This window comes from Streptomyces sp. NPDC086147 (assembly GCF_040702165.1).
In the GTDB taxonomy this organism is placed as follows: domain Bacteria; phylum Actinomycetota; class Actinomycetes; order Streptomycetales; family Streptomycetaceae; genus Streptomyces.
Genome location: NZ_JBFBJO010000014.1, coordinates 57,672 through 115,342 on the forward strand (window position 1 = coordinate 57,672; position 57,671 = coordinate 115,342).

Sequence of the window (57,671 nt, forward strand, 5' to 3'; positions counted from 1 at the left end):
TTCGACCTGCGCGGCCGCACCGCCGGAGCCGGACCGATGCTCGCGACCCTGAGGCACAGTGCCGGGGCCCGCGGACCTTCGACCTCGCGCTCGCCCTCGAGGAGGCCGCCACCGACACCGGTCTCGCCCGCCGGGCCGCCGTTTTCCGTACACCTCTGCGCGCCTGGCAGCTGCGGCCGGGAACCACAGCCGAATCGTCCCTTGGCGCAATCCGCGTCGACGGTGCGCTGCTGGCCGTGCTCAAGCCCGCCGAGAACCGTGACGGCCTGATCCTCAGCCTCAGCGACCCCACCCCTGCGGCGTGCGAGGCCCGCGTCACCACGCCGGCCGGCACGCTCCTCCTTCCTTATCCGGCTGGACGAACGGCCCACAGGGCGGCAGACGGTGCTCCAGGGCACCGCGGAGAGCACCTGGCACCTGGCCCCCTTCGGCAAGCTGACGCTCCAGATCGGCCGACCCGACCGAAGGTGACGTGCCGGCTCCGGCCCGGCCCGACGCACTCACCACTGATGTGGGGACGGTCTTCACCCCAGATGACCGCAGAGGTACGCGTCCGGCTCACGGACCGGCCTCATCCGGTCCCGGACCGGCGGCGGTCACCCCCGGAGAGCGGTCCTCGCGCGTGGAGCGGGCGCGACCACGGAGGGCCCTGGGGGAGCCGGCGGCCACCGCTCGACCCGAAATGTCCGGGACTCGACGACGGGGGCTCGAGCAGGCAGGGGTGCGGATCAGGTGAGGCCGGCATCGCGGGCGAGGAGGGCCGCCTGGACTCGGTTGGTGACCTCCAGAACGGAGAGGATGCGGCTGACGTGCGCTTTCACCGTGCTCTCTCGCATGTTGAGGCGGGTGGCGATGTCGGCATTCGTGTCGCCACGGGCCAGGAGCGCCAGGACATCGCCTTCGCGGGGAGTGAGGTGTTCGAGGCGCGCGCGAGCAGCCGTTGCCTGGGGCTGGCCCGCGTGGTGGTAGCGGTCGATGAGGCGGCGGGCGGCCGTGGGGTGGAGCATGGCGGAGCCGGCGGCGACCAGGTGGACGGCGCGCAGGATTTCGGCCGGGTCGGTGTCCTTGAGGAGGAAGCCGTCGGCTCCCGCGGCCAGCGCGTCATAGACGTACTCGTCGAGGTCGAAGGTGGTCAGGGTGATGACTTTCGGCGGGTGGGGCAGGGCGCGCAGGCGTTTGATGGCGGTGATGCCGTCCATGCGAGGCATGCGCACGTCGACCAGGGCGACGTCGATGCGGTGGGCGGTGGCCTGCTCGATGGCGTGGAGTCCGTCGGTGGCCTGGGCGACGACCTCAATGGTGTCGTCGCCGTCGAGGAGGTCGGTCAGTCCGAGGCGGACGAGGGCGTCGTCGTCGACGACCATGGCGCGGATCACGAATCAGTGCCGTTCTGTTCGGTGACGGGGTGGGGGATGCGGGCGGCCAGACGCCAGGCGCCGGCGCCGCCGGGCCCGGCATGGAGATGTCCGCCGAGTGCTTCGACGCGTTCGTGCAGGCCGATCAGGCCGAAGCCGGAGGGAACCGGCGCGAGGCCGGTCAGGCCGGTGCCGGGCGGGTTGGTGACCTCAACCAGGGTGGCGGGTGGGGCATAGGTGATACGGACGCCCACCGGTGCGTCGGGGGCGTGCTTGCGGGCGTTGGTCAGCGCCTCCTGGACCAGCCGGTAGACGGCCAGCCGGTGGGAAGCGGGCGCCTGCGCGGGGCTGCCCTCCACGGTCACGCTGATGGTCTGTCCGGCCGACCGCGCCTGCTCGATCATCTCTTCGGCGTCGGGCAGGACCGGTGCGGGCGGAGTGGCGGCGGACAGGGTCTCGGTGGTGCGCAGGGCGCCGAGTACGTCGCGCAGGTCGGTCAGGGCCTCGGTCGAGGCGGTGCGCAGCAGAGTGAGACGTTCGACGACGGAATCGGGCAAGGTGTCCTTCTTGGTGGCCAGCACGCCGGTGTGCAGGGCGATCAGGCTGAGCCGGTGGGCGAGCACATCGTGCATCTCCGCCGCGATCGCGGAACGCTCCGCCATCCGCGCGGCCTGCTCACGCAGTTCCCGCTCGGTCCGCAGATGTTCCACCTCGGCGTTCAGCGCTTGGACCAGGCGGCGCCGGTTGCCCCTCCACAGCCCGCCGACCACGGCCAGCAGCAGGAAGAGCATCGCGCCGTACCGCTGCGGGATCCACAAGGACGCGGCCGGACTCAGCACGGCATTACCGGCGAGCGCCACGGCCGAGCAGACCACGGCCGCCCGTACGCGCCGCCGGTCGGCAAGGTCGAACAGGGCGATCACGAACAACGGCAGCACGGGCCACCCCCACACGCCCGCGGCCACCGTGGTCAGACCCGGAGCGAACCACCACCACAGCCGCCCTCCCGACAGCAGAGCCAGCCCGCACGCCAGAACCACCGCGCTGCGGACGGTGACGTACTCGCCTCCGCTGGACATGGCCATGTTCTGTACAGCGCCCAGGGTCAGCAGCACCACCAGCGCATAGCGCCCGTACACGGCCCATCCGCGGTTTCGTTCCTGTTCCACCTGTGCAGCGTAGGCAGAAGGCCGCTGCTTCCACCGCCGACGTTCTGCCCTGGCGACCCCCTACTTTCGTAGGGGAGCACGGTCGCACAAGGGACGATCCACAGGGATGAGCCCGTCCTTAGCGTCGAAGCCATGGACAACTGGACCACCTCACACGATCGTGTCCTCGCGCAGCGCAACGCCGAGGGCTGGATGTTCCTCATCGAAGCAGCCCGCGACCTGCGCGCCACCGGTGCCATCGCCCCCAGCAGCAAGGCCCTGGGCCGCCTGCTCACCGACCCGGTGGACGAGCACGGCGCACGGCCCCTGAACGTCCTGGAGGTGGGCGCGGGAACCGGCTCGGTCACCCGCACCCTCATCCTCCGGCTCTCCCCGGGCAGCCGGCTGGACATCGTCGAGGCCAACCCCCGCTTCGCCGCCCAGCTGCGCCGCCTCGTCCGCTCCCACCCGCGTCTGGCCGGTGAATGTGAGCGGGTCCGGGTCCACCACACCCTTGTCGAGCGCCTCGACACCGGCCGCCGCTACGACGTGATCGTCTCCGGCCTGCCCTTCACCAACTTCACCCCCGCCCAGGTCGAGACGATCATGGACCGGTACCTGGAACTGCTGGAGCCCGGCGGCACGCTCACCTACTTCGCCTACCGCGGCACCCGCTACGCCCGCACCCTGACCGCCTTCCCCGCCGAAGCCCGCCGCCACCGTGCCGTCGAAGACGTCCTGGCGGGCTACCAGCGCCGGTATGCCACCGGCTGCTGGAGCGTGTGGGGCAACCTGCCCCCGGCCAAGGTCTGGCAGCTGCGCCGACCTGCCCCCTCGGCCACCCCCACAGTCCCGGCGGTCTCGTCGGCCACCACGGTCGGTGCGAGCCGATGAACGCGCTGACCACTCTGATCAGCCAGGTCCCCGCGACCACCGCCTACGCACTCCTGGCCGCTGCGGTGCTCGCCGAATCCGTACTACTGATCGGCGCGTTCGTCCCCACCCTGACCCTGCTGCTGACCGCCGGGGCGCTGGCCCGCGCCGGCGAGCTGAACCTCATCCTGGTCATCGCCACCACCTCGTGCGCGGTCGTGACCGGTGACGCCCTCGGCCACCGCACCGGTCACCTGCTGGGCAGCCGCCTGCGCACCGGCCGCTTGGGCCGCCGCATCCCCGCCGGCGCCTGGCAGCGCGCCGATGCCCTCATGGCGCGACGCGGCGGCCAGGCCGTCTTCCTCACCAGGTTCGTACCCGTCGTACGCACCCTGGCCCCGCACCTGGCAGGCGCCACCCGGATGCCCTACCGCAGCATCGCCCCCTACAGCCTGCTCGCCGCACCCCTGTGGGCCGGTGCGGAAGCCGGCGCCGGATACGCCGCGGCCACATCCATCCAGCACGCCATCGCCCTCGGCGGCCCCGCACTCGCCGTCACCGCCGGTTTGACTGCCACCGCAATCCTGACCGCAGCCAAGGTCCGCCGCCGCAGGCGAACCCGCACCGCCGACCCCGACATCGGGGCGACCGCAGCGCACGCCTGACGGCACTTCCGGGAAGCACCCTCTTTACCCGGGACAAGATCAACGGGTATGCGGGGGAGCCGCGGACTTGCCGTCGCCGTCCCTGCCACGGACCGTTCCGATCGCCTTGGCCAGGTGCTCGGCGTGAGCTTCGAGCAGCGGCTTGAGGGTGCCGCGGTAGGGCTGGCGGTCCGCTCTGCGCAGCCGGTGGAAGACGTTGTGCCGCTCCCGGATCCAGAGGGCTCGCAGTGTTGGTTCGAGAGAGGGATGCGGTGGCCGTGGCGAGGCCTGTCGCGAGCGGGGCAGTCCGATGGCGCTTACGGGAAAGCCGGTCTTGCCGCCCCGGCCGGCGTGAACGGTGCACCGACCGCGGCCAGTGCCCTCACCCGGCCGGTTCTTATCCCGCTCGGCTCCGGCACCGCCGCCGATCATGGCGACCTCGTCGGCTTCGATCCCGCCCACCCCAAGGACCCGCCGGGCGGCATGCGTCGGCTTCGCCCGCGTGCCTGTGGTCGAACCGGACGCGCTGATGTCGGGCGAGCTGTTCCCCACCCTCGACGTCCTCACCGCCGGACCTGCGTGGCGAGCCGGTGGAGCTGCGAGAACGGCCGTGCGAGAGCAGATTCCGCCGGAGAGCCTCTGCTCTGCGATGCGGGCCCGCTTCCCGGCACGCTGCTCGCCCTTCCAGCCGGGCGGGACCGCCGATGGCGGTGGACCGCCGCGCGGCCTTCTGAGCCCCACATCGTAATGTGTGATTCGTTAAAGGTGTTGCGCGCACTATCTGTAATGAACGATACTTCCTGTCGGGTGGCGCAAGCCGCCCGTGCCGACAGCGAGGGGCGGGACATGCGACGCGAAGAACGTGATCTTCTTGGTGTGCGAGAGGTGCCGGAAGGCGTGTACTGGGGCATTCACACCCTGCGCGCGCTGGAGAACTTCCCCCTCACGGGCATCCCCGTCTCGTCGCATCCCGAGCTCGTCGTCGCACTGGCCGCGGTGAAGGAGGCGGCCGCACTGGCCCACCTGGAGCTGGGAACTCTTTCCGAGGAACGCGCCAGGGCCGTCGTGGCGGCGTGCCGGGAGATCCGTGGGGGCCGCCTCCACGACCAGTTCGTCGTGGACGTCTTCCAGGGCGGTGCCGGCACCTCTGCGAACATGAACGCCAACGAGGTCATCGCCAACCGGGCGCTTGAGATCCTGGGGCACCCGCGGGGCGGCTACGAGCACCTGCACCCCAATGACGACGTGAACCGGTCCCAGAGCACCAACGACGTGTATCCCACGGCGGCCAAGCTGGCGGTGTACGCCGCTGCGGGGCGGCTGCTCGATGCGATGACCGTGCTGCGCGACGCCTTCGGTGAACGGGGCGGTCGCTTCACGAAGACGGTGAAGCTCGGACGCACTCAACTGCAGGACGCCGTGCCGATGACGCTGGGCCGGGAGTTCGACGCGTTCGCCCTCACCGTACGGGACGACGCCGACTTCATCAGCCTGGCAGCGGCTTCCCTTCTGGAAGTGAACCTCGGGGGCACGGCGATCGGTACCGGCCTCAACGCGGACGAGGGTTTCGCCCGTCTGGCGGTCACCCGCCTCGAAGCCGTCGCGTCCGTGCCGGTCCGTCCCGCCCGAGACCTGGTGGAGAGCACACAGGGCATAGGCGGATTCGTCCGGCTCTCCGGCGCCCTCCGCCAGTTCGCCGTACGGTTGTCCAAGATCTGCAACGACCTCAGGCTGCTGGCCTCGGGCCCCGGAGCGGGCCTCGGTGAGATTCGGCTGCCGGAGCTCCAGGCCGGGTCGAGCATCATGCCGGGCAAGATCAATCCGGTGGTGCCCGAAGCCGTGAACCAGGTCTGTTTCGACGTCATCGGCATGGACGCCGCCGTCTGTGCGGCGGCCCAGGCGGGTCAGCTCCAGCTGAACGCCTTCGAGCCCCTGATGGTCCACCACCTGCTCAATTCCGCGAACCGGCTGGCCGCCGCCTGCCGGCTCCTGGCCGAGCGCTGCGTCGCCGGCATCGAGGCGAACGAGGAGCACCTGCGCGCTCTGGTGGAGGGGAGTGCCGGCCTCGCCACTGCTCTGAACCCGGTCATCGGCTATCAGCGGTCCACGGCCCTGGCCCGGGAGTGCCGGGAGTCGGGGGTGTCCGTCCGTGAGCTGGCGGCCCGCGAGCAGCTGCTCACCGACGGCGAACTCGACGAGCTGCTCGATCCGTGGCGCCTCGCCCGGCCGAGCTGAGCCCTGCCGGGACGCCACGTGCGGTGCGGGATGCCCGCGGGGCCCGGCCGCCTGTGCGGGGTCCCGCGGGACTCGACTGCCTCAGCTTCTGGTGAGGGTGCAGGCGTAGGCGGCCGAGCCGGAGCCGCTGTAGGCCTCCACGTCGAGGTAGTAGGTGCCCGCCCCGGTCGCGGTCCTGGTGAACGACAGGGACTCGTCGGTGCCCGCCCCGTCATTCACCGAGCGGGTCAGGGTGCTGCCGTTCGCGTCGAGCCAGTACACGTCGGCGTCGTAGGCGGAGGGCACGGCGCAGTTCACCGAGACGCCCTGTCCGGCTGCCACGGAGACCTTGAAGTAGTCACGGTCGCCGGTCGACTTCATGTTGCCCGTGAGGGTGCCGGGAGAGGTGAGTGCGGTGGCGTCGTCGGCCGTGTCGCGGGCGTCGTTGGGCTCGCTCTCCGTGATCGTGGACCCACCGCCCTGGGTGCCGCAGTCGGCCACGGGCGTCCCGTTGTAGAGGTTGGCGTCGGCCACGCCGTTCGTGACGCTGCGCAGGTAGTAGCCGCAGGCGGGGCGGTTCTTGAAGTCGAAGGTGGAGCCCGGCGCCAGACGCCAGATCTTGAAACCGCTGTAGGTGAGCGGCTTGCGGTCGACGGCCTGCTCCGGCTGGTGGTCGGCGAGGACGACGTAGGCGTCCTTGCCGTACTGCGTCGCCATGCCGTTGCGGTCGAGGAACAGAGATCCGCCGCCCTCCTCCACTCCGACGCCCCAGGCGGAGCCTCCGGGGGCGAGACCGTCCTTCACGGCGCGTGCGAGGAAGGCCATGGTGCGGCCCATGCGGTCGCGGGTCACGAAGTGGGAGTCGTTGATGACGGCTCCGTAGTTCGCCCATTCGAACATGCCGGTGGTGAAGCTGGCGTACCGGTCGTAGGGATTGGCGAGAGCCTCCGCGCTGGTGATGCTGCCGTTGCAGGCGTCATAGACGATTGGGCTGTTGATGTGGTGGCCCGCGCTGCCGCCACCGGAACCGCCGCCCTTGGCGACGACCGCCTCCACGGAGGCCTCCAAGGCGGTGCCCTTCCATGCGGTGTAGCGGCACTGGTCGCCGCCGGCGAAGTAGACGAACTCGGCGTTGCGGACGTCGGTGTTCAGCTGGCTGTTGTTCCCGTCGGCGGCGGCGGTGAGCGTCCACGTCGTACAGGAGTTGACCCCGCCCAACCCCGTGATCGTGTCGCACTCCGGGGTCTTGCTCCCCGAGGTCGGCGCCGACCCGGCCAGGACGACCACGTCGAGAGCCCCGGTGCCGCCGCGGATCTCGTCGATGGCCCGGGTCATCGAAGCCGTCACGATGCCGCCGGCTCCGTTCATCGTGAACGCCGGGCCGTTCCATGCGCTGCGGCTGACGTCGGACGCGTTGCCGAGCCGGATCCGGTCGGCCGCCGCCTGCGCGGGCTGATGCGCCACCAATGCGGAGGCCATCGCGGTGAGGACGACAGCGGCTGCTGCGGGGGCCCTGAAGGGACGGTGCGTCATGTGCACTCCTGAGAAGGGGCGAACTCGGTGCTGCGGCCGCCAGACGTGGGCCGCAGGATTGGTAGCGGAACATACAAGTAATGCTCGTAGCCGGGAAGATGTAAGTCCGAAACAGTGCGCCGTCCGACAGGATTGGGCTAAAAATACGCGCCAAAACCACCCAAAACCTTCTTCTGGCAAGGCTCAAAACCTCGTTACATGAACGTAATGAGACTTACATCTAGCCTTTCAATGGGTTCCTCTGTAACTTCGCAGCAGTGCCTGGCGATCAGACTCCGCCGGCAGAAAACCACCGAGAGGTTCCAGGTGATGAACACTCTTATCGCGCGCCCCGCGGCCGCCGCCGTCGTGGCGACCATGCTCCTGTCCCTGTCCGCCTGCGGAGACTCCGACCCCGCTCCCGTCGCGAACGGCCGGGTCTCGGTCGCCGGGGTCGAGGTGGTGAAGGACCAGGCCCTGCACGACATGCTGCCGGAGCAGACCAGAAAGGCGGGCAAGGTCCGGGTCGCCACCGACGTCCCCTACCCGCCCTTCGAGATGTACGTGAAGGAGGGCGAGACCGAGCTGACCGGTCTGGACTACGACCTCGGTCAGGCCCTGGGCGCCAAGCTCGGCGTGACCTTCGCCTTCTCCCCCCAGAAGTTCGACGGCATCGTCCCCGCCATCCAGGCCGGCAAGTTCGACGTGGCGATGTCCGCCATCACGGACAACAAGGAGCGCCAGAAGGTGGTCGACTTCGTCGACTACTCCCAGTCCGGCTCCGGCATCCTCGTCGGCGACGGCAACCCGGCGAAGGTGACCACCCTCGACGACCTGTGCGGACGGAAGGTCGCCGTCCAGGCCGCCACCAACCAGCTCGACCTGCTCAAGTCCCACCAGGCCGCCTGTTCCGGCGCGGGCAAGGGCAAGATCGACATCCAGACCTTCCCCAAGGACTCCGACGCCCAGCTCGCGCTGCGCTCCGGCAAGGTGATCGCCCAGGTGCTGACCAAGCCGGCCGCCGGCTGGGTCGCCAAGACGGCCGACAGCGGCAAGGCCTTCGACCTCGTCGAGGACCCCGCGGCCCCGGGCGGCTACAACGCCTCGCCCAACGGCATCGCGGTCAGCAAGCAGCTGCCCGAGCTGACGGACGCCATCCAGAAGGCGCTGCAGTCCCTCATCGACGACGGCACCCTGACCAAGATCTACAACAAGTACGGCGTCCCGTCCATCGCGGTGAAGGAAGCCACCAAGAACGCGGCGGTGGACTAAAGATGGCCGGCACGACCAAGGTCCCGCAGAGCGCCACCGCCACGGACCGGCCCCCCACCGGGGAACTCGAGATCGTCCCCGTCCGCAACTACGCGCGCTGGATCGCGGCCGTCGCCTCGGTCCTCGCCCTCGTCGGACTGATCGGCTCCCTCGCCAAGAACGACAACCTGCACTGGGACGTCGTCGGCGACTACCTCTTCGCCGACCTCATCTTCGACGGCCTGGCGACGACCCTCTGGCTCACCGCCGCCGCCATGCTCCTCGGTCTGGCCCTCGGCACGCTGATCGCCGTCATGCGGCTCTCGTCCAGCCCCGTGCTGTACGGACTCGCCAACGCGTTCGTCTGGGTCTTCCGCGGCACCCCGCTGCTCGTACAGATCATCTTCTGGGGCTACGCCGCCGCCCTCTACAAGTACGTCAAGATCGGCGTCCCCTTCACCGACATCACGTTCTTCCAGGCCGAGACCAACGCGCTGCTGACGCCGGCGATCGCCGCCCTCCTGGCCCTCGGCCTGAACGAGGCGGCCTACGCCTCGGAGATCGTCCGCGCCGGCATCCAGTCCGTCGACCCCGGCCAGGCGGAGGCCGCCCACTCACTGGGCATGCGGCCCGCACTCACCATGCGCCGGATCGTCCTGCCGCAGGCCATGCGCGTGATCATCCCGCCGATGGGCAACGAGACCATCAACATGCTCAAGATGACCGCCCTGGTCTCGGTCATCTCCGCCCACGACCTGATGTCCAACATCCAGGACGTGTACGCCCAGAACTACCAGGTCATCCCCATGCTGGTCGTCGCCAGCCTCTGGTACCTGGCCCTCGTCACCCTCCTCAGCGTGCCCCAGGCCTGGCTGGAGCGGCGTTACGGCCGCGGGACCACCCGCGCGGGACACGTCTCGCCCTTCCGTCGCCTCCTCGGCGGAACGGTGGAACGGCTCGGCAAGAACAGCAAGGAGCAGAACCGATGAGCACCCCCATGGTGCGCGCCGAGGGCGTACGCAAGCACTTCGGGAACCTGCAGGTCCTCAAGGGCATCGACCTCACCGTGAAACGCGGCCAGGTCTGCTGCCTCCTCGGTCCCTCCGGATCCGGGAAGTCCACCTTCCTGCGCTGCATCAACCATCTGGAGCGGGTGGACGGCGGCAGGCTCACCGTCGACGGCGAGCTCGTCGGCTACCGCCAGCAGGGAGACAAGCTGTACGAACTGCGTGAACGCGAGGTCGCCGACCGCCGCCGCGACATCGGCATGGTCTTCCAGCGCTTCAACCTCTTCCCGCACATGACCGCCGTCGAGAACGTCATGGAGGCCCCCGTCAAGGTCGCGGGCGTCTCCCGCGCCGACGCCCGGGAACGTGCCCACGCCCTCCTCAGCCAGGTCGGTCTCGGCGACCGCGGGCACCACTATCCTGCCGAGCTGTCCGGCGGACAGCAGCAGCGCGTGGCCATCGCCCGCGCGCTCGCCATGAAGCCCAAGCTGATGCTCTTCGACGAGCCGACCTCCGCCCTGGACCCCGAACTCGTCGGCGACGTCCTCGACGTCATGCGACAGCTCGCCTCAGACGGCATGACCATGGTCGTCGTCACCCACGAGATCGGCTTCGCACGCGAGGTCGGCGACACCGCCGTCTTCATGGACGAGGGCGTCGTCGTCGAGGCCGGCGACCCCCGCCAGGTGCTCGTCGAACCGGAGCAGGAGCGCACCCGCGCCTTCCTGTCCAAGGTCCTGTGAGCGCCCCCGCCCGCCGCCGGGAGGGGCTCGACGACTTCCTGGACCTGGCCCGCGCCCGCCGTGCCGACTACCTGCGCGACCTGGAGGAGCTCGTCTCCGTCGACTCCGGCTCCTACAGCGCCGGGGGCGTCAACGAAGTCGCCGACTGGATCGAGCGCAGGCTCGAACGGATCGGCTTCACCGTGGAACGTGTCCGCCTCCCGTCGACGCCCGACGGACACCGGACCGGCGACGCCCTCGTCGGCCGCAAGCGGGGCCGCCTCCCCGAGGCCGAGGGCGGACGCAGGATCCTCCTCGCCGGCCACATGGACACCGTCTTCGAGAACGGCACCGCGGCCGCCCGCCCCTTCCGGATCGACGGCTCCACGGCGTACGGCCCCGGCGTCAGCGACGACAAGGGCGGCCTGCTCGCCGGACTCACGGCCCTGGAGATCCTCGGCGACCTCGGCGTCGACGCGTACGACGAGCTGGTCCTGCTCGCCACCCCCGACGAGGAGATCGGCTCGCCCGCCAGCCGGCCGCTGATCGAGGCGACGGCCGCCGGGGCGCACTTCGGACTCGGCCTCGAATGCGCCCGCGAGAACGGCGACCTCGTCATCGCCCGCAAGGGCGTCGCCGACTTCCGCCTCACCGTCACCGGACGGGCGGCACACGCCGGCATTGAACCCGAGCGCGGCGCCAACGCCGCCCTCGCCGCCGCCCACCTCACCGTCGCCCTCCAGGCCCTCAACGGCCACTGGGACGAAGTGACGGTCAACGTCGGCGTCGTCCGGGCCGGAACCCGAGCCAACATCGTCTGCCCCCGGGCGGAACTGCGCATCGAGGTGCGCGCCGCCACGACGGCCGACATCCAGCGCGTCACCCGGGCCATCCGCGAAGCCGCCGACCAGCCCGGCGTCCCCGGTGTCAGGGTCGAGGTCGAGCAACTCGACCTGTGCCCGCCGATGGAGGACACCCCCGCCTCCCGGCGGATGTTCGACCACGCGCGCGCCGCCGCCCGGGAGGCCGGCATCGAGCTGGGCGCCGCCGCCACCGGCGGCGTGGGGGACGCCAACCTCATCGCCGGCGCGGGCATCCCCGTCCTCGACGGCCTGGGCCCGGTCGGCGGCGCCGACCACACGCCCCAGGAATGGCTCGACGTCACCTCCGTCCCGCAGCGCGTCGCCCTCCTCGCCGATCTGATCGCCTCCCTGGGCAGGGCCGGCACCACCTGAACGACGTCGGCACCACCTGAACGACGCCCGCGCCTCCGGCGGCGCCGACCCCGACGCGCGGCAGAGGGAAGTTCCGCTCTCCTCCGCCACGGGTACGGCGCCGACGCCGCCGGAGGCGCCCGCCACGGGCCTCGGCCACCCCCCCCGCACAGTCCCGCCACCCATCCGACCCTCAACGGAGGCACCATGCGCGTCCCTTCCGCACCCGCACGCCGCACCGTCCTCGCCGGCGCCCTCGCCGTCTCCCTCCTCTCGGTCTCCTCGTCCGCCCTCGCCGACGCCCCGAAGGCCCGGACCCAGGCCGGGTCCCTCGTCCTGATCGGCGGAGCCCTCAAGGAGAGCAACACCCAGGTCTACGGCGAGATCATCAAGCGGGCCGGCGGCCCCGGCGCCCGCATCGGGATCATCACGGCCGCCTCCGTTCCCGAGAGCCAGGACCCCCACGCCGGCGACCCCGAGCGGTGCAGCAACTCCGCCTGCAACGGCGCGTACTACGCCGACGTGTTCAAGCGGCACGGCGCCGCCGACGCCCAGTGGCTCCCGCTCGACGTCGACCACGTTGCCAACGCCGACTCCGACGCCGTCGTCGCACAGGTCAACTCCATGACCGGCTTCTTCTTCGGCGGCGGCGACCAGTACCGGTACGTCACCACCCTGCTGCGCGGCGACGCGCACCGGGACTCCAAGGTGCTGGCCGCCATCCGCGCCAGGCTCGCCCGGGGCGCCGTCGTCGCCGGGTCCTCAGCGGGCGCCCAGATCGCCTCCGGCTCCGACATGGTCACCGGCGGAGAGTCGTACGAGGGGCTGAGGGACGGCAGCGCACCCGGCTACTTCGACGACGCGACGCGCCTCGGCCACCTTCCCGAGGGCGGCTTCGGCTTCCTCCGCTCGGGGCTCGTCGACACGCACACCGGCGCCTACGGGCGCGAGGGCCGTGCGCTGCGCCTCGCCTCGGACACGGGCCACGACCGCGTCTACGGCCTTGAGGAGAACACCGCCCTCGTCGTCGACCGACCGGGCAGCTCCCGTGAGCACCTCAGCGTCCTGGGGCCGAACGGCGTCGCCGTCCTGGACCTGCGCGACGCCCGTGCGCACGAAACCGGGGAGGGCTGGTCCCTGCGCCGGGCCCGTTACAGCTACCTCACGGACGGGGACCAGTACGACGCGCGCACATGGACGCCGCGCGTCCACCCGTCCAAGCAGCCCCTGAAGCCCGTCGGCACGGCGCCCGTCCCGGTCAACACCGACGTCTTCTTCTCCGCGGCCAACCCCGACGGCGTCCCGTACGGCTTCCGGACCACCGCGCGGGCGCTCGCCTCGACGCGCGCGCAGAGCAGCGCGACCGCGACCACGTTCGAGAGCGGGCCGCGGTTCACGGTGACGTTCACCAAGGCGCGCGGCTTCGCCGCCTTCACCGGCGACGGCACGGACGCCCGTACGCTTCTCTCCCTGCGCATCGACATCGCGCCGCGCTGACCGGCCGAACGCCACGGAGCCGGCCCCGTCCCGGGGCCGGCTCCTTTGGCGTCGTCGAGCGGACCGCGACGTGCGGGCCGCTCACAGCAGGCCGGTGCGCCGGGCGATCCTCTCCGCTTCCTTCATGCGCTCGTGGCCGCTGCCGCCGATCCGGTCGAGGACGGCGGCGACGAGGGCCTCGACGACCGCCAGGGCCGGGACCAGGCTGTCGTACGGGGAGTCCGAGGAGACCTGCGTGATGAGCACGACGTCCGCGTGGGCGGCGGCGGGCGAGAGCCATGGGTCGGTGAACACGACTACCTTGCCGCCCCGCTCCCGGGCCAGTTCGGCGATCAGCGTCTTGTCGGCCTCGTAACGCCGGTAGTCGAAGAGGACGGTGACGTCGCGTCGGGTGAGCTGTGTGAGGAAGGAGGCCCGCTCCACGTCCTTGTGCGGCAGGAAGCTCACCTGGTCGCGGAACTGCGTCAGGTGCAGGCCCAGATACTCGGCCATCAGATGTGTGAACCGCCCGCCCCCCACGTGCACGCGACGCCTGGGGTCGGCGAGGAGGCCGACGGCGTCCTCGAACTCGTGTGCCGACATCTCGTCGAAGGTCTGGGCGACGGCCTGTCGCACGAGCGACGAGCGTGTGCCGAGCCGGGTGGTGCCGGTGTCCTGCGAAGCCTCCGTCCGTTCGTGCTTCGACGTCTCTGCGGCCGTGTAGAGGGTGATCGGTGAGGCGTTGCGCGCGTCGAGCTCGGAGCGCAGAGCGGCCTGGAGATCGGGAAAGCCCCGGTAGCCCAGCCGGGAGGCGCACCTCAGCACCGTGGGTGCCGACACGCTGGCGCGCTCCGCGATCGTGGCAACCGTCTCGAAGACCGCCGCCGGATACCCCGCCAGCAGCACCCGCGCGACCTTGCGCTCCGCAGGACTCAGCTCTCCAAGCCGACTGCGGATCTCGTCGGCCAGCGTGGGGCTCATGGCTTTCCCTCCTGTGGCATGGGATCGCCGAGGCGAACGGCGGCCGTCGGGGTCGCGCCCTCCGGCGTCCACGTTTCAGATCAGCGAGTTTCAGAGATGAAATGTACCGCCTATTACGGAATCTGCCCAGGCCCTCCGAGAGGGCGCGGTAGAGGGACTACGCAGATGGAGCCGAACGTGTTCTTGATGTGGCTCCCTGTCTGTTTCGGCGGAGGTGACCACGGCGTTGAGCGGCGTCACACCGGCCAGCGCCGCCGGTGGTGCGGCCACGACGTGGATTGTGCCGGGCACTTCCACAAGGACCATGCGTTCCGACAGCGACGGTGACGCTCTCCGTTGCGTCGACCGGTTCCCCAGGGCGTTCCGGTCACGTTCAGGCGAGGCGGGCGCCCTGGAGTCGTTCCGGCGAGAACTCGTCGACTGTGCTGTTCCTGCTCTCAGGACGTGGTGTGCGTGGGTGGGGGCAGCACCGCGGACATGCCGGTCGTCCGGCGGGTGCACGGCGTGGACCGGCTGCTTCGCTAATCCCTCGACCGCAGTGTCCTGCCGTGCGGCATCAGTGCGGTGCCGACTGCTGGACCGAGGGTTCTCGCGCCGATTCCTTCGGCCCGCCGACCCACCTTGCCGACGGAGCAGGTTTGCTGCCCGGCTCGGTGTGCCTGCACTACGACAGCGAGCCGTGCCGCTGAACGTCCTGTCGGAACGCCGTGGCCACCGGTGCGCTTCCGGCCGGCTGGGCGGTGGAGGACGGAGTCGGCGCCCTGTTCGCCGACGGCCACTGAGCGACTGCGTGACACACACCCGGGCTCGGCTCTACCACACAGACCCGACGCCAGAGGGCGAAGCCACCAACCGTACGCCCGGAACGTGCGCGCCGGTGTCCCGCACCGAACCACTGTGCGGGACACCGGCGCCTTCATGGGGACGTGGCTTCAGGCGAGCGTCGCTCCCCATGTGGCGGGCCCGACGACGCCGTCCACCGTCAGGCCCTTGCGCGACTGGAAGCTGCGACATGCCGCATCGGATCCGGGACCGTACTGTCCGTCCACGGTGAGGGCGTAACCGTGCGCGCTGTTCATGCGGTACTGCCAGGTAGCCACGCTCGCGTGCACGGTGATCGGCGACTGCCGGAAGGCAACGCCTGGATAGGGCAGCGGCCCTCCACCGAAGTTGACCTCGCCGCTGAGCACTCGGGAGTACAGGTTTCCCGGACAGCCGGTCGCATGGTGGTCGCGGTGGCCGGTGATCGCCTGCGCGGCTCCGCCGGACACCCGCAGGCGGTTGATCCCGTAGCGGATGGCGTCGATCAGGCCGGCGGTGACGGGGTCGTAGTCGCTGCCGGTACCGCCGGTCAGGGCACAAATCGCGTACCAGTCGTCATTGCCCTGAGTGGTGCCCTGGGCGGCGGTGCGGACGTTCTCACCGCGTCCCTGGAAGAGGTAGCCGTGCACACAGGCGAGGTGGCTGTAGGCGATGTCCGACCAGCCGTTGCTGTCCATGTGGTAGTTCTGGATGCCCCGTACCTGGGCAGCGCAGTCGGCGTGGTCGGCCTCTGCCACCTTGACCGCGTCGACATGATGGACGGCCACGCCTCCCTGCGCGGGGGTGATGGCGTTGCTGACGCTCTTCGGGGTTCGGGCGCCCCACTGGGCGCGGGTGACGAACGTGGCCATCAGCTCTTGCCTCCGTGTTCCGCAGCGCAGCCGACGGCAGCGTTCAACGGTTCCGTGTGCGCGGCCCGGACGGCGGTGGAGTCGTAGAGCGCACCGGACTCGCGGGGAGTCGTCACGAACGGCCTTGCGCGGGGCGTCGCCGGAGGGGACGCCGCCTGCGCGGCTCCGGAGTGCAGGGCAGACATCGCGAGTGCGCCGCCGACTGCTGTCAGCAGCGCGGTGCGGCGGGAGATTTCGGGGGGCAACATTCCTCCACATGTGGTCAATGGCTCACGGTTGCGGACGCGGTGGCTTCGCGAACCGGTGGGCCCGCGCAGGCCCACCGGGCGGAGGGGGCGGTTCAGCAGCCGCCGCAGTTGTAGAAGGTCACGTCCCAGTGGTTGCCCTCGTCGGCGTAGACGTTGCCCGCGCCGGACTTCCACTGCGGGGCCCCGTCGCCACGCACGCCGATGTAGGTGAAGGTGTTCTTGATGTAGTTCCCGAGGCAGGTGTACTTGCTGAAGTCCAGCTTGTAGCCGTTCCAGTGGGAGTACGTGCCGCCCGCGTGCCCGGTCTCGGTGCCGCCGGTGATGTTCAGGCCGCAGCCGCTGGCGCTCTTGAGGGTCTGGGCGCCCTGGGCGGTGGCGAGGTTGAGCTGGTCGAAGGAGGTGCAGGTGGGGTTGTTGCGGTTGGAGCAGCCGCCGGAGGAGGACCAGGTGATCCCGGAAGCGCTGAACATCGACGTGGCGGTGGAGTGGCTGATCTTGGTGACCGCGTGGGCCTCCCCGGCGGAGGTGAGGGCGCCGACGCCGGGCGCGAACAGTGCGCCGGTGACGAGTGCCAGCGCGGTCAGAACGGACCGGAGCTTCATGCTGAGTCTCCTGGGTGAGAGATGGATGGAGTGCCCCTTCGGCCCGGATGCCACGCACGAAGGGAACGTCTGGGGGCTGGTGGGCCCGGTCGTGTGACGGCACCGCCTGCCGTCCGCCGGTGCCGTACGCGAAGAGGCACGAATGGGGTGGTGCGGAGGGTGGAAGATGCCCTGCCCGCGGGTCAGGGTCGGTCGTTCGCGTATACGCGCGGAACGCGCGTCCCGATCCGAGTGACGATTTCGTACACGATGGTGTCGGCCGCTTCCGCCCAGTTCTGGGCCGTCGGCTCGCCGTGGTTCTCCCGCCCAAACAGGACGGCTTGCGCGCCCGGCTCCAGTACTGGCTCTTTCCTCGGGAACGTGCCGTGCGGACAAACCGAGTTGCGTGGCCGGCAAGGGGGGTGTGCGCCCTGCATGTTGGGGGTGGAAATACGTGGAGCGATCGTTTCCCGGTGGTCGCCCCGTGGTCAGGAGGTGCAGCCGGAGGCGGGGAGGGACCACGGAGACGGCGGGGCGAGACCGTCGTACAGGGCGATCAGCAGCTGCTGGGGGCAGACGGAGGTGCCCTGCCGGAAGATGCCGAAGTGGAGGTGGGGGCCGGTGGAGTCGCCGGTGTTGCCGGTGTGTGCGAGCAATTGACCGGCGGTCACCCTGGTTCCGTCACTCACGCTGCGGCTGTCGAGATGGCAGTACTGGTAGACGATGCCGTCATCGCCGTCAATCGCTACGCCCAGACCGCAGGATTCGTCGAGTCCACCGTTGAGGCGTGCGGTGCCGGAGGTGATGGCGTATGCGGGTGTTCCCGTCTCGACCGCGATGTCGCTGGCCGGGTAGTCGTGGTGGGGCCACAGGAGGCTTTCGCGACCGTCGAAGACAGCGGTACGGGGAATGATGAAGGCGTAGGTGCCCAGAGGGCTGGAGTCGGGCGGCGGGCCGAGCAGGTGCTGCCATGTGGTGGGGCCTACGGTCGTTCCACCGGTGAGCTGGTGTTGCGCCTTGTAGTCCTGAACGGCGGTGCTCGTTCGTTCCCCGAAGATACCGTCGGCGGCGATGTCATGTCCGTGCTTGCGGAGCTGGAACTGCAGGGCGCGAACGGCGCTCGCCTGGGCGGAGCCGGGGGAGACGGCGACCACCAGTCTGCTCCAGGTGGCCGGTCCGACGATGCCGTCGGCCACGAGTCCCTGGCTCTGCTGGTAGGAGGTCACGGCACTTCTGGTCTGTGCGTCGAACTCCGCGTTGGCCGTGACGCTTCTGCCCTGCTGGCGCAGGAGGAACTGCAGGCTGGCCACGTTGTTTCCGGTCGCCCCCTGCTGCAGCAGGGGCCAGTCCGGAACGGCCGCATGGGCCGGGACGGCGGACATCAGCCCGAGGAGGAGTGAAGCGATGAGCGTGGTGATCACTGCTCGCATGTTTCCGTGACGGGAAGTGGGTCTGGCGGAGACGATGGATGCTGAGACCATGGACGGTCCTCTCTGCTCATACGGTTGCCGGCCCCAGTGACCTCGGAGAGGGGCTCCCCGGGAGAACGGAGCGTCGTGCCCGCTCGCTGGGAGCGTGGCTGGCAGGCGTACGGTAAGAACCAAACTGACTGTCTTGAAATGGACGGGATGTCGATCCGTCCGAGGATTGCTTGGACTGTTTAACCCTGTGTGGGAAGGACGTTCCTCTATCTCTGCTGATGAGGGAGGGGTGTTCCTACCGCTCGGGCCGTCAGTGCCAGCCAGAGGTCGACCCGGTCTTCGGCCCGGTCCTGCTGCCGTCCCGTCAGCCTGGCCACCTTCTCGATGCGGTTCTGGACGGTGTGCCGGTGCAGACGGAGCAGGGAGGAGGTCTCGGCCCAGGAGCCGTTCGTCTCGAGCCAGACCCGAAGGGTCTCGATGAGCTCCCCCGCGGGGTCGGCCGCGTCGATCGGTGCCAGGACCGTGTCGGCGAACGCCGCCAGCGTTGCGGGACTTCCGAGGCTGAGCAGGAGCCTGACGGAACCGGCCTCGGACGCGCTGACAGGACGCCCCAGCTCGGCGCTGGACGACAGGAGCGCGATCGCCTGGCGCATGGAAAGAGCCGCATGCTGGGGGGCGACCGCCGGGCCTATCCCGGCCGGTCGGCCGGGTGCGAAGCGGCGGAGCACCGCCGAGGTGTCCAGGTCCTCCGAGACGACCATCTCCACCCTGCCGCCGGTCACGCGTGCCAGTCCTCCCGGCACGGCCAGGGCGAGGTCCGCCGCGAGCTCGACCGGTTCGCCGGCGGCGAGCACCGCCACGGCCCGGATGGTGGAGGAGGGGACGTCGGCGGTCTGCAGCAGGGCGCGGGCTTGCTCGGCCGTGATGTCAGTCTGGAACAGCCTGGCGAGAAGGGCCGCCCGGCGACGGCGTTGCGGCTCGTCCGCCAGGTGCCGGCGCTCCAGTTCGACCGAGAGCAGGGAGACCAGCACGCTGATGAGCAACCGCGTTTCCGGCGAGTCGGCGTTCAGCAGGATGAGGAAGCCGCGCAGCCTCGTGGTACCGAGGGGCTGCACCACCAGTCTTCCGCACGGCAGGTCGGCGCCGCCGCTTCCCCGCAGCCCGTGCAGGGCGACGGTCTCGATCACCGGGGCGGCGTTCGTCAGGAGCTCTTGTCCGTCGGTCCCGGCCGAGCCGAGCAGACGCCCCGAGGCGTCACAGACGGCGACGCTCGAGTGCACCGCCTGGAACCAGGACGAGAGCAGCCCCGCCAGTCCGTCGCCGGAGGCAGCTGCGGAAGACAGGCGGCGCTGCGTGCGAAGGGTTTTCTCCAGCAGGCGTCTTTCCTCGGACGCGCGAGCCGCGAACACGGCTTTGGTGATGGCGGCGAACGCGACGCTCGACGGCGCCGCGAGCACGGGCATGCTGGCCTGCTCCGCATGATGGCTCAAGGCGGGCGGCACCGCCTGCAGGGGGAGGCCCGGTCCCACCCCCACGATGAGGGCTGCTGCCTTGCCGGCGGTGAGCTCTTCGACGTATGCCGCGTAGTCTCGCTCGTCGGCCGACAGCAGAAGACCGCTGGTCATCACCACTTCGGCACCCTCGAGCCAGGACGCCGGGCGGGTGTTCTCGGTGGCGTGCGCTGCCTCGACGACCCGGCCGAGCCCCGCACTTCCGGCCACCAGGCGGAGTCTGAGGGAGGGAATGGCCAACAGATCGCGAACGGTGAGAGGCATGGGACGCATGGTCCACGAAGCGCTCCCGCCTGTCGACCTTGTGTCCAGGGTCGATGCGAAGACCGTTCGGGACGACACACTGGCATGTCCACCCACAGGGGCCGTGCCGGCGAGAAGGACACTTCGTGTCGGGCGTGACGTGGACGGCGGTGCGGCGGGGTGGGACGGAGTCCCGGAGCGCACGGCGAGAGCCACGCCCCACCGACCGTCCCCGGCCCCGGCGTCGGGGAGGGTCGGTGCCGATCGGCGATGTCAGCGCGAAGGACGTGACAGCCTGCTTTGACGCTGGATCCGGTCCACGGCCGCCACGGCGTACCAACATCCTGCCGCAGCTTCGGCATCGCGGTAGGTGGTTCGCGCCCCGCCGGGGACCACCGCGACGAGGGTGGCGTCCCTGGCGCGGGGATGGGGGCCGGGATCGGTCGGGAAGCGGTAGACCGCGTAACGGAAAGGGCTGTGCCTGCCGCCCGGCACACCTGCGGAGATGCGGAGAACGGCGGCACCGGTGGAGGATTCCCGCCGGACCCTCACGGCGGGCCGGAGGGGTCGGGGCCGCTTGTCCAAGCGGGCCGGCAGCGGCCCCAGGACGGGTTCCCGCCAGTGGGCCAGCCGCATGGCGGCGAAGTCTCCCACGCGGTCCGCCCGGACATCCTTGGCGCTGAAGAACAGGTCACCGCCGATTTCGGGAAGTGCGGCGTTGAGCGTCAGGTGGCGCGTGAGTTCCTTGCCGTCCTGCCAGGGCGCCGGCTGGTCGGCCGCTCCGGACTTGTAGACCGCCTGTCCGATCCACAGCTCGGTGTCCGTGCCCCGGACCACCTCGGCCCACCAGGGCGCGAGGACGGCGTAGTCGGCCACCGGCAGTCCGATGTGCCAATACACCTGAGGGGCGATGTAGTCGAGCCAACCCTGCCGCACCCAACCGCGGGTGTCCGCGTGCAGGCCGTCATAGGACTGGAAGGCGGCGGTTCGCGATCCGCGGGGATCGGTGGTGGCGTTGCGCCAGACGCCGAAAGGACTGATGCCGAAAAGCGCGTTCGGCCTGATGGCGCGTACGGCGTCCCGCATCTCACGCACCATGAGGTCCACATTCGCGCGGCGCCAGACGGCCTTGTCCGGGTAGCCCGCCCCATGGACCCGGAACGTCTCCTCGTCGGGGAAGTCCGAACCCGCTATCGGATACGGGTAGAAGTAGTCGTCGAAGTGGACGCCGTCGATGTCGTAGCGCCGGACGGCGTCGAGCATGGCCTCTTGGCAGAAGCGCCGGGCGGCCGGCACGCCGGGGTCGTAGTAGAGCTTGCCGCCGTATGAACGGGTCCACTCCGGGTTCGTGCGGGCCGGATGCCGAGGGTCCAGTTTGGACGGGTCGGCCTGCATCGAGACCCGGTAGGGGTTGAACCAGGCGTGGAACGCAAGGCCCCGCTGGTGCGCCGTCTCGATCATGAAGGCCAGCGGGTCGTATCCCGGATCCTGCCCCTGCCTACCGGTGAGCCACTCCGACCAGGGTTCGAGGGGCGAGGGCCAGAAGGCGTCGGCTGTCGGCCGGATCTGCACGAACAGGGCGTTGAATCCCAGGGCAAGGGCGTCGTCCGCCAGCCTCACGAACTCCGTGCGTTGTGCGGCGGGGTCGAGGCCCGTGCGTGAAGGCCAGTCGATGTTGACCACGGACGCGATCCACATCCCTCGCATCTGCCGCTCGACGGAAGGGCTGGAGGGTACGGCGGCATGCGCTGTCACAGGGGAGAGCGCTGCGGTACAACTGGCCGCCGCGAGGGCGGTGAGAACCGCTCGGCGGTCGAGGGCGGGACGGAGCGATGAACCAGTTGCGTCTTTCGATGACATGGCTGTCTCCGCAGGAGAAGTGACGTCGGGCAGTGGGACGAACAATGCCGCATCGGATGTTGTGGGGTGTTCGGCGGTGAGGCAGGGGCGCGCGGTTGTCCGCAGGTGAGTAACAGGCATAAGCCTGGTGGTCGTGATGCTCCATATGTATCGTCTGTTTCGGCTTCCGGGGTCCCAGCGCGATCGTCACCCCCTTCGTTGAGCACGTAAACCATGCCGTTGCCCCCCACGGATGGGCGCAGGATGCGCGGGCCGACCGCCGCGCGCAGTCATGCTCCGCCCCGAAAGCCGCGAGCCGGTAACGACCTGATGTCCACCATGCCGAAGGGAGCTTGGACATTCCGTCGATCGTCCGCCCGTCGGCCGGATATCTACGGTGTCGCCCCTGCCCCACTCCACGAGCCGTCCGGCAGCTGCCCCGTTCGAGGCCGCAAACCGCCTTCCCGAAATGAGCACAGCGCACATGAACACCGCCCGCTCCACCGTCCTGGCGGCATCGATCGCCCTCACCCTCGCGCTGGTCGCCACAGCCTGCGGACCGTCAGAGCCGACGAAGCCGAACAAAGCGTCCAACAAGCCCGGCGGCGCCTACTCGGTCGCGCTCACAGAGCCGGACCACCTGCTGCCGGGTCGGACCACCAGCAGCTACTCCCTGCAAGTTCTGCAGGGGCTCTTCGACCCGCCTGCCTCCCTCAACCCGAAGGACGGCACCGTCAAGCCGCTGGCGGCCCTCTCCTGGACCACCGAGGACAACGTCCTCTGGACCGTCAAATTCAGATCCGGCACCACCTTCCACAACGGAGAAAAGGTGACGGCCCGCAGTTTCGCGGACGCGTGGAACGCCGCCGCTTACGGCCCGAACGGCTGGGACAGCAACTATTACTTCGCCCAGATCAAGGGATACGACGCGCTCAACCCGGCGAAAGAGGGCGCCAAGCCGACCGCCCGAACCCTCTCAGGGCTCGAAGTCGTCGACGAGACGACCCTGCGAGTCACCCTGAAGGCTCCCTTCAGTCAGTTCCCCATGCTGCTGTCCTTCCCCGCCTTCGCCCCCCTCCCCAAGGCGGCCATCGCCAAGCCGGACGTCTTCGACATCGCGCCAATCGGCAACGGCCCCTACCGGCTCGACGGACAGTGGGAGCGCAACCAGAAGATCAAGCTGAAGAAGTTCGCCGCGTACGGCGGCCCCCGCAAAGCCATGGCCGACCGCATCGACTTCAAGATCTACACGAGCCGTGAGACCGCCTTCACCGAACTGCAGGCCGGCAACGTCGACGTCCTGACGACCGTTCCGGCAGCCAACTCGACGCAGGCCAAGCGCCTCTTCGGCGAGCGCTTCTCCATACGTCCCAGCGGAACCATGGACTACCTCGGTCTGCCCGTGAAGGACCCCCGCTTCGCGGATCCCCGAATCCGCAAGGCCATCTCTATGGCCATCGACCGCAAGGGCATCACCCAGGCCATCTACAACGGCGTCTACAAGCCCGCCACCTCGGTCGTGGGCGACATGATCCCCGGACACCGTTCCGGCGCGTGCGGTAAGACCTGCACCTACGACCCGGCCGCCGCCAAAAAGCTGTTCGACGAGGCCGGCGGCTTCGACGGTCCCCTGGAGCTGTACTTCTCCAACTCGGACGCCACCTACGAACAGTGGATGACCTCCATCGCCAACCAGCTCAAGGACAACCTCGGCATCCAGGACGTCAAGTTCCGCAAGATGGCCCCCGCCGACCTGTCCCCGCTCCTCAACGAGGGACGGAACAAGGGGCCCTTCCGGCAGAACTGGGTCATCGACTACCCCAGCATCCAGAACTACCTCGACGGCCTCTACTACCCCGGCAACCGATCGGGCTGGAGCAGCAAGGAGTTCGACAGCCTCGTGGCGAAGGGCAACGCCGCCAAGGGAGGCCAAGCCATCGCGGCGTACCAGGAGGCCGAGGACATCGTGCTGCGTGACCTGCCATACATCCCGCTCTGGAACTGGCAGGACCAGTCGGCATGGAGCGAAAGGATCGGCAACGTCGTCATCGACTCCTACGCCGCCGGCCTCCACCTGGACCGCGTCACCGTCAACCACTGAGGCCGTCACCGACCCTCTGCCGGCACCCCCTCGGGAGCGTCGCGCAGACCGATCACCTGGGGGCCGTCCGTCGTGTGGAGATTCGTCGCCCGTCGCCTGCTGCATGCCCTGCCCGTATTCCTCGGCACCACCTTCCTCATCTACACCCTCGTCTTCGTCCTGCCGGGCGACCCGATCCAGGGCCTCGCCGGCGACAAACCCGTCCCGCCGGCGGTCCTCGCCGAACTGCACGCCCGCTACCATCTCGACGACCCGCTGTGGATGCAGTACACGCACTACCTCACCGGCCTCCTCACGGGGGACCTCGGCACCACCTTCACCGGCCGCGACGTGTCGGACCTGCTCGCCGACCGGTGGGCCGTCACCCTGCAGCTCGGCCTGACCGCCTGGGTCCTGGAGCTCGTCCTCGGAATGGCCCTGGGGGTGTGGGCGGGCCTGCGGAAGGGAAAGTGGGACGACAGCGCGGTCCTCTTCGGCACCACACTGATCATTTCTGTCCCCGTTTTCGTGGTCGGGTACCTGGCCCAGCTCGTCTTCGGCGTACAGCTCGGCTGGCTCCCGGTGGCGGGCACCGAAGGCGGCTGGCCCCTGGCCTTCCTCCTGCCCGGTCTCGTCCTGGCCTCCTTCGGGCTCGCCTATGTCGCCCGGCTCACGCGCAGTTCCCTCATCGAGAATCTCCGGGCCGACTACGTGCGCACCGCCCATGCGAAGGGACTCAGCCGACGGCGCGTCGTGGTCAAGCACACCCTGCGCAACTCCCTCATCCCCGTGGTCACCTTCCTCGGACTGGAGCTGGGCGGTCTCATGGCCGGCGCCATCGTCACCGAGTACATCTTCAACCTGCCGGGCGTCGGCCAGCAGCTCTTCCAGTCCATCCAGCTGAGGGAAGGCCCCGTCGTCGTGGGCACCACCACCGCCCTCGTGCTCATCTTCCTGCTCGCCAACCTGCTCGTGGACCTGCTCTACGGGCTGCTCGACCCGAGGATCCGTCATGACTGACACCACCAGGACCCCGGAGGCCACGAGCGGCGCAGCCGAGGACACGGCCCCCGACAGAACGCCTCCGCTGTCACGGCAACAGGCCTCCCTCAGCAAGGACGCGTGGCTCGAACTGCGACGGCGCCCCACGGTGTGGGCCTCCCTGATCACCCTGCTCCTCATGACGGCCATGGCCCTGGCGCCCAGCGTGTTCACGTCACTGCTCACCGAAGCCGGAGACCGGTGCGACCTGGCCGACTCCAAGCTCGGCCCCTCCGCCGGCCACCCCTTCGGATTCGACCTGCAAGGGTGCGACTACCTCGCCCAGGTCATCCTCGGAACCCGGCCCTCACTGCTGGCCGGCCTGGCGGTCACCGCGGCCTCCCTGCTCATCGCCGTCGTCCTCGGCCTCCTGTGCGGCTTCTACGGCGGCTGGATCGACGCACTCGTCTCCCGGATCACCGACATCTTCTTCGGCCTGCCCTTCGTGCTCGGGGCGACCGTCATCCTGGTCGCCTTCCCCGACCACGGTCTCGGCGCCATGATCCTGGTTCTCACGGTGCTGGGCTGGACGACCATGACACGCATCATGCGCTCCCAGGTCATCGCGCTGGCCGACGCCGACTACGTGAAAGCCGCCCGCATGCTCGGGGCACGGCCCGCGCGCCTCATGCTGCGTCACATCCTCCCCAACGCCATCGCCCCCGTCATCGTCGTCGCCATGCTCAACGTCGGAGCGGTCATCTCCGGCGAAGCGACACTCGACTTCCTCGGCGTGGGCCTGCAGTACCCCCAGGTCTCCTGGGGCCTGCAGCTGAACGCGGCCCAGGCCTTTGTCCTCGACCACCCCCACCTGCTCCTCTTCCCCGCTCTCTTCCTGTCCGCGACCGTCCTGAGCTTCATCCTCCTCGGGGACGCCTTGCGCGACGCCTTCGACCCCCGGCTGAAATGAGCCCCTATGTCCGCCGACACCCCTCCGCTCCTGGAGGTTGACGACCTCTGTGTCGAGTTCCGCACCCGACGTGGCACCATCCGCGCGGTCAACGGTCTGTCCTACACGCTCCGCGAAGGCGAGACCCTGGCACTGCTGGGCGAATCCGGATCCGGCAAGTCCGTCGCCGCGCAGGCCGTCATGGGGCTGCTCGACGCCCCGCCGGCGCACATCACCCGCGGCGCCGTCCGGCTCCGCGGCGAGGACCTGCTCTCCATGCCGCCGGAGCGCCACCGGACAGTGCGGGGCACCCGCATCTCCATGATCTTCCAGGACGCGCTCACCGCGCTCAATCCCGTCCTGACGGTGGGCGACCAACTCTCCGAGATGTTCAGGGTGCACCGGGGAACGGGGCGCAAAGCAGCGCTCGCCCGGGCCGTCGCCCTCATGGACCGCGTCCGCATCCCGGCCGCCGCCCGCAGGGTCCACGACTACCCCCACCAGTTCTCCGGCGGCATGCGCCAGCGCGTCATGATCGCGATGGCGCTTGCTCTAGACCCGGAGGTCGTCATCGCCGACGAACCCACCACCGCCCTCGACGTCACCGTCCAGGCCCAGATCATGCGGCTGCTCAAGCAGCTCCAGGACGAAACCCGCATGGGCCTGCTGCTGATCACCCACGACCTCGGCGTCGTCGCGCAGGCCGCCGACCGCATCACCGTGATGTACGCCGGCCGCACGGTGGAGTCCGCGGGGGCGGAGGACCTCTACACCCGCCCCGGCCACCCCTACACCCGGGGCCTCCTCGATTCGGTCCCCCGGCTGGACCGCATGGGCAAGCCGCTCGTTCCCATCAGCGGTGCCCCACCGCTGCCCTCCTCCGTTCCCACCGGATGCGCCTTCCACCCCCGCTGCCCGCGCGCCGAACCGCGCTGCGGCATCGAAACACCTTCCTCCCAGACCCTTTCGCCCGCAGGACACCACAGTGCCTGCCACTTCACCGAAGAGGTTCACCGTGCTCCCGTTGGCTGAGGCCGCTCCGCCCCTCCTCCAGGCAACAGCGCTTACCCGTCACTTCCCGATCACGGAAGGGGTCCTGCTGAAACGCCGCACGGGAGTGGTCAGAGCGGTCGACGGTGTCGACCTGACCGTTCGCCCGGCGGAGACGCTCGGCATCGTCGGCGAGTCCGGCTGCGGAAAGTCGACCCTGGCCTCCCTCCTGATGGCCCTCGACCGTCCCACCTCGGGCAGCGTCATGATCGACGGGCAGGACCCGTTCTCCCTGTCCTCCCGGGAACTCCGCACCGTCCGCCGTAGCGTCCAGATGGTGCTGCAGGACCCGTACACCTCTCTCAACCCGCGGATGACCGCCGGGCAGATCGTCGGAGAACCTTTCGCCATCCACCCTGGAGCCGTCCCCAGGGCCGACCACGGACGCCGGGTGGACGAACTCCTCGAAACGGTCGGCCTGGACCCCACCCACCAGGACCGCTACCCGCACCAGTTCTCCGGCGGACAACGCCAGCGTCTCGGAATCGCACGCGCCCTGGCCCTCGGGCCACGACTGCTGCTGTGCGACGAACCGGTGTCCGCCCTCGACGTCTCCGTCCAGGCGCAGGTCCTCAACCTGCTGCAGGAACTCCGCCGCGACCTCCGCCTCGCCTGCGTGTTCATCTCGCACGACCTCGCGGTCGTGCAGCACCTGTGCGACCGGATCGCGGTGATGTACCTGGGGAAGATCGTCGAGACCGGAACGCGGGAGCAGATCTACACGACCCCCCGCCACCCCTACACCCGCGCGCTGCTTGCCGCGGCACCCGTTCCGGACCCCAGGCACCGTGCGGCCGACGACGAGCACCTCCTGGAAGGGGACCTCCCCTCCCCGGCCTCGCCGCCGTCCGGCTGCCGCTTCCGCACCCGCTGCCCCCACGCGCGCGAACAGTGCCTGGTCGAACCGGAACTGCGCACGCGCGACGGAGCCGAGCACCCCACAGCCTGCCATTTCCCCATCACGAGGAGGAGCACATGAAAAGACCCTTCGCGCGCCGGCGAGCAGCCGGCGCGGCAGCCGTCGTGACGGTCCTGGTGACCGGAGCGCTCGTCACGCCCCCTGCGCAGGCCCGGTCGTCCGTGGCCGTCGAACAGGACACCGGTGCCGGGAAGCCGTCCCGCGCAGACCTCTTCCACGAGGCCGGTAAGCGCCACCACGTGCCCGAGACGGTCCTGCTCGCGGTCTCCTACCTCCAGAGCCGCTGGGACGACCACCACGGCGCGCCCAGCGTCGACGCGGGCTTCGGCCCCATGCACCTCACCGATGCCCGGGCGGCGCTCGCCGAGGCACCCCACCACTCGAGCGGTCACGAGGATCCACGGGATGATGCGTCCCGGCCGCCCCTCGTACACCGTGAGACACCCGTCGATCAGGAACGACTGCCCGCCTCACTGGAGACCCTGGGCCGGGCCGCAGCACTCACGGGACTGCCCGCGAGCCGCCTCAGGACCGATCCCGCGGCCAACATCGAGGGCGGCGCCGCGCTCCTCGCGGCCCACCAGCGAGCAGCGGGACTGCCCCTGAGCACCGACCCGGCCCAGTGGTACGCGGCGGTCGCGGCCTACTCGGGCGCCGGTGAGACGGGCGCGGCCCGCCGATTCGCCGACGACGTCTTCTCACTGATCAACGGGGGAGAGTCGCGCCGCACCGACGACGGGACCGTCGTCACCCTTTCCCCCGTACCCGTCCGGCCGGAGACCCGGCAACTGGACAGGCTCGGGCTGAAGGCCACCGTGCCAGGCGCCGAGTGCCCCCGCGACCTGGGCTGCGACTGGACACCGGCCCCCTACCAGATGCTCTCCGAAGAGCCGGGCGACTTCGGAAACCACGACCTCTCGAACCGCCCGTACAACCAGACGATCGACTACATCGTCATCCACGACACCGAAGCCACCTGGGACACGACCCTCAAGCTGGTCCAGGACCCGACCTACGTGTCCTGGCACTACAGTCTCCGTTCCGCGGACGGTCACATCGCCAACCACCTGCGGGCGAAGGACGTCGGCTGGCACGCCGGCAACTGGTACGTCAACTCCAAGTCCGTCGGTCTCGAACACGAGGGCTTCCTGGCCGAGGGCGGCCAGTGGTACACCGAAGCCATGTACCGGACGTCCGCCCGCCTCGTCCGCCATCTCGCCAAGAAGTACGACGTCCCCCTGGACCGGGCCCACGTCATCGGCCACGACAACGTGCCGGGCACCGTGCCCGCCACCGTCGCCGGCATGCACCAGGACCCCGGCCCCTACTGGGACTGGGACCACTACTTCGACCTCCTGGGCAAGCCGTTCAAAGCCCACGGGAAGGCCACCTCGCCGCTGGTGACCATCCGCCCCGACTACGACTCGAACACGGAACCGTACTACTGCGGAGCGACCCCCGCCGACCTCTGCCCCGTGCACGGGTCCGCCTCCATCACCCTGCGCAGCGAACCCCGGGACGACGCCCCGCTGGTCACTGACATCGGCATCCGGCCGTCCCCCGGCACCTGGTCCGTCTACAACCACGCCGCGCGCGTGAGCACCGGGCAGAAGTACGTGGTGGCCGAGCGCCGCGGCGACTGGACGGCCCTGTGGTACCTGGGACAGAAGGGCTGGTTCAAGAACGATCCCCGGCACGCGACGACGCTGCCCGCCAAGGGAATGGTGGCGCAGTTGCGTCCCGGACTCGACAGCGCGCCGCTCTACGGCCGCGCCTACCCGGAGCCCGCCGCGTATCCCGCCGACATTCCGGTCCAGCCCCTGGCACCGCTGCAGTACACACTCCGACCAGGACAGTTCTACAGCGTCGGCCAGACGGTCAACGGTGAGTACTACCACTCCAAGACCTTCGAGCTCGCCGGCCACACCGTGGTCCGCGGCACACTCAGGTACCACCAGGTGCAGTTCGGCCACCGCATCATGTTCGTCAAGGCCGACGACGTCGTCCTGACGTCCGCCGCCGGACTGCCTCGCGCATCGAACTAGGATCCGATCCGAAAAGCAGGCCCCGATCGTAAAGGGCGCCTGAAGCGGCCTGGAACTCCTCACCGGGAAGTCCAGGCCGCTACCATATGGGGCCCGCCCGCCACCAGCGACAGGCAGGGTCGTAACAGAGCTACGAGAGAGCGGCAGGAAGACCGTGACAGGCGAGAACCATGGGGGAATGAACGACCCGTTCGAGCCACAGGCGGTGCTGCACCGCTGGTCAGAGGCCTGCCACTTCTCCGACGCCACCTTCGGGGGAACGGCCTGGTCGGACGGGGCCCTGCGACTGGAGAACCCCGAAGGGCAAGAGACCTTCGTGGATCAGCACGGCCACGCCACGCTCGAATGGGACTACGCGACCTGCTCCACCGGCTGGCGTGAGCTGCCCTTTTCCGCCCAGGAGCTCATCCCCTCGTGGACGGCTCTCACCCCGGCAGGAACTCGGCTGATGATCAGACTCCGCGTACGCGACGCGCGAGGGGAAACCTCTCCCTGGTACGTCATGGCGCACTGGACGTCGGACGACGACGTGGTGCACCGCACCACCGTGCCAGGCCAGGTGGACCCCTTCGGGACGGCGGACGTGGACGTCTTCGTGGCGTCTCCCGGCCGGTCCGCGCTCGCCTACGAACTCGAAGTCCGGCTGGCGCGCACCCAAGGCGCCCCCGAAGGACCCGTGGTGCGAGCCCTCTGCCTCGCCGCGTCGTCAACCCCTGCCGACCATCGCCAGGCGGTGAGCGGACCGGCCGGGGCATGGGGCAAGGTCCTCGACGTACCGCGCCGCTCCCAGGAAGTGCACACCGGCCACAGCCCGCAGTGGGACGGAGGCGGAGAAGCATGGTCGGCGCCCACCTGCACCGCGATGCTGGTCGAGTACTTCGGCCACGGCCCGACCGATGACGAGACGGCGTGGATCGACCCCGCCGACACCGCCCCCCAGGTCGACTTCACGGCCCGCGCCGTGTACGACTACGCCTACAAGGGGTGCGGAAACTGGGCCTTCAACGCCGCCTATCCCGCCCGCTACGGACTCAGGGGCCTGGTCACGCGTCTGCGCTCACTCAGCGAGCTCGAACGCTTCATCTGCGCGGGCATTCCGATCGCCACGGCCCAGAGCTTCCGCATAGGAGAGCTTGCGGGCGCGGGATACTCGCCGGCGGGCAGCATCAAGATCGTCTGCGGGTTCACGGACGACGGAGACGTCGTCGTCAATGATCCGCTCTCCGCCACCGACGAAGACGTGCGAAGGACCTACCCGCGCGGGGAGTTCGAACGCGTGTGGCTGGCGGCATCCGGTGGTGGGGGAGTGGTCTACTTCCTCTACCCGCCCGATCTGCCCCTGCCCGCACACGTACCCGGTCTCGACCCCAACTGGTGACCCGTACGGCACTTCCGGCTCCCACCGTTCAGGGGCTTCTTTCCGATCGTGCCGGCTCCCTGCGTCCGGCACCACTCCGACTCACCCGGCACGACAGTTCCGAGGACCGACGAAACGTCGTGTGCCTCATTCCGGGCCGGGACTTTTTGTTGATCGCCCCGGCCCGGACCGTTTCCCTAACGTGTGGCTCATGAAAACGGCTCCGCCGCACAGCCGCGGTTCACGTGACGGCACGGCGCATATGTGTCCGCCGCCGTAAGGCATCCAGCCTGTACACCTGCCGCACGCACTTCGGCCGCGGACGGGTCTCTACTCGCCCGAACGTCACCTGTGGCCGCCCGGGCATGCCTCGCACGCGTGCTTTCTCGCGCCCCGCGGACTGACCGGCGAAACACCCGGCCCCGCAGCCCCCTTGGCAGAAGAAGAAACACGCGCTTTTCCCGCCCGGTCCGTATGTGATCCCGGGTGTGCACCCTCTTCGATGGACCTTCGCGACGCCCCTTCGTATGGGCACAAGGCGGTAACCCCGATGAATCACCCTTCTGCCGCCCGGACCACGCCGAGCGCCTTCCGGGCCTGGAACTCCCAGATCACCGCTGCGGCCGTCGCCCGCCAGGACGGCACGCCCGGCTGGGTTTCCCTGGTGGGCGACGAAGTCTGGTGGGACGAACCACGACCTCACGAGGCAGGGCGCCGCTGTGTCGTGCGCGCCAGGCCGGACGGCGAGGTCGAGGACGTGCTCCCGGCCGACTTCGACGCCCGAAACGCCCTCCATGAGTACGGTGGGCGGAGCTGGCGCCCGACCGGTGACGGTGTCGTCTTCACCCACTGGTACGACCAGCGTCTCTATCTTCACTGCCCGGACGGTCACGACGCGCCCCGGCCCTTGACGCCGACGCGCAAGAACGTCACCTACGGCGATCTCTACCTTCCTCCGGCGCGCGACGAGGTCTGGGCGATCCGCGAGACCCGTCTCGGCGGAGTGCGCGACGTCGAACGTGCTCTGGTGGCCGTCTCCTTGAGCACGGGCGCCGAACGGACGATCGCCGCAACCCACCGGTTCATGACGTGTCCCCGCATGTCACCGGACGGCCGCCATCTGTCCTGGATCGGATGGAACCATCCGAACATGCCGTGGGACGGCACGGAGCTGTGCGTCGCCTCCTTGCACAACGACGGGACGGCCGGCGTCCACGGTGTCAGAGCGGGTGGTCCCGCGGAGTCCGTGGTCCAGGCCGAGTGGAGGGACGCCGACACCCTCTGGGCGGTGACCGACCCCGACGGCTGGTGGAACCTGCACCTCGTGCCCGCCGAGGGAGGCCCCGTGCAGTCTGTCGCCGCCGCCGAGGAGGAGTTCGGCGGCGCCCTGTGGAAACCGGGCGCCTCATGGTTCGCCCCTCTTCCCGACGGACGCGCGGTGGCCGTCAACGGAACCGGCGCGGGACGACGGATCTCCCTGGTGGATCCAGATGCCGGACTCGGGCTGCCCGCACTGACCCCTCTCGACTTGCCCTACACCGACTTCGTCCAGAGCATCGACGCCGACGCCGACCGCTTGGTAGCGGTCGGAGCCGGTACGACCCTTCCCTACGCCGTTTTCACCGCCGCGATCCCCGCCCCCGGTGCCGCACCCGACCACGGGGTGCGGATCGTCTCCTCCTCGTCCACCCCCTGCGTCGACCCGGCTTGGCTGCCCCGCCCCACGACCCGTACCTTCCGGGCCGACACGATCGGGTCCGCTCACGGCCGGACCGGGACCGATGCCTTCCCGGTGCACGCCCACATCTATCCGCCCACCCACCCCCACCACACCACCCCCGACGGAGAGCGCCCGCCCTGGGTGATCTTCGTACACGGCGGTCCCACGGGCGACTACCCGATGGCGTACGACCTGGAGATCGCCTACTTCACCAGCCGTGGCATCGGCGTCGCGACCGTCGACTACGGCGGGTCCGTCGGATATGGCCGCGCCTACCGAGAGCGCCTGAACGGTGCCTGGGGGATCGTCGACGTCCAGGACTGTGTGACCGTCGCACAAGCCCTGGTCGCCGAAGGGCTCGCGGATCCCGACCGACTGGCGATCCGCGGCGGGAGCGCGGGCGGATGGACCGCACTCGCTGCCCTGACGCACACGGACACCTTCGTCGGCGCGGTCTCCTTCTACGGCATCACCGACCCTGTCAGCTGGGCGGACACCACCCACGACTTCGAGTCCCGCTACCTGGACGGTCTGATCGGCCCCCTGCCGCAAAGCGCCGCACTCTACGAACAGCGTTCCCCCGTCCTCGCGGCACGCCACGCCAATGGACCCGCCCTCCTGCTCCACGGCCTGGAAGACGTCATCGTGGACCCCGCCCAGTCCTCTGCCATGGCTCGTGCACTGAAAACCGCCGGCATCCCTCACGAGCATGCGGAATTCCCGGGCGAACGGCACGGCTGGCGGCGGGCCGAGACCATCCGGGCGGCTCTCGAGGCCGAGATCCGCTTCTATGAGCGGATTTTCGCCTCTCCCGAAGGTCCCGGTGCGAGCCCGGGCCGGCCTGCGGACCCTTCCCTCACGGCGGACCGGCCGTGACGGCCGTCACGGCGGGCGACGCCTCGGCGGAAGGCTCTGCGCGTGGATCCCACCTGCTCCCTCCGCTGGTAAGGCCCGGTGACACCGTGGCCCTCGTCGCACCGGCCGGACCGGTGGACGCGACCTCGGCATCCGCTGCCCGAAGCCTGTTGGAGAGCTGGGGCCTTGCGGTGCGCTCCACCCCACGACTCCTCGCCGACAGGCTCGGCTACCTGGCGGGCCCGGACCAAGAACGCCTCGAAGACCTCACCGAAGCATGGCTCGATCCCCAGGTCCGGGCAGTCATCTGCGCACGAGGAGGCTACGGAACCCAGCGCATCGCGGACCGCCTCGACTACCCGCGCCTCGCCGCCGCGGGCGCCAAGTTCCTCGTCGGCTCCAGCGACATCACGTGCCTTCATCAGGCCTGGGGCGACCGCCTCGGCCTGGTCACGCTCCACGGCCCCATGCCTGCCTGCCGGCCGCCTCACGACGACCAGGAAACCGCCCGCCACCTCCACGCGGCCCTGTTCGGGCCGTCCGCCCACTCGCTTCCCCTCACCGGGCCCGTCCTCGTGCCAGGACGGGCCGAGGGGCCCCTCACCGGGGGCAACCTCACCATGCTCGCCTCCTCGGTCGGAACCTCCACCGCACCCGACACCGAAGGCCGCATCCTCCTTCTCGAAGACGTCGGTGAGGACCCCTATCGCCTGGACCGGGCCCTGACCCAACTCCGACGTGCCGGCGCCCTGCACCAGACGGCCGGTGTGGTGCTCGGTGACTTCTCCGCGTGCGGCCCTCCGGAGCAGGTGGAGCACGTACTGCGTGACCGCCTGTCCGACCTGGGCGTCCCCGTGGCGGCCGGACTACCTGCCGGTCACGGACCGCGACAGCTGACCGTTCCCCTGGGCGCGGACGCCGTACTCGAGACCGCCCGGCACCGCATCGCCCTTCCCCCGCAGAAAAGGACATCCCGATGACACGCGTTCTCATCTCCGCGGACATGGAAGGCGTCACCGGCGTCACGTGCCCGGACGACGTCGAACCCGGCACCGCCTCCTGGGAACGAATGCGGCCGCTGTTCACCGGCGACGTCAACGCCGTCGTCGACGGCCTCCTCGCCGGCGGCGCCACCGAGGTCCTGGTCAACGAGGCCCACTACACCCAGCGCAACCTGCTCATAGAGGCCCTCGACCCCCGTGCGCGACTGCTCACCGGCCGCCACAAGCCGCTGGGCATGATGGAGGGGATCGACCGCGCCGACGCGGTCGTCTTCCTCGGCTATCACACCGGCGCCGGACAGCAGGGAGTCCTGTCGCACACCTATCTCGGAACCGGCCTGACCGCCTTCCGGATCGACGGCGAGCCCGCCGACGAGGGACGCATGAACGCCCTGATCGCCGAGGAGCACGGGGTGCCCGTCATCCTGGTCACCGGCGACGACCGCACCTGCGAGGCCGCCCGGACATGGGCCCCGGACGCGCGCGTCGTCGCGGTCAAGGAATGCGTCAGCCGATACGCCGCACTGTGCCTGCCTCCCACGCGGAGCGCCGAACTGCTGCGCACGCAGGCCACGGAGGCCGCCCGTGCCCAGAACGGCCACACCGAGCGCCCGGACGGACGGACGCGGCCCGTACGCAGCAACCCTGCACGACCCCACCGCTTCGAAATCGACTTCCACGCGCCTCATCTGGCCGCGGCGGTGCTCGCCGTCCCGACCGTCGAGTACAACGGCCTGCGCGGCATCGCCTTCACGTCACCCGACGCCACCACGGCGGCCAGAACCTTCAAAGTGTGCACCTCCGTCGCGGGCGCCGCGATGGAGGACCATTTCGACTGACCGCCCCCGGCCTCCCCGTTCCGACTCTCCGCGGAGACCCCCGTGACTCTCGCACCACCGCACGCTCTGCACGACGGCTTCGCCAGCGACGTCGCCCGGCTCTGCTCCGACCTCTTGCGCATCGACTCGACCAACGCCGGGGACGAGACAGGACCCGGCGAACGACAGGCCGCCGAGTACGTCGCGGAAGCCCTCGACCAGGCCGGCGTCGCCACCACCCTCACCGAACCCAGGCCCCGCCGTACGAGCGTCCTCGCCCGGGTCGCGGGGCAGGACCCGCACCTGCCTCCGCTCCTCGTGCACGGGCACCTCGACACCGTGCCCGCCGAACACCGCGACTGGGCCAGACACCCCCTCTCCGGTGACCTCCACCACGGCTGCCTGTGGGGTAGGGGAGCGGTGGACATGAAGGGGACCGTCGCCATGGTCCTCTCCCTCGTCCGCGCCTGGGCGCACACCGGACACCGTCCCCGTCGCGACCTGGTCCTCGCATTCCTGGCGGACGAGGAGGCAACGGGAGAGCACGGCTCACGCCACGTCGTCACGACGCACAGGGAGCACTTCGACGATGTGAAGGAGGCGATCAGCGAATCGGGCGGCTTCTCGATCACCACACGGCCGAGCCACGCCGGGACCGACGCACGCGTATATCCCATCGCCGTCGGAGAGCGCGGCACCGCGTGGATGCGCCTCACCGCCCGGGGCACGGCCGGCCACGGATCGGGCCCCGCCCAGGACAACGCCGTCGCAGAACTCGTCCACGCCCTTTCACGACTCGCCACCCACCGATGGCCCACCGTCGTGTCGCCGGCGGTGGTCACCCTGCTGGACGCCCTCGACCGCATCCTGGGGTTCCGCATCGACCGCACCCGACTGGAGGACGAGGCCGCCCGCCTCGGACAGCTGGGTGAACTGTTCGACTGCACCATCCGCAGCACGGCCAACCCCACCGTGCTCCAGGCCGGCCACAAGGTAAACGTCATCCCCTCCCGCGCCCGGGCCGAGGTGGACGGCAGGTTCCTTCCCGGCGAGCAAGCCATCTTCCTGGACACCGTCGACCGACTCCTCGGCCCCAAGGTGACGAGGGAGTTCATCAACTGCGAAGAGGCCGTCGCAGCCGACCACGAAGGACCGGCCTTCGCCGCCATGGCCGACGCCCTCCGCAGCCAGGACCCGTACGCGCACCCGGTGCCCTTCATCCAGTCCGGCGGCACCGACGCCAAGGCCTTCGCGAAGATCGGGATCAGCACCTACGGGTTCACGCCCCTCCTGCTCGACCCCCACCTGCACTACTTCGGCATGTTCCACGGAGTGGACGAACGCGTGCCCGTGAGCGGCCTCGACTTCGGGGTCCGCGTCCTCCACCGGTTTCTGACCACCTACTGAACGCCCTTTCGAAGGGGAACCACCGTGCACCCTCCTCAGCACCTGTGGCCCACCACGACCACCACCGGCACCGAAGGCATGAAGATCGGGGGCGTGCTCCTGAGCGATCTCGCCGAAGAGTTCGGCACCCCCGCCTTCGTCCTGGACGAAGAAGACTTCCGCGGACGCTGCCGCTCCTGGCGCGATGCCTTCAGCGGCCACGACGTCTACTACGCCGGCAAGGCGTTCCTCTGCCACCAGGTCGCCACCTGGCTCAAGGAGGAGGGCCTGGGAATCGACGTGTGCTCCACCGGCGAGCTGCGCACGGCCCAGCGCGCGGGAGTGCCGGGCGCCTCCTTGATCTTCCACGGCAACAACAAGTCGGCGGCCGAACTCGCGGAGGCCGTCACTTACGGGGTCTCGCTCGTCGTCGACTCCGAGGACGAGATATCGAGGCTGTCGGCCATCGCAGGGTCCCGCGGCGTGCGCCAGCAGGTCCTCATCCGAGTGACTCCGGGCGTGGAGGCACACACCCACGCCCACATCACCACCGGCACCGACGACCAGAAGTTCGGCTTCTCGCTGTCCACCGGAAGCGCACACCGCGCGATCTCCCAGGTCCTGGCCGCACCCGGGCTCGAACTCGTTGGCCTGCACAGCCATCTCGGCTCGCAGATCCTGCGCCCGGACGTCTTCGAACTCGCCTCCGACCGGCTCGTCGGTCTCATGGCCGACACCGCGCGCACGCACGGAGTCCTGCTGCGCCGACTCGACCTGGGAGGGGGCCTCGGCATCGCCTACCTCCCCCACGAGAAGCCCCTGGACGTGCGGGACCTCGCCCCGGTGATCATCGACCGCGTCCAAAAGGCCTGCGGCGAAGCGGGCCTCCCCATGCCGCGGCTCGCCGTCGAGCCCGGACGGGCGATCGCAGGACCCACCACGGTGACCCTCTACACCGTGGGCACGATCAAGCGCCAGCCCGGACTGCGCACATGGGTGTCCGTGGACGGCGGCCTGAGCGACAACATGCGTCCCGCCCTGTACGACGCCTCCTACACGGCCGTCCGCGCAGGCCGCCCCACCGGCAGGGCCGCCGAGGAAACGGTCACCGTCTGCGGCCGGCACTGCGAGTCCGGAGACATCGTCGTGGACTCCACCCCGCTCCCGGCCGACCTCGCCATCGGCGATCTCCTGGCCGTACCCGCCTCCGGCGCCTACCACCGCTCCATGGCGAACAACTACAACTGCCAGCCACGCCCACCCGTCATCGCCGTCCGCAACGGCACAGCACGCGTCATCGTCAGGAGAGAGACCATCGACGACGTACTGCGGCTCGACGTCGAATGAGCGACCCTCGGCAGCCCGAGCACGACGCCGCCACCGCCCGACGAGGCATACGACATCCGCCGACAAAGCGCGGTCTCATCCCTCATGCCCGCTCGCTCGAGGCGACTAGTCGCCACATCCGCTGGAAGCGAAGGAAAAGACGCATCATGCTGCACCAGGAAAAAGTTCATGCCACCCTGCGAAAAGCGATACTGGAGGGCGTCGTGGGAGAGGACCGCCCCGTCGCCGGCTTCATCGACATCCAGGGTGTCCGCGACAGCGTCACCGCACTCCACGACGCTTTCGACCATGTGCCCGACGTCCTGCACGCCTTCGCCGTCAAGGCATGCCCACTCGTTCCCGTCCTACGGCTGTTGGCAGACGCCGGAATGGGCTGCGAAGTGGCTAGCCCCGGTGAAACCCGCCTGGCACTGGCGGCAGGCTTCGCACCTGAGCGCATCGTCCTCGACTCGCCGGCCAAGACCCGGGCGGAGATCCGAGAGGCGCTCACGCTGGGAATCGCCCTGAACGCGGACAACCTCACGGAGCTCGATCGCATCGACGCCCTGCGCCCCCGCGATTCCCGCTCCGTCATCGGCCTGCGCGTCAACCCGCAGGTCGGGGCCGGCACCATCGCCGCCATGAGCACGGCGACACCCCACTCCAAGTTCGGGGTAGCCCTGGACGACCCCGGGGCCCGTGGACGCGTACTCGAAGCCTTCCTGCAGCATCCCTGGCTCACCCGCCTCCATGCCCACGTCGGTTCGCAGGGCTGCCCCCTCCCGCTGATCGCGCAAGGACTCGTCGGGCTGCACCGACTCGCGGAGGACATCAACGAGTACGTCGGCAGACGCCAGGTCACCAGCCTCGACCTGGGCGGAGGACTGCCTGTCAACTTCTCCGACGACACGACCAGACCGACGTTCGAGCACTACGTCCACGCCCTCACCGACGCCGAACCGGCCCTGCTCGACGGCCGCTACCAGCTGGTCACCGAATTCGGCCGGTCACTGCTCGCCAAGAACGGCTTCACCGCGGCGGTCGTCGAGTACACCAAGACCTCGGGCGGCCGGCGGATCGCGCTCACCCATGCCGGAGCGCAGGTCGCGACCCGTACGGTCTTCATGCCCGACGCCTGGCCCGTGCGGATCACCGGCCACGCCCCGGACGGCACGCTCAAGACGACCCCCGTAGTACCCCAGGACATCGCCGGGCCCCTGTGCTTCGCCGGAGACGTGGTGGCGCACGAGCGCTTGCTGCCCGAACTCTCGGAAGGCGACCTCGTCGTCCTGCACGACACCGGCGCCTACTACTTCTCCGCGCCATGGACGTACAACAGCCTGCCGCGACCGGGAGTGTACGGGGTCCTCCACCGAGCCGGGGACACCGTGCTCGTTCCGGTGCGCACGCCTCAGCCGGTGGACGAGCTGGTGCAGGAGAGCGGGGGGCGTCATGCCGAGGCATTGCTGACGCCCTGACCGCGCACAGGTCCACCGGCTCGGGATCGGGACGTCCGGACGTACCGTGCGCCCGGGTTCGCGGTGCGAACGGCAGTCGTGTCAGCCAAGGCCGGCGTCGCGGGCCAAGAGCGCGGTCTGTACGCGGTTGGTGACGTCCAGAGCCGTGAGGATGCGGCTGACGTGTGCTTTGACCGTGCTTTCGCGCATGCCCAGGGAGGCGGCGATGTCGGCGTTGGTGTCCCCTCGTGCGACCAGGGTCAGGACGTCGCGTTCGCGGGGGGTGAGCCGGTCGAGCCGGGCGCGGGCGTCAACGGCCTGAGGCGGCCCGGACCGGTGGTAGCGGTCGATGAGCCGGCGGGCGGCAGCGGGGTGGAGCATCGCGGAGCCGGTGGCGACCAGATGGACGGCGCGCAGGATCTCGACCGGGTCCGTGTCCTTCAGCAGGAAACCGTCGGCTCCGGCGGCCAAAGCGTTGTATACGTATTCGTCGAGGTCGAAGGTGGTCAGGGCGATGACCTTCGGCGGGTGGGGTAGGGCGCGCAGGTGGGCGATGGCCGTGATGCCGTCCATGCGGGGCATCCGGACGTCGACCAAGGCCACGTCCACGTGGTGCGTGGTGGCCAGTTCGACCGCCTGCAGACCGTCGAAGGCCTGAACGACGACGTTGATCTCCTCGTCGCCCTCCAGGCCGAGGCGGACCAAGGCATCGTCATCGACGATCATCACGCGGATCATGGGCGGGAGCCGTTCTGTGCTGGGTGCGCTGATCGGGGGATACGGGCGGCGAGCCGCCACGAGCCGGCTCCGTGGGGTCCTGCGTGCAGGTGTCCGCTCAGGGCGTGGACCCGCTCGGCCAGGCCCACCAGTCCGAAACCGGATGGGACGGTCTGCTCGGCCGTTTCGTCGGCGGTGTTGATGATTTCCACCACGGTGGCGGGCGCTCCGTAGTCCACGCGAATGTGCACCGCTGCGCCGGCCGCGTGTTTGCGGGCGTTGGTCAAGCCTTCCTGGACAAGACGGTGGAGGGCCAGACGGTGCGTGGCCGGTGCCAGTTCTGCTTCGCCGCTGACCTGGAGTTCGACCAGCTGGCCGGCCTCTCGCGCCTGCTCGACGAGCTCGTGGAGATCGCGCAGAACGGGGGCGGGAGGACTGTCGCCTGTGCCGGGGCCGCGCTCGTGCAGAGCCCCCAGAACGTCGCGCAGGTCCGCCAGGGCTTCGGTGGAGGCGGTGCGCAGCAGCGTGAGGCGTTCGGCGACCGGCGCGGGCAGCGTCGAGGCCCGGGTGGCCAGGACCCCGCTGTGCAGGGCGATGAGACTGAGACGGTGGGCGAGGACGTCGTGCATCTCGGCGGCGATACGGGAGCGTTCCGCGGCACGTGCCGCCTGCTCACGAAGTTCCCGCTCGATCCGCAGATGCTCGACCTGGTGGTTCAGCGACTGGACCAGGCGGCGGCGGTTGCCCATCCACAGGCCGCTGAGCACGGTCAGGAGCAGGAAGAGGCTGGCGCCGTACTGCTGGGGACGCCACAGCGACACCGAGGTCGGCAGCGTGACGTTGGTGGCCAGCACGATGCCGCAGCACGCAGTGGCCACCTAGGTGCGGCGGCGCGCGGTCATATCGAACACGGCGACGAGCAACAGCGGCAGCATCGGCCACCCCCACAACGCTGTCGCCACCGTGGTCAGCCCGGGGGCGACGAACCAGGGGAGACGGCGCACCGCCAGCGCCAACCCGCACAGCACCGCTGCCGCGGTGCAGGTCGTCAGGTACTGGCCGCCGATCGCTGCCGCACTGTTCTGGACGGCCACGGCCGTCAGCAGCAGCACCAGTCCGTAGCGCCCGTACACGGCCCACCTGGGGCTTTCTTTCCCGCTCACTTTGCACAGCCTAGAGAGCATGCGGAGCGCCCCCCTCCGACGATGTACCCTCTCAGGCCCCTACTTTCGTAGGGGGTACCCGTCGCATAACGGCGGATATGCCAGTGGAGTTCTGCTTCTAGCGTCGAATCCATGGAGAACTGGACCACTTCTCATGACCGTGTCCTCGCGCAGCGCCATACCGGGAGCTGGATGTTCCTCATCGAGGCCGCCCGCGACATCCGCACCACCGGCGCCATCGCCCCCAGCGGCCGGGCCCTGGCTCGTGCCCTGACCGACCCGGTGCGCACTCGGTCCGGGCAGCCGCTGAACATCCTGGAGGCCGGCGCGGGCACGGGAGCGGTCGCCCGCACTCTGATCGGCCAGCTGTCGGCCGGCAGCCATCTGGACGTCGCCGAGGCCAACCCGCGCTTCACCGGACGGCTGCACCACCTCGCCGCCACGCATCCTCGCCTCGTCGGTCACGGGCGGCAAGTCCACATCCACACATGCCGTGTGGAGGAGCTGGACACCGACCGGCGCTACGACGTGATCGTCTCCGGTCTGCCCTTCGCCGACTTCCACCCCGGCCAGGTCAAAACGATCATGGACCGGTATCTGGAGCTGCTGCACCCCGGCGGGACCTTGACCTACTTCGCCTACCTCGGCACCCGCCGGGCCTGCACCCCGCTCGCCTCCCGTATCCGGGCCCACTGCCACCAGGCTGTGGAAGGGGTGTTGACCGGCTATCAGCGCCGGTACGCCACCGGCTGCTGGACGGTCTGGGCCAACCTTCCCCCTGCCAGGGTATGACAGCTCACGCGCCCCACACTCGCCCATCCAAGTCTGGCCCCCGCCGAAGCCGGAGTACACCCATGAACGCGCTGACCACCGTTCTCGACCATGTGCCGCCAGGGGGCGCGTATGCGATCGTGGCGCTGGCCATCCTGGCCGAGTCGGTCCTGCTCGTCGGCGCCTTCGTTCCCACTCTCACCCTGCTGCTCACCGCGGGCGCGCTGGCCCGCACCGGGCAGCTCAGTCTTCCGCTGCTGATCGCGACCGCCGCACCCGCGGTGATCGCAGGCGACTTTCTCGCCTACCGCACCGGGCGCGCGCTCGGCCCCAGCCTGCGCACCGGCCGCCTCGGCCGTCGTCTGCCTGCCGCCGCATGGCGGCGAACCGAGACACTGATGGCCCGCTGCGGCGGCCATGCCGTCTTCCTGGCCCGCTTCCTGCCGGTGATGCGCAGTCTTGTCCCCCACCTCGCTGGCGCCACCTGCCTGCCCTACCACCGCATCGCCCCTACAGCGTCGCCGCCGCCCCGCTGTGGACCACCCTCGAAGTGGGCACCGGATACGCGGCCGCCGCGTCCCTCCAGCACGCGCTCACCCTCGGTGGGCCCGTCCTCGCCGCTACCACCGCAGCCGTCGCGGCAGCAGCATTCGTATGGAAGTGTCATTGCCGGGCACGCGAGCCTGAGACGGCCACCGAGCCGGCAGGTGACCTTGCCCATTCTCATAAATGACCATCGGTGAGAGTTCTGCGAGAGGCCCGGAAGCGATCATGTTTCTGCAGGTCGCCGTTCGCAAAGGCTATCTCGGACCCACACGTCGTGCGAGGCACTTCTGAAGGACGGCGATGGCTCCCACGCGCGCTATGCCCATCTGCCACCAGAGGACGTCGCTTACCAGTTCCAGCAGTTCGGGTTCGTTGTTCGGGACCCGGCGTGAGAGCACCTTCGTCCCGTCCGTGTCGATCACCGTGCAGTGATGCGCGGCCTTGCCGGCATCCGTCCCCGCCCGGAGCTCGGGCACCCGAGCCTCCCTTGTAGATGGGTTGACTGGTCCCTGCAGACGACCACGCCGACGTGTCCTTACGAAGCGATCTGTGTTTGCTCATCCCAATGAGCTGTTTTCATCCTGTCTCCGAGGGGTGAAATGGCAGCTCAGCAGGGGTGCGCAACGAGACGAGGCTCCTGGTCGTTGCGGTGGTGTTCTCTACGCACCACGCATCGTCCGAGGAGCCTCGCTTGGTCCCGTATCGTGCCATGGTCGACGTCCCGCATGAGCTGGTCGAGCACGTTTTCTGGCTGATCTGCGCACGAAGGTGTGAACGTCGCTCGCGGTGGCGGAAGCTGGGCTGCTTCCAGCAGGCCCTGCTCGCGCTGGTGCACCTGCGCAAGAACGAGACGCTGCCCGCCCCGGCAGCCGGCTTCGGCATCTCCACAGCCACTGCCTGGCGCTACGTCGACGAGACCCTCGACATCCTCGCGGCATGGGCGCCCGGTCTGCACGAGGCCCTGACCGGCCTGGGCGAGGGCGATCACGTCATCGTCGACGGCACCCTGATCCACATCGACCGCATCGCTCCCGACGAGCCGTACTACTCGCAGAAGCACCGCAAGCACGGGATGAACGTGCAGGCCATCGCCCGCCCCGACGGCACACCCCTGTGGTTCTCCCGCGCGACACCCGGCCGCGCCCACGACCTGACCGCGGCCCGCGCCCACGGCATCGTCCAGGCCTGCCTGACCCGGCAGATCCTCGTCCTGGCGGACCGCGCCTACCGGGGCGCCGGCGCCACCGTCCGCACCCCGTACTACCACCACCGCGAACAGCCGGAGCGCTATCAGCAGTTCAATCGCGACCACGCCAGGCTCCGAGCCCCCGGCGAACGGGCCTTCGCACAGATCAAGTCCTGGCGGATCCTCCGCCGGGCCAGATGCTCCACCTGCCGCATCGGCACCATCGTCCAAGCAGTCCACACCTTGCTGACCTGCAGCTATTCAGGATGAAAACGGCTCAGTGAAGGGATGAAGGAGGAAGGGGGGCGCGGGGCGCGTCAAGAAGGAGCGGTGACGGGTGAGGACGGCAGCCATTGCCGCGTTGATCACGATGGCGGGACTGGTGTGGTTCAAGCCCTGCGCGTCCGTTTGAGCGACGCACCGGTGAAGGAGGGGGAGGCATGCCGGGGTGTCTTCGACGACGGGAAGTACGTCAACCTCACCAAGCTCAAGGAGGGTAAGGGCGATCAGAACTATCTGCTGCCGGCTGAGCGCGATCTGTCGGCGTACACGAACGTGAGCATCTGGTGCGAAGGTTTCAACGTTCCGTTCGGTGCTGCGGAGATCGTCCGTTCACTTCGGCCCTGCTCGTCCGCCTTTCGTCTCATTGATGAGACGGGTGTGCAAGCGGTAATCCACGACGACATCGTGGTAGTCGTGGTCCGGAGCGACCTTGTCAGGCAGACGGGTCCGTCTGCTGTGGCCTGCCGACTTCCGTTCCCCTGCTCCGGGAAAGCCGACGGCTGTTTGAGGCGTTTCTTCGAATCGGAGACGTTCGCAGTGGACTGTCGACTGGAACGCGATGTCCTGTACGCAGTCTTCTGTTTCCTCCGCAGGCCTGTGCTCAGCGGCTTCCGATTCGAAACCGGCCGTCATTCAGGGAGGTTCTCGCCGCCCCTCGGGCGTGCGACGGGTGGGCCGTGGTGACGGTTTTCCGTCCTCGGCGCGCGCTCGGCGTGTACGGGTGCCGCCCTGGCTGCGGGCAGTCACACCCTCCTGCTTCTCCGTGGCGGTCTTGCGCGTAGCACTCCGTGCGGCCGACTTGGCCCGGCGCGCAGTGCTACTTGCTGCGTCCGCTGCGTCCGCTGCGTCCGCTGCGTCCTTTGTCGTCTTGGCCTTTGTCGTCTTGGTGACGCCCGGAGCCTTCCTGGCCGCACCCTCGACAGTGCCGCTGACCTTCTTGCCGGTCCTCGCAGCGGTCCGGCTCGCTTCGCCGCCTACGTCTCGTACGGCGCTCTCCGCTCCTCCACCGACGTCTTCGGCCATTGCACCGACTCCGTGGCCGACCTCATGAAGAGCTGTGTTGACGTCTCCACCCAGACCTCGGACAACCGCGCCGGCGTCCTGGCTGACGTCCCGGACAGCAGCGCCCGCTCCCCGGCCCACGTCCTGGACGGCCGCAGCGGTTCCTCTGCCGACCTCGCCCACCGCGTACCGGGCTCCGCCGCCGACGTCCTGCACTGCCGACCTCACACCCCGCGCCAGCTCGTAGAGCATTTCCGGATTGCGGTCGAGCGTAGTGAGGACCCGATTGATGATCCTGGCGACGTTGTCGAGGCGCACTCGGAGCTGGGCCTGTGCTTCCACTCCCGAGATGCCCAGGTGCACCCGGCCCAGGACCACGTCGGCGCCCACGTTCAGTTTTAGCAGGTCCAGCACTTCGGCCTGGAGGGATACGTGTGCTCGCAGGTTCTCGACGTCGAGGTCGATCTCGTCGACCTTCAGGAGGGGGACATCGAGGAAGACGTCCGGTTCGGCGTCGTCCGTGAGAGGTTCGTAGGCGCCGGCCGCCTCGTTCTCCGTCTCGTAGGAGTACGGGTCCTGGGTACAGGGCTCGCCCTCCTCGTCGTGGAAGACGTATTCCTCGCTGGGCACCCCGTCGTCCTCGGAGTTGTGGCGCGTCACTGCGGCTCCCTGGCTCACCGACTCTTTCGATCATTTTGAGGTATTAAACAATTTTATGCGCGTCCAGTGCTGCCCAAAGTGAAAGGGCGTGTGAGACGGCCGGCTGATTGCGATCCAGGCAAACGGAGACGACACCACCGACACGAACCGCACCCGGGCATGCAAGGCCTGAGGCCAGGAGTGGCCGTGCCCGGCCCGCCCGGGCTCTGACCGTGACCCGCTGGAGCCATGCCACCCCCGGATGCGGCAGATGGGCGCTCTGCTCTTTGCACCCCTCGTCGAGACCGAGCCCGGACCACCACGCTGCTGTGGGCCGTGCCCACAACAGTCCTCTCACACACGGCGGCCACCGAGGAGCGAAGGCCGCCAGACGCGATTCCGACCGGAGAGCCCGTACGACCGCCACCGCCCTGCCTGCGTCCGCCCGTCCTGGCCCCCGGAGCTCCAGCCGGGCTTCTCGAGCCCCGGCCCGGGATCGCCGACTGCCGAGGGTTCCGCGACGCCGGAACACTTATGCCGTAAGCACCCCGCTCGGGCACAAACAAGAACACGCGCACTCATGCCGCCGGCTGTTCGTGCTCGGGCCGCAAGAGCCGACATCCTCCCGTGCTCCTCTGTGGGAAGGGCCTACCGTCGTTTCCACCCACGAGTCCTCTCCCACCTCGTGTCTTCGCTGGTCAAGGGCATGCTCACACGAGAACAGACCGCTGGACGGCAGGCCTGCGACCAGCGGATCCGCAACCGGCCGCCTCGCCTCCCGGCACTCTGCCGCGACAGTTCGTCCCACCGGTGTCCAAGTCGGAAAGACTCAGTCCCCGCCGATCGCTCCCTGCAGAGAGCCGGCCCACATGGATGTCTTCGACAGGCACCGGAAAAGGTTCGGTGATTGCCTGCCTCAGGGGACGTCCTCCCTCTGCCAACAGGAGAAAGGCACAGCCGTGACCTCCGAGTCCGCCCCGCGCTACACCGTCCCGGGCCTGTCCGCCCAGGACAGCAACAGCATCATCAGCCTCCTCCAGATGCGCCTGCACTCGTTGAACGATCTCGCCCTGACCCTCAAGCATGTCCACTGGAACGTCGTCGGCCCGCACTTCATCGCCGTGCACGAAATGATCGACCCGCAGGTCGACAAGGTCCGGTCCATGACCGACGACCTCGCCGAGCGAATCTCCACCCTGGGAGGCGAACCGCACGGCACCCCCGGAGCCCTGGTCGCCGACCGGACCTGGAACGACTACTCCATCGGTCGCGCCGAAGCCATCGAGCACCTGGGCGCCCTCGATCTCGTCTACACCGAGATCATCAAGGATCACCGTGCAGCTATGCAGGCCACGGAAACCTCCGACCCGGTCACCCAGGACATGCTCATCGAGCAACTGCGAAGCCTGGAGCTCTTCCAGTGGTTCGTCCGCGCGCACCTGGAAAACAGCGGAGGCAGTCTCAGCACCGCCCGGGCCACAACCGAAAAGGCCGCTGCCGACCAGGCGGCCGAACAGGCCCGCACCCAGCCCTGAACGGCATACAGGCCACTCGCGTCAGTCCTCGCCACATTCAGGGCAGCCTCTCACCGCCGCCCTCTTCATCGCTTTGATCCGAGTTGCACGCTCGCGCATCCGGCAGTCCACCTCACCGCCAATCGGCTTCACAGACGAGGAGAGAAAGATGTCCAAGGAAAAGAAGGTCGAGAAAGGAGACGAAGTCACATGGAAGAGCCACGGGCAGACGGTCCCCGGAAAGGTCAAGCGCGAGATCACCGAGCGCACAGAAGCCGCAGGTCGCACCGTTGAAGCTTCGAAAGAGGAACCGCAGTACGAGGTAGAGAGCGACAAAACCGGACGTTCTGCGGTTCACAAGCCCAGTGCATTGCGCAAAAAGAAGAATAAATCATGACCAAGCAAGACGGAGACCGGGACGAGAGCATCGGCAATTTCAAAGAAGCGGTCAACATGACCGCCGGCAGGCTGGAAAAATGGCTGGAGACCGAAGAATCAAAAAAAGTCGGGCAGAGCAAGAACGGTGATGAGGGCGTCGGTCACGCTTCCGGACGACGCATCGTCGAGCTCCTGCGCACCAAGAAGGGTGACCTCGACGACGATGACATCGCCCACATGCGCAAGGTCACCGGATATATTCACCGACACTTGAAGCAGCGGCCGAAGGGCGACGTCACGGACACCCCATGGCGCTACTCACTGATGAACTGGGGGCACGATCCGCTCTGAATCCGCGGAGTACGGGAAGGCGGGGGAAGGGCGACGCAGGCGAACATGCTTCCTTGCGGGTAATCGGGCTGGCGACTGCCGCATCGAACGTTGCGGCAGGGCATCAGTGCCGTTCCGAGGGGGCGATGCCCATCGCCTGAGGGATCGCAGAAAAACAACGTGTGGACGAGCAATGCGCTGACCTGAGAAACCAAGGGACAAAACACGTAAGCCAGTTCTCCGCAGGCTCCGGGGGCGTTCCCTGACGGCTGGTCCCGGGTGAGACGCCCCGGTTCGAAGCGCCGAAGTCGGCGGCCGGCCGCAGCGTCCCGGCGATGGTGCCGCACCGGCGCAAGTGGTTCCGCAAGGACACCATGTTGGCCGTCAGGGCATCCTGGTCCTCACCCATGGCCACGGCATCACCGAGCAGTCCAGGGCCACCGGCGTTCCACCGGCCACCCGGCCGTCATCGGTGCCGACCGGGCGGTCGTCGTGGCCGACCGCCCGCAGGTCACCGCAACGACTGCAAGCCACGGGTTTCAGGGATAGCTGACGCAGGCACCGGTGCAATCACCGGCTATCGCGCTCAAGATCATCCCAAAGACGATGAGACCCAGGACGATCCAAGCGACATGGGCGAACGAACAGTCCTTGTCAGGTGGGATTCTCGGAGCGCTGCTCTGCGGGACCTCATTGTGGCTCTCGGGCTCGCCATCGGGTCCGCCGCGTTCCCCTGGCGCCATCGTGTCATCCCCCGTCGCGGTGTGTCCTCTCATGGCACGACGTCAAGTCTCGTCCGTCAAGGCCTACGGTGGCTCGTTGCCGAGAACAACCGCATCGGCGCGACGGTCCGACGCGGACGGGCAGGCAACGGATGCTGCGGTTTGTCCGACCCACACGTGCGGCCTCCGGCCCGTACCGGTCGGCCAGGCGGCGGCATCCGAACAGCCGGGCGATCGACCCCTCGATCTTCCCGGGTTGGGCTTGATGCGCTTTGAGGGACATCTGAGATCAGGGGCTCCCGCCTCGGGAGGATGATGTTCATCATGGAGAGCATGGGGAAGAAGCCGCGCCCTCGCCGCTCGTTCACGCTGGAGTTCAAGGCTGAGATCGTCGACTTGCGCCGGCGGGGTGACCGGTCGGTCAGGTTGCGAAAGACTTCGACCTGACCGAGACCGCAGTGCGGGACTGGGTGAAGCAGGCCGAAATCGACGCGGGCGAACGCGACGGCCTGACCAGCGCTGAACGCGAGGAGCTGGCCTCACTCCGGCGGGAGAACCACCGCCTGCGGGAGGACGTTGACATCCTCAAGCGTGCGACGGCTTTCTTCGCGACGGAGACCCGGTGAACGTGGACCCCTTCATCGAGGCGGAGAAAACCGCAGGTCACAACGTCAAACGGACGTGTGAACTCCTTAACTAATCGTTTCAGAATGAGGTTCGAAGGCGCCGCAAGCAGATGATGCTGCAGGCGAGTTGAAGCAGGCCGAGGTGGAGATCTGCACGTATCTCGTAGCGGATCCGCAGTCGTTTGAACTGGTGTTGTGTCCTGAATGCGAAAGGAAGTTGGTTGTAGGGAAGCTTCTGGAAGCAGTGCTGTACGGGAGATGAAGGTTTGGCCCTTCGGAGTCGCCTTGCGGAAGGAGGCTCCAAACCGCCTCATGCTGCGTTGGGTTAAAGACCGTCGTGGTGAGCGATGAGGAAAAGGCGTCGTAAGAGGCGTCAGGTGGGGATCGGGAAGGCGAACGCAAGTGAATCGCTGCTGACGTGTCGAAATCAAAACAGACGACATCAAAACCGGGGTGTCACCAGAACTCCGGGATGAGCCTGGCGGGTGTCCGCTTATTGGTCAGGTGGTGTCCGGCATGCAGGCGACGTGAGCCCGGTCTGCCGCTTCCGTGCGGAACAGGAGAAAGCAGGTCTCGATGCTGCCCGCCACGGGTGGGCGAGAGGGAGTGCCCCAAGCAGACTCAACTGTCAGGGGTCGAGTACCGACGCGAGGCCTGCTGGCGGACCGGCTCGTAGTAGTGACGAAGCTCCTGTAACGGGGGTGGAGCGAAGGGGTCGGGTCGTTCGTGACTGAGTTGATCGCATCAACCGGACCGTGTCCGGGAGGAGTTCGATGGGTCAGTTGAAATCATCGACCAAGCCGTTTGAGATTTCGAAATGGGAAGTCAAGGAGGCGTGGGAGGAAGTCAGGGAAAACAAGGGTGCCCCGGGGGTGGATGGGCAGAGCATCGCCGACTTTGAGAAAGACTTGAGGAACAATCTCTACAAGGTCTGGAACCGAATGTCGTCGGGCTCGTATTTCCCTCCTCCGGTCCGTGCGGTGGCTATCCCCAAGCCTCACGGAGGCGGCGAAAGAATGCTTGGCATTCCCGCTGTTGCCGACCGGGTGGCGCAGACTGTGGTGGCGCGGCATCTGATGCTACGGGTGGATCCTATTTTCCATCCGGACAGTTACGGATATCGGCTGGGACGGTCTGCCTTGGACGCATTAGGAAAATGCCGGGAACGCTGCTGGAAAAGGGCCTGGGTGGTGGAGTTCGACATCGCCAAGTTCTTCGACAGTGTGCCCTGGGACCTGCTGGTCAAGGCGGTGGAAGCACACACCGACGCCGTTTGGGTGAAGTTGTACGTGCGGCGGTGGCTCGCTGCCCCGCTCGTCATGCCCGATGGCTCCCTGTTGGAACGGGAACGTGGGACCCCGCAAGGAGCCCCGGTGTCTCCCGTCCTGGCGAACCTGTTCTTGCACTACGCGTTCGACACATGGATGGACCGGGAATTCCCGTCGGTCTGGTTTGAACGCTACGCGGACGACGCGGTGCTGCACTGCGTCACCGAGCATCAAGCCCGCCAGGTGCTGGCTGCGCTCAGGGACAGGATGGTCGAAGTCGGGTTGCAGCTGCACCCGGACAAGACCCGGATCGTCTATTGCAAGGACGGAGATCGCCGCGGTGCTTACGAGCACAGGGCGTTCACCTTCCTCGGGTACACGTTCCGAGCCCGGAAGAACCGGAGTCGACACGGGAACCTGTTCCTGTCGTTCGAGCCGGCAATCAGCAAGGACGCCCTGAAGAGAATCGGGCGGGAGCTGAGGTCCTGGCACCTTCACACCCGCTCGGGACTGTCCTTCCAGGAACTCGCCCGCAGGATCAACCCTGTGGTGGCGGGCTGGCTCAACTACTACAGCCGTTTCAGGCCGTGGGAATTGATCCCCTTCGCGATGCGCATCAACGCCTACCTGGCGCGTTGGATCCGTCAGAAGTACAAACGGCTCGCGGCCAAGCGGAAGGCCATCGCGAAGATGCAGGAGATCGCCCGGCGATACCCCCGCATGTTCGCGCACTGGCGCCTGACCGCACAGGTCGTCTTGGTCTGATGACCAGAACGACAAGAGCCGTGTAACGGGAGACTGTTACGCACGGTTCTGTGAGGGCCGAGGGGTGAGATTCCCCTCGGCTACTCGGCGAGCTAGGCGAAGGTCCGTTCGACGACCCAGCGTGTCTTGCCCAGTCCGGAGCCGTGCGGGACACCGCGTCGGGCGATCTTGGGTGTGATGCCGCGGGCCCGGAGGATGCGGCGGTACTTGTCGTAGTCGTAGCCGCGGTCGGCGAACAGCCGGCCCGGCCGGTGTCGCGGCCGCCCGCGAAGTCCGCGGATGCGGGGGATCGCGTCCAGCAGGGGCGTCAGCTGGGTGACGTCGTGCCGGTTTCTGAGCTGCTCCGAGTTTCGTAGAGTCCGGTGGTCTTGGTTCAGGTGGACTGCGGGGTCTGCTCCTGGCTTCGCCAGAAGGCTTCCTCGTACTCTGCGGGCGGAACGTAGTCGAGCGCGGAGTGAAGGCGTTCTTCGTTGTACCAGGTGATCCATTGGAAGATCGCCCGTTCGACCTGGTCGACGTCCTTCCAGGGGCCCTGCATCTCGATGAGTTCGGCCTTGGAGGTGCCGTTCAGGGCCTCGGCCATCGCGTTGTCATACGAGTCCGCGACCGACCCGACGGAGGCAGAGGCGCCGATGTCCGCGAGCCGGTCGGTATACCGAATTGACACGTATTGCGACCCGCGGTCGCTGTGATGGATGAGGCCGGAGTCCTTCTTGATCCTCCGCCTCCACAGCCCCATCTCCAGGGCATCCAGCGGGAGCTCGGTCCGCATGTGGTTCGCGACCTGCCAGCCGACGATCATCCGCGAGTACACGTCCAGGACGAACGCCACATACGCCCACCCGGACCAGGTGCGGACATACGTCATGTCCGCCACCCACAGCTGATCGGGCCGCGAGGCGGTGAAGTCGCGGTCGACCAGGTCCGGTGGCCGGGGTGCCGACGGCTCCGGCACCGTGGTGCGGCGGCGCCGGCCACGGATGACGCCCTCCAGACCCAGTTCGGCCATCAGCCGCTCGACCGTGCAGCGGGCCACGACGACGCCTTTGCGCCGAAGCGCGCGGATGATCCGGCGGGCGCCATAGGTGCCGCCAGACTCCGCGTGGATCTCCTCGATCAGCGGCATGAACTGCTCCTCGCGGAGCCGGCGGGCCGACTTCGGCCGCTTCTTGCGGGCGAAGTACGTCGACGGCGACAGCTCGAGAACCCGGCAGACGGGATCGACCCCGAGACCCTTCTGGCGCAGGTGGTCTATCACCTGTTCGGCCTCGTCCGGGGACGGTCGATCTCCTGGGCAAAAAACACCGACGCGGCCTTGAGGATCTCGTTCGCCCGCCTCAACTCGGCATTCTCTCTGCGAAGCTGCCTGGGTTCGTCCTGCTCGGCGGAGGTCAGCCGGTCGTCGCGTTCGCCCCGGTCGGCCTTGGCCTGGCGGACCCAGCCGCGCAGGGCCTCCTTGTGGATACCGAGGTCCTTCGCGACGTGCGCGATCGGACGGCCGGTGCTGCGGACCTCGCGGATCGCTCGCTCGCGAAGTTCGTCCGGGTACTTACGTGGTGCAGGCATGGTGCTCGTGGGTCTCCTTCGCCGGGATCGTAGCCCTGGCATCAGGGACTCCACGAAACGCAGTGCAGCTCAGTCGTGGTCCCCCGTCCTCTCCGGCCCCGGCTGGGCCCGGAGCCGGACACGAAGATCCTGCTCGGCTCTGCTGCGGGCAACAGACGATCAGGCCGGGCGTTCAGTCGTTGTCGGGATCGTCGTCCACTGCTGGTTTCTCGGACTCTTTCCCGGTCACATCGTCGAATAGCGGAGGCGGGCCTCGGGCCCGTCGATGCGCACCACGCAGTCTTTGAAGAGATGCAATGGAGGCTGCCGACCGCCGATCGCAGCAAGCGTGAGTCCCACATCCCGCAACGGCTCGACCGGAGCGACGAATCCGAACCCCTCCGGGTCAGGACCTCTGTAGGCCGCCCACGACTCGAACAACGGCCTCACGGTCTCCCATCCCGAGCCCGGGGTGAAGTGCGCCAGGAAGAACGGATGCTCACAGCCGTACTCATCGAGCTCACCGATCAGGACGTCTCCCTGCAAAAGCTGCCACCGCGTCATCCGGTGTCCCCGTTCCCCACCGTCCGATCGGGGCCGCATCTTCGCAGCACGCAACTCTCTGGCCAAGCAGGTCATTCTGAAGTGATCGGTTATGTGCATGTTGTTTCCAGAGGCGAGGCGGTCTTGGGCGCAGGAGGCTGTGCCACGAGCCGGAAGGACGGTTCGGTGTACGGGCCGGCGGAGCAGTCTCGACCCGACCGGCCCCCGGTTCCTCCAGCCAACACGGTCGAGGGGAACGGGACCACGCAGTTCCCCAGGCAGGAGTACCGTCTTGCTTACTTCTGCTGGTGGTTGCGACGAGGATCCCGCTGACGTGGGGGTATGCATTCACGATGGACACCTGGAGGCTGACCGGGGCGGGGTCGGGGAGCGGCTGTACGTGCCGGCCTCGGTCTCCGTAAGGTGGTCGTCCTTATCTCGGCGGCGGCTCCTACCTGGTAGACCGGGGCCACGGAAAGGGGTCGTCACCTCCCTGTCACCGCATGGGCGGGTGAGGGCTGGGAGGAGCTCTGCCTTCGGCAGGTCGAGGAGGTGAGGGTGCTTGGCCCTGCCGGAGGTGAAGACCTGTGTCATGGCCGCGCGAGACGGAACCGGACGGCCGCACGAGCCGGCGAACCCCGCACGGGAAGGGGAGGCCTGCCCACATCTGACGGTCGAGACGCCGGCCGACCCGGGCCGCCCGCAGTCCGGGTGAGCGGCGAGGTTCAGGATGTGGCTGCGGCAGATCTCCAACACGGCCTGAAGAGCGAGGCTTCCGGGACCGCAGTACCGCGCCGTCCAGACCCAGTGAAGGCGTTGGACTTCGACACACCATCGCCGAACAGGGACTGCCGGCGACTCGGAGCCGGCTCCACTCCCCACTTCGGCGGGCCGGATACCGCCGATGCCACCACCGCACCGACAGGTGGGGCGACCATCCAGCGCGCGCCGGTCCCGCCGCAAGACCTGTCCGACCCGTCTTCTGCGGCCATGCCCTGCGTGGTTCAGTCGAAGCGGACGGAGCGTGCGCTGTCGGGTGGGGTCAGGAAGGCGAGCAAATCCTCGCCTTCCTGGACGAGGACCTCGCGCTCCTTCTTCGTCAGCGAAGCGAAGGACTCCAGAACCAGAACAGCCCCCTTCCGCTGCTGCTCGATTCGCCAGATGCCGCGGACGAAGCCGTCCAGGAGGAAGGTCGCCCGTATCAGACCGTTGCGCGTGAAGACCAGCCGGTGTTGCTCCTCGGTGAGGATGCGGCTGCGATCGGCGTGGGACAGCAGAATGTTGTCGAACTCGGGCAGATAGCGCACCGGGACCGGGAGATCACGGTCGGGCAGAGGCGCGTTCAGCACGTCCAGGAGTTCCACGCCGTTCTCGTCGCGGAAACTGCGTAGCCGCGGACGCAGCCGGCGCACGGTCTCGGCGATCCTCGTCATTCCCGACCAGATCTGTATGTCTTTGACGGACGCCGGGCCAAATGCCGCGAGGTAGCGTTCAACCATCGAATCCGGGGACACGCCGGCTGCGAGGGGACGGCCGAGCCAGGACTCGGCCGTGGTGTGCGCCGCCCGACCGCTCTCGCCCCAGAGCCCGCGCGGCGGCACCTGCACGAGCGGCGTCAGGTTGCGTACGGCGTTCGCCAGGGCGGACGGATCGCGCCCGGACCAGCGTTCTGCGAGCCGGACGCCCAGCCCACCCAGTGTGAGGGGCTCCTCCTCGACCAGCTTTCGACCCAGCTCAGCCACCTCCGCCAGGTCGAGTCCTTCGAGCTTGCGGCCGAAGGTGCCCTTGAGGCCTTGGGCAAGAGCGCCGGCAAGGACCGGCCGCAGTGTCAGGCAGTCGTCCGCAGTGACGAGGTGGATGGTGCCTCGCATCAAAGCTACCCGTACCGCCTCGCGTCCCTGCACGGGTCCGGCAAGGTCTTCAGGGTCGAAGCCGGACAACCGTGTCCACAGTCCGATGTAGGGCGGATCGGGGGCCTGGGCCTGCATGCCTACCAGGCGCGCGATCACCGCGGCAGGCGTCGCATCCACCCGCTCGGTCAGCATCTGGCGGACCAGCAGGCTCCTGTTGAGCGCCCGGCGGTCCAAGACGTTCGAGTCCCCTGTCGCCATAGCGGCGGATCCTTTCATGTGGAGCCTCTACGGTGAAAGTGACGACTCTCCGACTCGTTCATCAGGAACGGGTTGATCCGGTCACGGTGAACGAACGACCCGTGGGTGTGGGTACCCGGGGGACACCTTTGAGGCCGAGGTGGGTGCCGGCAGGGCGGATCCTGCGCCGCTGACGGCCACGACTGCGCCCCGGAGGCTCCAGCAACCCGGATTCCACCGTCCTCTCTCCATCGGGATCGCAGCGGTGCAGGAGGCTACCGCTGTTGTGCGAGCCACGCGTCGAAGGTGGTCGGTGCGATGCGGGCGCCCTCGCGGGGGAGCAGTACGTCACCGGCCATCGCCGGGCCGAACAGCGACGACCACGTCGGTACGAGCTTGATCTTGCGGCCGCGCGCGTCGTTGGTGCGTCGGGCCATGTCCACCAGGTCCTGCGGTTCGGGGCCGGCGACCTCGCGGTAGCGTCCCTGCGGTGCGTCCGTGGCGATCTCGGCGAGGATGTCGGCCACGTCGGCGGGTGCGATGGGCTGGACGAGCAGCGGTGCGAGGGTGGCGGTGCCTTCCTGTTCGGTCCAGCTCGTCACCATCGCGGCGAAGTCGTGGAACTGGGTGACCGGAACGATGGTCCAGGGCACCGGGCCTTCGGCCACGAGACGCTCCTGCTCGCGCTTGCCGGCGTAGTGAGCGTTGCCTTCAACCCGGTCGACACCGGCGATCGAGAGAAGGACGTGGTGGCGGACGCCGGCCCGTTCCTCCGCGGAGAGCAGCGTCCGGGTGGTGGAGGCGAAGTACGCCACCGCTTCGTCCCGCTCGGTCGCGGTGCAGTTCGTGGCGTCCACGACGGCCTCGACACCGCTCAGAGCGGTGTCGAGGCCGTCGCCGGTGGTCAGGTCGACCCCGATTGAACGGCTGATGGGCACGACGTGGTGTCCGGCCCGTTCCAGGGCGGCGACGGTGAGGGCCCCGATGTTTCCGGTGGCCCCGGCTACGGCGACTCGCATGGTGTTCTCTCCCCTTGCTTCCTGTCTGCTGCACCGGACGCTATCTCGGACTAAAAAGATCTGCAATGTCTCAGATAGACTCGAGGCCATGAAGCTGCCGGTGAGTACGGAATGGCTGTTGCACTGCGCCACATCACTGGCGCAGCTCGAGGTGGGGAGCACCGCGTCGGCGGCACAGCTCGCCCGGTACTTCGACCTCCCGGCGCCCTATCTCGCCAAACAGCTCCAGGCGCTGGTCAAGGCCGGTGTGCTGTCTGCGACGACCGGCCCACGCGGCGGTTTCCGGCTGGCCCGGCCCGCTTCCGAGATCACGCTCCTGCAGGTCGTCGAGGCGGTCGACGGCGCGTCCTCACCGTATGAATGCCGTGAGATCCGTCAGCGGGGACAGGGAGCGCTACCTGCCGAGGAGTGCCGGAACCCCTGCATCCTCGCCGAGAAGATGGCCCGGGCCCACGAAGCCTGGCGGCACGTCCTCACCACCAGCACGCTCGCCGAGATCGTCGACGCACTGCCCCCGTCGGCGCCATCCCGCACCCGCCTGCGCCTGACCGGGACGCCGTAGCAAGCCCCCACCACAGGCAGCGCCCCGGGACCGGACCCGATGAGTCGGCAAGCCCCACGGATCACTGCGGTTTTCGGGTTGCTGGACGGTGGCGTTTCGTGAACCTCGCAACATGCCGGTGGGAGGCGGTGTCCCAAAGACGGGGT

General features: G+C 68.8%; 48 protein-coding genes and 6 pseudogenes. 32 read left to right on the plus strand and 22 right to left on the minus strand.

The genetic code is table 11. The annotated features are described in order from the left end of the window. Window positions 1–728: 728 nt before the first annotated feature. Both AB0398_RS25665 and AB0398_RS25670 read right to left on the minus strand, forming a co-directional pair. Entirely contained in the window at window positions 729–1,376 is a 648-nt protein-coding gene (locus AB0398_RS25665; protein WP_366377979.1) for a response regulator transcription factor, read from the minus strand. Next, complete coding sequence (locus tag AB0398_RS25670; RefSeq protein WP_366378059.1) at window positions 1,373–2,473, minus strand: histidine kinase; 1,101 nt, start codon at window positions 2,471–2,473, stop codon at window positions 1,373–1,375. Before AB0398_RS25670 ends, AB0398_RS25665 begins: the two co-directional genes overlap by 4 nt. A 183-nt stretch (window positions 2,474–2,656) precedes the next feature. Here AB0398_RS25670 and AB0398_RS25675 point away from each other — a divergent pair, with 183 nt between their 5' ends. Both AB0398_RS25675 and AB0398_RS25680 read left to right on the plus strand, forming a co-directional pair. Continuing rightward, complete coding sequence (locus AB0398_RS25675) at window positions 2,657–3,397, plus strand: methyltransferase (RefSeq protein ID WP_366377980.1); 741 nt, start codon at window positions 2,657–2,659, stop codon at window positions 3,395–3,397. Next, window positions 3,394–4,041 carry a VTT domain-containing protein gene (locus AB0398_RS25680; RefSeq protein WP_366377981.1) on the plus strand — a complete coding sequence of 216 codons (648 nt, stop codon included), beginning with the start codon at window positions 3,394–3,396 and terminating at the stop codon, window positions 4,039–4,041. Before AB0398_RS25675 ends, AB0398_RS25680 begins: the two co-directional genes overlap by 4 nt. Before the next feature lie 39 nt (window positions 4,042–4,080). Here AB0398_RS25680 and AB0398_RS25685 read toward each other — a convergent pair whose 3' ends face one another. Beyond that, window positions 4,081–4,572 (minus strand): hypothetical protein, encoded by a 492-nt coding sequence (locus AB0398_RS25685; protein ID WP_366377982.1) that lies wholly within the window; start codon window positions 4,570–4,572, stop codon window positions 4,081–4,083. Between the two features lie 294 nt (window positions 4,573–4,866). Between AB0398_RS25685 and AB0398_RS25690 the strand changes: the two genes are divergently transcribed. After that, window positions 4,867–6,255: an aspartate ammonia-lyase gene (locus AB0398_RS25690; RefSeq protein WP_366377983.1), complete on the plus strand. Its 1,389-nt coding sequence runs from the start codon at window positions 4,867–4,869 to the stop codon at window positions 6,253–6,255. Between the two features lie 81 nt (window positions 6,256–6,336). Here the strand turns inward: AB0398_RS25690 and AB0398_RS25695 are convergent, their stop codons facing one another. Next, window positions 6,337–7,767, minus strand: coding sequence for a pre-peptidase C-terminal domain-containing protein (locus AB0398_RS25695; RefSeq protein WP_366377984.1), 1,431 nt, complete (start codon window positions 7,765–7,767; stop codon window positions 6,337–6,339). A 309-nt stretch (window positions 7,768–8,076) separates the two neighbouring features. Here AB0398_RS25695 and AB0398_RS25700 point away from each other — a divergent pair, with 309 nt between their 5' ends. From AB0398_RS25700 to AB0398_RS25720, 5 genes are all read left to right on the plus strand, one after another. Continuing rightward, window positions 8,077–9,018, plus strand: a complete 942-nt coding sequence (locus AB0398_RS25700; RefSeq protein ID WP_366377985.1) for an ABC transporter substrate-binding protein — start codon at window positions 8,077–8,079, stop codon at window positions 9,016–9,018. 2 nt (window positions 9,019–9,020) lie between these two features. After that, on the plus strand, window positions 9,021–9,986 hold the full coding sequence (locus AB0398_RS25705) for an amino acid ABC transporter permease (protein ID WP_366377986.1): 966 nt from the start codon (window positions 9,021–9,023) through the stop codon (window positions 9,984–9,986). 8 nt (window positions 9,987–9,994) lie between these two features. Further along, a complete protein-coding gene (locus AB0398_RS25710; RefSeq protein ID WP_366378060.1) occupies window positions 9,995–10,747 on the plus strand; it encodes an amino acid ABC transporter ATP-binding protein in 753 nt (250 codons plus the stop codon). Further along, on the plus strand, window positions 10,744–11,961 hold the full coding sequence (locus tag AB0398_RS25715) for a M20 family metallopeptidase (RefSeq protein ID WP_366377987.1): 1,218 nt from the start codon (window positions 10,744–10,746) through the stop codon (window positions 11,959–11,961). Before AB0398_RS25710 ends, AB0398_RS25715 begins: the two co-directional genes overlap by 4 nt. A gap of 186 nt (window positions 11,962–12,147) precedes the next feature. Further along, window positions 12,148–13,437, plus strand: coding sequence for a cyanophycinase (locus AB0398_RS25720; RefSeq protein ID WP_366377988.1), 1,290 nt, complete (start codon window positions 12,148–12,150; stop codon window positions 13,435–13,437). 81 nt (window positions 13,438–13,518) lie between these two features. Here AB0398_RS25720 and AB0398_RS25725 read toward each other — a convergent pair whose 3' ends face one another. Then, the gene (locus AB0398_RS25725) at window positions 13,519–14,397 is read right to left on the minus strand and encodes a MurR/RpiR family transcriptional regulator (protein ID WP_366377989.1); all 879 of its coding nucleotides are present in this window, start codon (window positions 14,395–14,397) and stop codon (window positions 13,519–13,521) included. A 316-nt stretch (window positions 14,398–14,713) separates the two neighbouring features. On the opposite strand from AB0398_RS25725, the pseudogene AB0398_RS25730 reads away from it, so the two are divergent. Next, window positions 14,714–15,173: pseudogene (locus AB0398_RS25730) on the plus strand (Type 1 glutamine amidotransferase-like domain-containing protein); the annotation flags it as partial. A gap of 156 nt (window positions 15,174–15,329) precedes the next feature. Here AB0398_RS25730 and AB0398_RS25735 read toward each other — a convergent pair. The 6 genes and pseudogenes from AB0398_RS25735 to AB0398_RS25760 form a co-directional block, all read right to left on the minus strand. Beyond that, window positions 15,330–16,070 carry a peptidoglycan-binding domain-containing protein gene (locus tag AB0398_RS25735; RefSeq protein ID WP_366377990.1) on the minus strand — a complete coding sequence of 247 codons (741 nt, stop codon included), beginning with the start codon at window positions 16,068–16,070 and terminating at the stop codon, window positions 15,330–15,332. A gap of 340 nt (window positions 16,071–16,410) precedes the next feature. Then, the gene (locus AB0398_RS25740) at window positions 16,411–16,920 is read right to left on the minus strand and encodes a hypothetical protein (protein WP_366377991.1); all 510 of its coding nucleotides are present in this window, start codon (window positions 16,918–16,920) and stop codon (window positions 16,411–16,413) included. 182 nt (window positions 16,921–17,102) lie between these two features. Next, window positions 17,103–17,255: pseudogene (locus tag AB0398_RS25745) on the minus strand (alanine racemase C-terminal domain-containing protein); the annotation flags it as partial. A 132-nt stretch (window positions 17,256–17,387) separates the two neighbouring features. Next, on the minus strand, window positions 17,388–18,320 hold the full coding sequence (locus tag AB0398_RS25750) for a peptidoglycan-binding protein (RefSeq protein WP_366377992.1): 933 nt from the start codon (window positions 18,318–18,320) through the stop codon (window positions 17,388–17,390). 266 nt (window positions 18,321–18,586) lie between these two features. Then, window positions 18,587–20,095, minus strand: coding sequence for a PucR family transcriptional regulator (locus AB0398_RS25755; RefSeq protein WP_366377993.1), 1,509 nt, complete (start codon window positions 20,093–20,095; stop codon window positions 18,587–18,589). Window positions 20,096–20,347: 252 nt separating this feature from the next. Next, a complete protein-coding gene (locus tag AB0398_RS25760) occupies window positions 20,348–22,054 on the minus strand; it encodes a family 10 glycosylhydrolase (RefSeq protein ID WP_366377994.1) in 1,707 nt (568 codons plus the stop codon). Window positions 22,055–22,382: 328 nt separating this feature from the next. On the opposite strand from AB0398_RS25760, the gene AB0398_RS25765 reads away from it, so the two are divergent. The 13 genes from AB0398_RS25765 to AB0398_RS25825 all read left to right on the plus strand — a co-directional run bounded on the left by AB0398_RS25765 (window position 22,383) and on the right by AB0398_RS25825 (window position 39,878). Next, on the plus strand, window positions 22,383–24,014 hold the full coding sequence (locus AB0398_RS25765; RefSeq protein ID WP_366377995.1) for an ABC transporter substrate-binding protein: 1,632 nt from the start codon (window positions 22,383–22,385) through the stop codon (window positions 24,012–24,014). Between the two features lie 72 nt (window positions 24,015–24,086). Continuing rightward, window positions 24,087–25,013, plus strand: coding sequence for an ABC transporter permease (locus AB0398_RS25770; protein WP_366377996.1), 927 nt, complete (start codon window positions 24,087–24,089; stop codon window positions 25,011–25,013). Beyond that, entirely contained in the window at window positions 25,006–25,944 is a 939-nt protein-coding gene (locus tag AB0398_RS25775) for an ABC transporter permease (RefSeq protein WP_366377997.1), read from the plus strand. Before AB0398_RS25770 ends, AB0398_RS25775 begins: the two co-directional genes overlap by 8 nt. Window positions 25,945–25,950: 6 nt before the next feature. Further along, on the plus strand, window positions 25,951–26,955 hold the full coding sequence (locus tag AB0398_RS25780; protein WP_366377998.1) for an ABC transporter ATP-binding protein: 1,005 nt from the start codon (window positions 25,951–25,953) through the stop codon (window positions 26,953–26,955). After that, window positions 26,948–27,952 (plus strand): oligopeptide/dipeptide ABC transporter ATP-binding protein, encoded by a 1,005-nt coding sequence (locus AB0398_RS25785; RefSeq protein WP_366377999.1) that lies wholly within the window; start codon window positions 26,948–26,950, stop codon window positions 27,950–27,952. The genes AB0398_RS25780 and AB0398_RS25785 overlap by 8 nt, the downstream gene beginning before the upstream one ends. Beyond that, window positions 27,949–29,937, plus strand: a complete 1,989-nt coding sequence (locus tag AB0398_RS25790; RefSeq protein WP_366378000.1) for a peptidoglycan recognition family protein — start codon at window positions 27,949–27,951, stop codon at window positions 29,935–29,937. The genes AB0398_RS25785 and AB0398_RS25790 overlap by 4 nt, the downstream gene beginning before the upstream one ends. Before the next feature lie 178 nt (window positions 29,938–30,115). Further along, window positions 30,116–31,315 (plus strand): C39 family peptidase, encoded by a 1,200-nt coding sequence (locus tag AB0398_RS25795; protein ID WP_366378001.1) that lies wholly within the window; start codon window positions 30,116–30,118, stop codon window positions 31,313–31,315. A gap of 412 nt (window positions 31,316–31,727) precedes the next feature. Continuing rightward, the gene (locus AB0398_RS25800; RefSeq protein WP_366378002.1) at window positions 31,728–33,890 is read left to right on the plus strand and encodes a prolyl oligopeptidase family serine peptidase; all 2,163 of its coding nucleotides are present in this window, start codon (window positions 31,728–31,730) and stop codon (window positions 33,888–33,890) included. Between the two features lie 86 nt (window positions 33,891–33,976). Beyond that, complete coding sequence (locus AB0398_RS25805) at window positions 33,977–34,849, plus strand: LD-carboxypeptidase (RefSeq protein ID WP_366378003.1); 873 nt, start codon at window positions 33,977–33,979, stop codon at window positions 34,847–34,849. Next, on the plus strand, window positions 34,846–35,709 hold the full coding sequence (locus tag AB0398_RS25810; RefSeq protein WP_366378004.1) for a M55 family metallopeptidase: 864 nt from the start codon (window positions 34,846–34,848) through the stop codon (window positions 35,707–35,709). Before AB0398_RS25805 ends, AB0398_RS25810 begins: the two co-directional genes overlap by 4 nt. A 42-nt stretch (window positions 35,710–35,751) precedes the next feature. Continuing rightward, window positions 35,752–37,095, plus strand: a complete 1,344-nt coding sequence (locus AB0398_RS25815; protein WP_366378005.1) for a M20/M25/M40 family metallo-hydrolase — start codon at window positions 35,752–35,754, stop codon at window positions 37,093–37,095. A 24-nt stretch (window positions 37,096–37,119) separates the two neighbouring features. Then, on the plus strand, window positions 37,120–38,421 hold the full coding sequence (gene lysA / locus AB0398_RS25820) for a diaminopimelate decarboxylase (protein WP_366378006.1): 1,302 nt from the start codon (window positions 37,120–37,122) through the stop codon (window positions 38,419–38,421). Between the two features lie 146 nt (window positions 38,422–38,567). Next, window positions 38,568–39,878: a diaminopimelate decarboxylase gene (locus tag AB0398_RS25825; RefSeq protein WP_366378007.1), complete on the plus strand. Its 1,311-nt coding sequence runs from the start codon at window positions 38,568–38,570 to the stop codon at window positions 39,876–39,878. A gap of 81 nt (window positions 39,879–39,959) precedes the next feature. On the opposite strand, the gene AB0398_RS25830 is transcribed toward AB0398_RS25825, so the two are convergent. From AB0398_RS25830 to AB0398_RS25840, 3 genes are read right to left on the minus strand one after another with little or no spacing between them, the layout of a single operon-like run. Beyond that, window positions 39,960–40,595, minus strand: coding sequence for a response regulator transcription factor (locus AB0398_RS25830; RefSeq protein ID WP_366378008.1), 636 nt, complete (start codon window positions 40,593–40,595; stop codon window positions 39,960–39,962). After that, entirely contained in the window at window positions 40,592–41,428 is an 837-nt protein-coding gene (locus AB0398_RS25835; protein ID WP_366378009.1) for a histidine kinase, read from the minus strand. Before AB0398_RS25835 ends, AB0398_RS25830 begins: the two co-directional genes overlap by 4 nt. 24 nt (window positions 41,429–41,452) lie before the next feature. Beyond that, complete coding sequence (locus AB0398_RS25840; RefSeq protein ID WP_366378010.1) at window positions 41,453–41,707, minus strand: hypothetical protein; 255 nt, start codon at window positions 41,705–41,707, stop codon at window positions 41,453–41,455. A 162-nt stretch (window positions 41,708–41,869) separates the two neighbouring features. Here AB0398_RS25840 and AB0398_RS25845 point away from each other — a divergent pair, with 162 nt between their 5' ends. Both AB0398_RS25845 and AB0398_RS25850 read left to right on the plus strand, forming a co-directional pair. Further along, the gene (locus tag AB0398_RS25845) at window positions 41,870–42,529 is read left to right on the plus strand and encodes a methyltransferase domain-containing protein (RefSeq protein WP_366378011.1); all 660 of its coding nucleotides are present in this window, start codon (window positions 41,870–41,872) and stop codon (window positions 42,527–42,529) included. Window positions 42,530–42,591: 62 nt separating this feature from the next. After that, on the plus strand, window positions 42,592–43,251 hold the full coding sequence (locus tag AB0398_RS25850) for a VTT domain-containing protein (RefSeq protein ID WP_366378012.1): 660 nt from the start codon (window positions 42,592–42,594) through the stop codon (window positions 43,249–43,251). A gap of 57 nt (window positions 43,252–43,308) precedes the next feature. Here AB0398_RS25850 and AB0398_RS25855 read toward each other — a convergent pair whose 3' ends face one another. After that, entirely contained in the window at window positions 43,309–43,530 is a 222-nt protein-coding gene (locus AB0398_RS25855; RefSeq protein WP_366378013.1) for a transposase, read from the minus strand. A 233-nt stretch (window positions 43,531–43,763) separates the two neighbouring features. Here AB0398_RS25855 and AB0398_RS25860 point away from each other — a divergent pair, with 233 nt between their 5' ends. Together AB0398_RS25860 and AB0398_RS25865 are read left to right on the plus strand one after the other, a co-directional pair. Then, entirely contained in the window at window positions 43,764–44,510 is a 747-nt protein-coding gene (locus tag AB0398_RS25860) for a transposase family protein (protein ID WP_366378061.1), read from the plus strand. 126 nt (window positions 44,511–44,636) lie between these two features. Further along, window positions 44,637–44,855: pseudogene (locus AB0398_RS25865) on the plus strand (DM13 domain-containing protein); the annotation flags it as partial. A gap of 300 nt (window positions 44,856–45,155) precedes the next feature. Here AB0398_RS25865 and AB0398_RS25870 read toward each other — a convergent pair. Then, window positions 45,156–46,184 (minus strand): hypothetical protein, encoded by a 1,029-nt coding sequence (locus tag AB0398_RS25870; protein ID WP_366378014.1) that lies wholly within the window; start codon window positions 46,182–46,184, stop codon window positions 45,156–45,158. A 938-nt stretch (window positions 46,185–47,122) separates the two neighbouring features. Between AB0398_RS25870 and AB0398_RS25875 the strand changes: the two genes are divergently transcribed. The 4 genes and pseudogenes from AB0398_RS25875 to AB0398_RS25890 form a co-directional block, all read left to right on the plus strand. After that, the gene (locus tag AB0398_RS25875) at window positions 47,123–47,698 is read left to right on the plus strand and encodes a DNA starvation/stationary phase protection protein (protein WP_366378015.1); all 576 of its coding nucleotides are present in this window, start codon (window positions 47,123–47,125) and stop codon (window positions 47,696–47,698) included. Between the two features lie 148 nt (window positions 47,699–47,846). Continuing rightward, entirely contained in the window at window positions 47,847–48,074 is a 228-nt protein-coding gene (locus AB0398_RS25880) for a DUF2945 domain-containing protein (protein WP_366378016.1), read from the plus strand. Further along, a complete protein-coding gene (locus tag AB0398_RS25885) occupies window positions 48,071–48,406 on the plus strand; it encodes a DUF3140 domain-containing protein (protein ID WP_366378017.1) in 336 nt (111 codons plus the stop codon). Before AB0398_RS25880 ends, AB0398_RS25885 begins: the two co-directional genes overlap by 4 nt. A gap of 1,156 nt (window positions 48,407–49,562) precedes the next feature. After that, a pseudogene (locus AB0398_RS25890) lies at window positions 49,563–49,712 on the plus strand (IS3 family transposase); the annotation flags it as partial. Between the two features lie 100 nt (window positions 49,713–49,812). Here AB0398_RS25890 and AB0398_RS25895 read toward each other — a convergent pair. Beyond that, window positions 49,813–49,926 (minus strand): annotated as a pseudogene (locus tag AB0398_RS25895) (IS5/IS1182 family transposase); the annotation flags it as partial. A 580-nt stretch (window positions 49,927–50,506) separates the two neighbouring features. On the opposite strand from AB0398_RS25895, the gene ltrA reads away from it, so the two are divergent. Next, a complete protein-coding gene (gene ltrA / locus AB0398_RS25900; protein WP_366378018.1) occupies window positions 50,507–51,766 on the plus strand; it encodes a group II intron reverse transcriptase/maturase in 1,260 nt (419 codons plus the stop codon). 95 nt (window positions 51,767–51,861) lie between these two features. Here ltrA and AB0398_RS25905 read toward each other — a convergent pair. The 5 genes and pseudogenes from AB0398_RS25905 to AB0398_RS25925 form a co-directional block, all read right to left on the minus strand. After that, window positions 51,862–52,098, minus strand: a pseudogene (locus tag AB0398_RS25905) (transposase); the annotation flags it as partial. A 41-nt stretch (window positions 52,099–52,139) separates the two neighbouring features. Further along, window positions 52,140–53,332 (minus strand): IS3 family transposase gene (locus tag AB0398_RS25910; protein WP_366378019.1). Its coding sequence is split into 2 segments (ribosomal slippage): window positions 52,140–53,068 and window positions 53,068–53,332, totalling 1,194 coding nucleotides; the frame shifts between segments, so codons are not numbered across the junction. A gap of 225 nt (window positions 53,333–53,557) precedes the next feature. Continuing rightward, a complete protein-coding gene (locus tag AB0398_RS25915; protein ID WP_366378020.1) occupies window positions 53,558–53,875 on the minus strand; it encodes a hypothetical protein in 318 nt (105 codons plus the stop codon). 983 nt (window positions 53,876–54,858) lie between these two features. Further along, window positions 54,859–55,965 carry a winged helix DNA-binding domain-containing protein gene (locus AB0398_RS25920; protein ID WP_366378021.1) on the minus strand — a complete coding sequence of 369 codons (1,107 nt, stop codon included), beginning with the start codon at window positions 55,963–55,965 and terminating at the stop codon, window positions 54,859–54,861. Window positions 55,966–56,219: 254 nt separating this feature from the next. Further along, window positions 56,220–56,963 carry an NAD(P)H-binding protein gene (locus AB0398_RS25925; RefSeq protein ID WP_366378022.1) on the minus strand — a complete coding sequence of 248 codons (744 nt, stop codon included), beginning with the start codon at window positions 56,961–56,963 and terminating at the stop codon, window positions 56,220–56,222. Between the two features lie 88 nt (window positions 56,964–57,051). Here AB0398_RS25925 and AB0398_RS25930 point away from each other — a divergent pair, with 88 nt between their 5' ends. Further along, window positions 57,052–57,525 (plus strand): Rrf2 family transcriptional regulator, encoded by a 474-nt coding sequence (locus tag AB0398_RS25930; RefSeq protein WP_366378023.1) that lies wholly within the window; start codon window positions 57,052–57,054, stop codon window positions 57,523–57,525. The last annotated feature ends 146 nt before the right edge of the window (window positions 57,526–57,671 follow it).

Bases quoted from the DNA above. Each gene is read 5' to 3' on its own strand.
- AB0398_RS25780 (WP_366377998.1), top strand. From the start codon at position 25,951: ATGTCCGCCGACACCCCTCCGCTCCTGGAGGTTGACGACCTCTGTGTC.
- AB0398_RS25700 (WP_366377985.1), top strand. From the start codon at position 8,077: ATGAACACTCTTATCGCGCGCCCCGCGGCCGCCGCCGTCGTGGCGACC.
- AB0398_RS25760 (WP_366377994.1), bottom strand. From the start codon at position 22,054: ATGCCTGTTACTCACCTGCGGACAACCGCGCGCCCCTGCCTCACCGCC.
- AB0398_RS25695 (WP_366377984.1), bottom strand. From the start codon at position 7,767: ATGACGCACCGTCCCTTCAGGGCCCCCGCAGCAGCCGCTGTCGTCCTC.
- AB0398_RS25795 (WP_366378001.1), top strand. From the start codon at position 30,116: ATGAACGACCCGTTCGAGCCACAGGCGGTGCTGCACCGCTGGTCAGAG.
- AB0398_RS25720 (WP_366377988.1), top strand. From the start codon at position 12,148: ATGCGCGTCCCTTCCGCACCCGCACGCCGCACCGTCCTCGCCGGCGCC.
- AB0398_RS25675 (WP_366377980.1), top strand. From the start codon at position 2,657: ATGGACAACTGGACCACCTCACACGATCGTGTCCTCGCGCAGCGCAAC.
- AB0398_RS25845 (WP_366378011.1), top strand. From the start codon at position 41,870: ATGGAGAACTGGACCACTTCTCATGACCGTGTCCTCGCGCAGCGCCAT.
- AB0398_RS25725 (WP_366377989.1), bottom strand. From the start codon at position 14,397: ATGAGCCCCACGCTGGCCGACGAGATCCGCAGTCGGCTTGGAGAGCTG.
- AB0398_RS25680 (WP_366377981.1), top strand. From the start codon at position 3,394: ATGAACGCGCTGACCACTCTGATCAGCCAGGTCCCCGCGACCACCGCC.
- AB0398_RS25885 (WP_366378017.1), top strand. From the start codon at position 48,071: ATGACCAAGCAAGACGGAGACCGGGACGAGAGCATCGGCAATTTCAAA.
- AB0398_RS25755 (WP_366377993.1), bottom strand. From the start codon at position 20,095: ATGCCTCTCACCGTTCGCGATCTGTTGGCCATTCCCTCCCTCAGACTC.
- AB0398_RS25825 (WP_366378007.1), top strand. From the start codon at position 38,568: ATGCTGCACCAGGAAAAAGTTCATGCCACCCTGCGAAAAGCGATACTG.
- AB0398_RS25740 (WP_366377991.1), bottom strand. From the start codon at position 16,920: ATGAAGCTCCGGTCCGTTCTGACCGCGCTGGCACTCGTCACCGGCGCA.
- AB0398_RS25810 (WP_366378004.1), top strand. From the start codon at position 34,846: ATGACACGCGTTCTCATCTCCGCGGACATGGAAGGCGTCACCGGCGTC.
- AB0398_RS25920 (WP_366378021.1), bottom strand. From the start codon at position 55,965: ATGGCGACAGGGGACTCGAACGTCTTGGACCGCCGGGCGCTCAACAGG.
- AB0398_RS25850 (WP_366378012.1), top strand. From the start codon at position 42,592: ATGAACGCGCTGACCACCGTTCTCGACCATGTGCCGCCAGGGGGCGCG.
- AB0398_RS25735 (WP_366377990.1), bottom strand. From the start codon at position 16,070: ATGGCCACGTTCGTCACCCGCGCCCAGTGGGGCGCCCGAACCCCGAAG.
- AB0398_RS25705 (WP_366377986.1), top strand. From the start codon at position 9,021: ATGGCCGGCACGACCAAGGTCCCGCAGAGCGCCACCGCCACGGACCGG.
- AB0398_RS25925 (WP_366378022.1), bottom strand. From the start codon at position 56,963: ATGCGAGTCGCCGTAGCCGGGGCCACCGGAAACATCGGGGCCCTCACC.
- AB0398_RS25710 (WP_366378060.1), top strand. From the start codon at position 9,995: ATGGTGCGCGCCGAGGGCGTACGCAAGCACTTCGGGAACCTGCAGGTC.
- AB0398_RS25880 (WP_366378016.1), top strand. From the start codon at position 47,847: ATGTCCAAGGAAAAGAAGGTCGAGAAAGGAGACGAAGTCACATGGAAG.
- AB0398_RS25860 (WP_366378061.1), top strand. From the start codon at position 43,764: ATGGTCGACGTCCCGCATGAGCTGGTCGAGCACGTTTTCTGGCTGATC.
- AB0398_RS25775 (WP_366377997.1), top strand. From the start codon at position 25,006: ATGACTGACACCACCAGGACCCCGGAGGCCACGAGCGGCGCAGCCGAG.
- ltrA (WP_366378018.1), top strand. From the start codon at position 50,507: ATGGGTCAGTTGAAATCATCGACCAAGCCGTTTGAGATTTCGAAATGG.
- AB0398_RS25790 (WP_366378000.1), top strand. From the start codon at position 27,949: ATGAAAAGACCCTTCGCGCGCCGGCGAGCAGCCGGCGCGGCAGCCGTC.
- AB0398_RS25765 (WP_366377995.1), top strand. From the start codon at position 22,383: ATGAGCACAGCGCACATGAACACCGCCCGCTCCACCGTCCTGGCGGCA.
- AB0398_RS25690 (WP_366377983.1), top strand. From the start codon at position 4,867: ATGCGACGCGAAGAACGTGATCTTCTTGGTGTGCGAGAGGTGCCGGAA.
- AB0398_RS25830 (WP_366378008.1), bottom strand. From the start codon at position 40,595: ATGATCCGCGTGATGATCGTCGATGACGATGCCTTGGTCCGCCTCGGC.
- AB0398_RS25930 (WP_366378023.1), top strand. From the start codon at position 57,052: ATGAAGCTGCCGGTGAGTACGGAATGGCTGTTGCACTGCGCCACATCA.
- AB0398_RS25915 (WP_366378020.1), bottom strand. From the start codon at position 53,875: ATGACGCGGTGGCAGCTTTTGCAGGGAGACGTCCTGATCGGTGAGCTC.